General features: G+C 69.6%; 45 protein-coding genes (1 of these 45 running past the window's edge). 39 read left to right on the forward strand and 6 right to left on the reverse strand.

Annotated features, from left to right (window positions below; translation table 11 throughout):
- The first annotated feature begins 349 nt into the window (after positions 1-349).
- The 3 genes from K0817_RS15820 (at position 350) to K0817_RS15830 (ending at position 4,107) form a co-directional block, all read left to right on the forward strand.
- Positions 350-2,023, forward strand: coding sequence for an ABC transporter substrate-binding protein (locus tag K0817_RS15820; protein ID WP_219982605.1), 1,674 nt, complete (start codon positions 350-352; stop codon positions 2,021-2,023).
- Between the two features lie 88 nt (positions 2,024-2,111).
- A complete protein-coding gene (locus K0817_RS15825; protein WP_219982606.1) occupies positions 2,112-3,116 on the forward strand; it encodes an ABC transporter permease in 1,005 nt (334 codons plus the stop codon).
- A gap of 31 nt (positions 3,117-3,147) precedes the next feature.
- Positions 3,148-4,107 carry an ABC transporter permease gene (locus K0817_RS15830; protein ID WP_219982607.1) on the forward strand — a complete coding sequence of 320 codons (960 nt, stop codon included), beginning with the start codon at positions 3,148-3,150 and terminating at the stop codon, positions 4,105-4,107.
- A 61-nt stretch (positions 4,108-4,168) separates the two neighbouring features.
- Here K0817_RS15830 and K0817_RS15835 read toward each other — a convergent pair whose 3' ends face one another.
- Positions 4,169-6,010, reverse strand: coding sequence for an ABC transporter ATP-binding protein (locus K0817_RS15835; protein ID WP_219982608.1), 1,842 nt, complete (start codon positions 6,008-6,010; stop codon positions 4,169-4,171).
- Positions 6,011-6,449: 439 nt separating this feature from the next.
- On the opposite strand from K0817_RS15835, the gene K0817_RS15840 reads away from it, so the two are divergent.
- Positions 6,450-7,205: a 5-oxoprolinase subunit PxpA gene (locus K0817_RS15840; protein WP_219982609.1), complete on the forward strand. Its 756-nt coding sequence runs from the start codon at positions 6,450-6,452 to the stop codon at positions 7,203-7,205.
- A gap of 22 nt (positions 7,206-7,227) precedes the next feature.
- Positions 7,228-8,928 (forward strand): urea amidolyase family protein, encoded by a 1,701-nt coding sequence (locus K0817_RS15845; RefSeq protein ID WP_219982610.1) that lies wholly within the window; start codon positions 7,228-7,230, stop codon positions 8,926-8,928.
- Between the two features lie 31 nt (positions 8,929-8,959).
- On the opposite strand, the gene K0817_RS15850 is transcribed toward K0817_RS15845, so the two are convergent.
- Positions 8,960-11,593: a DUF4062 domain-containing protein gene (locus tag K0817_RS15850; protein ID WP_219982611.1), complete on the reverse strand. Its 2,634-nt coding sequence runs from the start codon at positions 11,591-11,593 to the stop codon at positions 8,960-8,962.
- A gap of 296 nt (positions 11,594-11,889) precedes the next feature.
- On the opposite strand from K0817_RS15850, the gene K0817_RS15855 reads away from it, so the two are divergent.
- Together K0817_RS15855 and rpoC are read left to right on the forward strand one after the other, a co-directional pair.
- Entirely contained in the window at positions 11,890-15,390 is a 3,501-nt protein-coding gene (locus K0817_RS15855; protein ID WP_219982612.1) for a DNA-directed RNA polymerase subunit beta, read from the forward strand.
- 47 nt (positions 15,391-15,437) lie between these two features.
- On the forward strand, positions 15,438-19,310 hold the full coding sequence (rpoC, locus tag K0817_RS15860) for a DNA-directed RNA polymerase subunit beta' (protein WP_219982613.1): 3,873 nt from the start codon (positions 15,438-15,440) through the stop codon (positions 19,308-19,310).
- A gap of 97 nt (positions 19,311-19,407) precedes the next feature.
- Here the strand turns inward: rpoC and K0817_RS15865 are convergent, their stop codons facing one another.
- The 3 genes from K0817_RS15865 to K0817_RS15875 are packed head-to-tail and all read right to left on the reverse strand — an operon-like array spanning position 19,408 to position 21,232.
- Positions 19,408-19,986, reverse strand: coding sequence for a DUF3618 domain-containing protein (locus tag K0817_RS15865; RefSeq protein WP_219982614.1), 579 nt, complete (start codon positions 19,984-19,986; stop codon positions 19,408-19,410).
- Positions 19,983-20,402 carry a phage holin family protein gene (locus tag K0817_RS15870; RefSeq protein WP_219982615.1) on the reverse strand — a complete coding sequence of 140 codons (420 nt, stop codon included), beginning with the start codon at positions 20,400-20,402 and terminating at the stop codon, positions 19,983-19,985. The genes K0817_RS15865 and K0817_RS15870 overlap by 4 nt, the downstream gene beginning before the upstream one ends.
- Complete coding sequence (locus tag K0817_RS15875; RefSeq protein WP_219982616.1) at positions 20,399-21,232, reverse strand: hypothetical protein; 834 nt, start codon at positions 21,230-21,232, stop codon at positions 20,399-20,401. The genes K0817_RS15870 and K0817_RS15875 overlap by 4 nt, the downstream gene beginning before the upstream one ends.
- A gap of 224 nt (positions 21,233-21,456) precedes the next feature.
- Between K0817_RS15875 and K0817_RS15880 the strand changes: the two genes are divergently transcribed.
- Complete coding sequence (locus K0817_RS15880; protein ID WP_219982617.1) at positions 21,457-22,071, forward strand: hypothetical protein; 615 nt, start codon at positions 21,457-21,459, stop codon at positions 22,069-22,071.
- Positions 22,072-22,084: 13 nt separating this feature from the next.
- On the opposite strand, the gene K0817_RS15885 is transcribed toward K0817_RS15880, so the two are convergent.
- The gene (locus tag K0817_RS15885; protein ID WP_219982618.1) at positions 22,085-22,690 is read right to left on the reverse strand and encodes a hypothetical protein; all 606 of its coding nucleotides are present in this window, start codon (positions 22,688-22,690) and stop codon (positions 22,085-22,087) included.
- A gap of 137 nt (positions 22,691-22,827) precedes the next feature.
- On the opposite strand from K0817_RS15885, the gene K0817_RS15890 reads away from it, so the two are divergent.
- From K0817_RS15890 to rplX, 31 genes are all read left to right on the forward strand, one after another.
- Complete coding sequence (locus K0817_RS15890; protein ID WP_219982619.1) at positions 22,828-23,829, forward strand: ABC transporter; 1,002 nt, start codon at positions 22,828-22,830, stop codon at positions 23,827-23,829.
- A complete protein-coding gene (locus K0817_RS15895) occupies positions 23,830-24,450 on the forward strand; it encodes a hypothetical protein (protein WP_219982620.1) in 621 nt (206 codons plus the stop codon).
- Positions 24,451-24,676: 226 nt separating this feature from the next.
- Positions 24,677-25,333, forward strand: coding sequence for a spermidine/putrescine ABC transporter substrate-binding protein (locus K0817_RS15900; RefSeq protein WP_219982621.1), 657 nt, complete (start codon positions 24,677-24,679; stop codon positions 25,331-25,333).
- Between the two features lie 314 nt (positions 25,334-25,647).
- Positions 25,648-26,784 carry a serine/threonine-protein kinase gene (locus tag K0817_RS15905; protein WP_219982622.1) on the forward strand — a complete coding sequence of 379 codons (1,137 nt, stop codon included), beginning with the start codon at positions 25,648-25,650 and terminating at the stop codon, positions 26,782-26,784.
- Entirely contained in the window at positions 26,784-32,762 is a 5,979-nt protein-coding gene (locus tag K0817_RS15910) for an Ig-like domain-containing protein (RefSeq protein WP_219982623.1), read from the forward strand. Before K0817_RS15905 ends, K0817_RS15910 begins: the two co-directional genes overlap by 1 nt.
- Before the next feature lie 68 nt (positions 32,763-32,830).
- Positions 32,831-33,796: a MoxR family ATPase gene (locus K0817_RS15915; protein ID WP_219982624.1), complete on the forward strand. Its 966-nt coding sequence runs from the start codon at positions 32,831-32,833 to the stop codon at positions 33,794-33,796.
- Positions 33,797-33,813: 17 nt separating this feature from the next.
- Positions 33,814-35,184: a DUF58 domain-containing protein gene (locus K0817_RS15920; RefSeq protein ID WP_219982625.1), complete on the forward strand. Its 1,371-nt coding sequence runs from the start codon at positions 33,814-33,816 to the stop codon at positions 35,182-35,184.
- Entirely contained in the window at positions 35,181-37,700 is a 2,520-nt protein-coding gene (locus K0817_RS15925; protein ID WP_219982626.1) for a transglutaminase-like domain-containing protein, read from the forward strand. Before K0817_RS15920 ends, K0817_RS15925 begins: the two co-directional genes overlap by 4 nt.
- A complete protein-coding gene (locus K0817_RS15930) occupies positions 37,697-39,235 on the forward strand; it encodes a DUF5684 domain-containing protein (protein ID WP_219982629.1) in 1,539 nt (512 codons plus the stop codon). Before K0817_RS15925 ends, K0817_RS15930 begins: the two co-directional genes overlap by 4 nt.
- Entirely contained in the window at positions 39,232-40,098 is an 867-nt protein-coding gene (locus K0817_RS15935) for a hypothetical protein (protein WP_219982631.1), read from the forward strand. The genes K0817_RS15930 and K0817_RS15935 overlap by 4 nt, the downstream gene beginning before the upstream one ends.
- A 316-nt stretch (positions 40,099-40,414) precedes the next feature.
- Positions 40,415-40,783 carry a 30S ribosomal protein S12 gene (rpsL, locus tag K0817_RS15940; RefSeq protein ID WP_018171438.1) on the forward strand — a complete coding sequence of 123 codons (369 nt, stop codon included), beginning with the start codon at positions 40,415-40,417 and terminating at the stop codon, positions 40,781-40,783.
- A gap of 5 nt (positions 40,784-40,788) precedes the next feature.
- Complete coding sequence (gene rpsG / locus K0817_RS15945) at positions 40,789-41,259, forward strand: 30S ribosomal protein S7 (protein ID WP_019181739.1); 471 nt, start codon at positions 40,789-40,791, stop codon at positions 41,257-41,259.
- A gap of 78 nt (positions 41,260-41,337) precedes the next feature.
- Entirely contained in the window at positions 41,338-43,452 is a 2,115-nt protein-coding gene (fusA, locus tag K0817_RS15950; RefSeq protein WP_219982633.1) for an elongation factor G, read from the forward strand.
- A gap of 157 nt (positions 43,453-43,609) precedes the next feature.
- Positions 43,610-44,803: an elongation factor Tu gene (tuf, locus tag K0817_RS15955; RefSeq protein ID WP_219982636.1), complete on the forward strand. Its 1,194-nt coding sequence runs from the start codon at positions 43,610-43,612 to the stop codon at positions 44,801-44,803.
- Between the two features lie 469 nt (positions 44,804-45,272).
- Positions 45,273-46,250 (forward strand): hypothetical protein, encoded by a 978-nt coding sequence (locus K0817_RS15960; RefSeq protein WP_219982638.1) that lies wholly within the window; start codon positions 45,273-45,275, stop codon positions 46,248-46,250.
- 331 nt (positions 46,251-46,581) lie between these two features.
- Entirely contained in the window at positions 46,582-46,797 is a 216-nt protein-coding gene (locus K0817_RS15965) for an Rv0909 family putative TA system antitoxin (RefSeq protein WP_168912879.1), read from the forward strand.
- A 323-nt stretch (positions 46,798-47,120) separates the two neighbouring features.
- Complete coding sequence (locus K0817_RS15970; RefSeq protein ID WP_253735443.1) at positions 47,121-48,824, forward strand: collagen binding domain-containing protein; 1,704 nt, start codon at positions 47,121-47,123, stop codon at positions 48,822-48,824.
- A 762-nt stretch (positions 48,825-49,586) separates the two neighbouring features.
- Complete coding sequence (locus K0817_RS15975; protein ID WP_219982642.1) at positions 49,587-51,167, forward strand: hypothetical protein; 1,581 nt, start codon at positions 49,587-49,589, stop codon at positions 51,165-51,167.
- 512 nt (positions 51,168-51,679) lie between these two features.
- Positions 51,680-51,988, forward strand: a complete 309-nt coding sequence (gene rpsJ / locus K0817_RS15980) for a 30S ribosomal protein S10 (RefSeq protein WP_019181729.1) — start codon at positions 51,680-51,682, stop codon at positions 51,986-51,988.
- Between the two features lie 8 nt (positions 51,989-51,996).
- Positions 51,997-52,656: a 50S ribosomal protein L3 gene (gene rplC / locus K0817_RS15985; RefSeq protein ID WP_219982645.1), complete on the forward strand. Its 660-nt coding sequence runs from the start codon at positions 51,997-51,999 to the stop codon at positions 52,654-52,656.
- A gap of 4 nt (positions 52,657-52,660) precedes the next feature.
- Positions 52,661-53,323 carry a 50S ribosomal protein L4 gene (gene rplD, locus K0817_RS15990; protein ID WP_219982646.1) on the forward strand — a complete coding sequence of 221 codons (663 nt, stop codon included), beginning with the start codon at positions 52,661-52,663 and terminating at the stop codon, positions 53,321-53,323.
- Complete coding sequence (rplW, locus tag K0817_RS15995; protein WP_219982647.1) at positions 53,320-53,625, forward strand: 50S ribosomal protein L23; 306 nt, start codon at positions 53,320-53,322, stop codon at positions 53,623-53,625. Before rplD ends, rplW begins: the two co-directional genes overlap by 4 nt.
- 24 nt (positions 53,626-53,649) lie before the next feature.
- Complete coding sequence (gene rplB, locus K0817_RS16000) at positions 53,650-54,489, forward strand: 50S ribosomal protein L2 (RefSeq protein WP_219982649.1); 840 nt, start codon at positions 53,650-53,652, stop codon at positions 54,487-54,489.
- Positions 54,490-54,501: 12 nt separating this feature from the next.
- Positions 54,502-54,783, forward strand: a complete 282-nt coding sequence (gene rpsS / locus K0817_RS16005) for a 30S ribosomal protein S19 (RefSeq protein WP_019181724.1) — start codon at positions 54,502-54,504, stop codon at positions 54,781-54,783.
- 22 nt (positions 54,784-54,805) lie between these two features.
- Positions 54,806-55,204, forward strand: coding sequence for a 50S ribosomal protein L22 (rplV, locus tag K0817_RS16010; protein ID WP_219982652.1), 399 nt, complete (start codon positions 54,806-54,808; stop codon positions 55,202-55,204).
- Positions 55,204-55,962 carry a 30S ribosomal protein S3 gene (gene rpsC, locus K0817_RS16015; protein ID WP_219982656.1) on the forward strand — a complete coding sequence of 253 codons (759 nt, stop codon included), beginning with the start codon at positions 55,204-55,206 and terminating at the stop codon, positions 55,960-55,962. The genes rplV and rpsC overlap by 1 nt, the downstream gene beginning before the upstream one ends.
- Positions 55,962-56,381 carry a 50S ribosomal protein L16 gene (rplP, locus tag K0817_RS16020; protein WP_018171451.1) on the forward strand — a complete coding sequence of 140 codons (420 nt, stop codon included), beginning with the start codon at positions 55,962-55,964 and terminating at the stop codon, positions 56,379-56,381. Before rpsC ends, rplP begins: the two co-directional genes overlap by 1 nt.
- Positions 56,381-56,695 carry a 50S ribosomal protein L29 gene (gene rpmC / locus K0817_RS16025; protein WP_019181721.1) on the forward strand — a complete coding sequence of 105 codons (315 nt, stop codon included), beginning with the start codon at positions 56,381-56,383 and terminating at the stop codon, positions 56,693-56,695. Before rplP ends, rpmC begins: the two co-directional genes overlap by 1 nt.
- Positions 56,695-57,039 (forward strand): 30S ribosomal protein S17, encoded by a 345-nt coding sequence (rpsQ, locus tag K0817_RS18600; RefSeq protein WP_301340042.1) that lies wholly within the window; start codon positions 56,695-56,697, stop codon positions 57,037-57,039. Before rpmC ends, rpsQ begins: the two co-directional genes overlap by 1 nt.
- 3 nt (positions 57,040-57,042) lie before the next feature.
- A complete protein-coding gene (gene rplN / locus K0817_RS16035; protein WP_219982658.1) occupies positions 57,043-57,411 on the forward strand; it encodes a 50S ribosomal protein L14 in 369 nt (122 codons plus the stop codon).
- A 2-nt stretch (positions 57,412-57,413) separates the two neighbouring features.
- On the forward strand, positions 57,414-57,671 hold the 5' portion of the coding sequence (gene rplX, locus K0817_RS16040) for a 50S ribosomal protein L24 (protein ID WP_019181718.1). It continues 102 nt past the right edge of the window; the window shows 258 of its 360 coding nt (coding positions 1-258); its start codon is at positions 57,414-57,416; its stop codon lies off the right edge, out of view.

Here is a 57,671-nt window from a genome sequence, read left to right on the forward strand (position 1 = left end):
CTCCGCCCCGCCCCGACCATGTCCCTTTCCCGCCGAGCATGTGGGTTTTGCGCCGACCATGTGCACATGGTCGCCGAGAGACCGACATGGTCGGTGAGGAACCCACATGCTCGGCGCAGGGGAGAAGGGGAAATTGACGGTTCTGCGCTGGGATGGGCGCGGGGAGGGAGCAGATCGCTCGGGCGACGGCATCCGGTCATGTCGAAACACAATTGAGATACAGGTGTAATCGTGTGCGCGGGCATGGCCGGGTAGCGTCAAGGAATCACACCCCGCTGAGGGCTGCGCGCATCTCCGCTCCACGACGACGTGCAAGCGATGCCCCCACGACATGGAAGGTGCACAGCACATGCTCCACACATCCAGAAGGCGCTGGCTCACCGGCGCCGTGGCCGTCGCTGTCGGGGCGATGGTCCTCACCGCCTGCGCGAGCGAACGCGGTGGCGGCGACGACTCGGGCAACGATGCCGACGTCGACGGCACCTTCGTCTTCGGCGCGTCATCCGACCCCGCGAACCTCGACCCCGCCTTCGCGCAGGACGGCGAGACCTTCCGTGTCTCGCGCCAGATCTTCGAGGGACTCGTCGGCACAGAGCCGGGCACCGCAGACCCCGCCCCGCTGCTCGCAGAGTCGTGGGAGTCATCCGACGACGGCATGTCGCACACGTTCGAGCTGAAGGAGGGCGTCACCTTCCACGACGGCACTCCCTTCGACGCCGAGGCGGTGTGCGCCAACTTCGACCGCTGGTACAACTGGACGGGACTGGCGGCCACCGAAGCCCTGTCGTACTACTACGGCAAGCTGTTCCGCGGCTACGTCGAGACGCCCGAAGGTGCCGTGTACAAGTCGTGCACCCCCGACGGCGAGCACTCGGTCACGATCGAGCTGAACCAGCCCTTCGCCGGATTCATCCCCGCGCTGTCGCTGCCCGCCTTCGCGATGCAGAGCCCGACCGCCCTCGAAGAGTACGGTGCCGACGACATCGGCGGCAGCGAAGAGGCGCCGACCCTCTCGGAGTACGGCCAGGGCCACCCGACGGGCACCGGTCCCTACATGTTCGAGGAGTGGGCTCCGGGCGAGCAGGTGACCCTCACGGCCTACGAGGACTACTGGGGCGACCCCGGTCAGATCGACGAGATCATCTTCCGCGTGATCGATGACCCGACCGCCCGCCGTCAGGCGCTGGAGTCGGGCTCGATCGACGGCTATGACCTCGTCGGACCGGCTGACACGGCGGCCCTCGAGGAGGACGGCTTCACCATGGTGTCGCGTCCGCCGTTCACGATCCTGTACCTCGCGTTCAACCAGGCCGTCCCGGCGCTGCAGGACCCGAGGGTGCGCGAAGCACTCTCGCACGCCATCGACAAGGACGCCCTGATCGAACAGGTGCTGCCCGAGGGGACGGAGAAGGCGACCCAGTTCATCCCGGATGTCGTCAACGGATGGAACCCCGACGTCACGACGTACGAGTACGACCCCGAGACGGCCAGGTCGCTGCTCGCGGAGGCCGGCTACAACGAGGCGAACCCGCTCACGCTCGACTTCAACTACCCGGTCAACGTGTCTCGCCCGTACATGCCAGACCCCGAGCAGATCTTCACGGTGCTGTCGTCGCAGCTCGAGGAAGTCGGCGTCGTCACCAACCCCGTCACCGACGCGTGGAGCCCGGACTACCTCGACAAGATCACGGGCACGCCGGATCACGGCATCCATCTGCTCGGCTGGACCGGTGACTACAACGACACCGACAACTTCGTCGGCGTCTTCTTCGGTGCGCCGTCGTCGGAGTGGGGCTTCGACAACCCGGAGCTGTTCGCAGCGTTGGAGGAGGCGCGCGGCGTTCCGAGCCTGGAGGATCAGACCGCACTGTACGAGGGCATCAACCAGATGGTGGCGGAGTTCATCCCCGGCGTGCCGCTGGCGCACCCCGCTCCCACCCTGGCGTTCTCGCCCCGTGTGGAGAGCTACCCCGCCAGCCCGGTCAACGACGAGGTCTTCACCGACATCGTGCTGACCGAGTAGTCGCTCCGCGCACCGCTCGGGTGCGGTGCGGAGGGTCGTCCGATCCTCCGCACCGCATCACACCGCCTCGAACCCCGGAGACTCCTCAGTGCTGCGCACCATCGGCCATCGGCTCCTGCTGCTCATCCCGACGCTCATCGGATTGAGCATCCTGCTCTTCCTATGGGTACGCGCACTTCCCGGCGGGCCGGCGGTGGCCCTGCTCGGCGAGAGGGCGACGCCCGAAGCCGTCGAGCGCATCAATGAGCTCTACGGATTCAACCGCCCGATCTTCGAGCAGTACTTCGTGTGGCTCGGACGACTCGTCACGGGCGATTTCGGCGCCTCGATCGAGACCGGCCGCGGGGTGCTGGACGAGTTCCTCCGGCGCTTCCCCGCCACGATCGAGCTGTCTGTCGCCGCGCTCATCATCGCCGTCGGCATCGGCATCCCGATGGGATACTGGGCGGCCCGGCACCACGGCCGGTGGAGCGACCACGCCGCCATCGTCGTGAGTCTCGTCGGCATCACGATCCCTGTCTTCTTCCTCGCGTTCCTGCTCAAGTATGTCTTCGCGGTGCAGCTGGGCTGGCTGCCCAGCGACGGGCGGCAGGACCCTCGCATCGATGCGACGCATCCGACCGGCTTCTACGTGCTCGACGGTCTTCTCACGGGCGAGTTCGACGCCGCATGGGATGCCATCCTTCACCTGATCCTCCCCGCGATCGCGCTGGGTACGATCCCTCTCGCGATCATCGTGCGGATCACCCGCGCCTCGGTGCTCGAGGTGCAGAACTCCGACTACGTGCGCACCGGTCGCGCGAAGGGCATCAGCACCGGCACGCTGCGTCAGAAGTTCATCCTGCGCAACGCGATGCTGCCCGTGATCACCACGGTGGGCCTGCAGGTGGGTCTGCTGCTGGCCGGCGCGATTCTGACCGAGACCGTGTTCGCCTTTCCCGGGATCGGCTCGTTCATGGCGAACGCGATCGGGGCGCGGGACTTCCCCGTGCTGCAAGGTTTCATCATCTTCATCGCGATCATCTACGCCTTCATCAACCTGGCGGTAGACATCTCGTACAGCTTCATCGATCCGAGGGTGAGGGTCTCATGACCGTCCGATCGCTGCACCGAGGAGGCCTCGCATGAGCTCGGTCATCCTTCCTCCCGCGCCGAGCGGCGGCCCCGTCGACGACACGTCGGTCGACGACGCGGAGCTGCTCGGAGCCAAGACGCGAGGCGGATTCTGGCACGACGTCTTCCGCCGGCTGCGCCGCAACCCGACGGCCTGGGTCGGCGCCGCTATCGTCCTCGTCTTCGTGGTGGTCGCCATCCTCGCCCCGTGGCTGGCGCCGTATGCCGAGCGCGCGCTGCCCGGTGCCCGCTTCATCACGCCGACCGACATCCCCGGTCCCGGCGAGATGGCCGATTTCCCTCTCGGCCTCGACCGCTTCGGCGGCGACGTGCTCTCCAAGCTCATCTGGGGCGCTCGGGCATCCCTCGTGATCGGCGTGGTGTCCACGGCGTTCGGCCTGGCCGGCGGCATGCTCCTGGGTCTTTTCGCCGGCGCGTTCGGCGGCTGGGTCGACACCGTCATCATGCGATTCGTCGACATCCTGCTGTCGGTGCCGAACCTGCTTCTCGCCGTTTCGATCGCGGCCATCCTGGGCCAGACCCAGCTGTCGATCATGATTGCGATCGGCGTCTCGCAGGTGCCGATCTTCGCGCGCCTGCTGCGTGCGTCGATGCTGCAGCAGCGCAGCGCCGACTACATCCTCTCGGCGCAGACGCTCGGTCTCGGCCGCGGCACCATCACCATGAGCCATGTGCTGCCCAACAGCATCGGGCCCGTCATCGTGCAGGGCACGCTCACCCTCGCGACCGCGGTCATCGACGCGGCGGCGCTGTCGTTCCTCGGCCTTGGCGGGGGACGCCCCGAGACGGCGGAGTGGGGCCGCATGCTCACCTACGCGCAGGCCGAGCTGGCGATCGCACCGTGGCTCGCCTTCCTGCCGGGCCTGTGCATCATGATCACCGCGCTGGGCTTCACGCTCTTCGGCGAGGCCCTGCGCGAGGCCATGGACCCCCGCACGCGCGCCCGCTGAGGCCGGCCCACGGGCCCGCGGGCCGACGGGCCGCCGGTGACGCGCCGGATGGCGCGGGGCGTCAGACGGCGATGTCGAGCTCGTTGCCGGGGATCGAGGCCAGCAGTCGCCGCGTGTAGGGGTCGCGGGGGTTGGTGAAGATCTCTTCGGAGGATGCCGCCTCCACGAGCGCGCCGTCCTTCATGACGCACACGTAGTCGCTGATGAGGCGCACCACCGCGAGGTCGTGCGAGATGAAGAGATAGCTCAGGCCGTACTCGCGTTGCAGGTCGCGCAGCAGCGTCAGCACCTGGTCCTGCACGAGCACATCCAGCGCCGACACGGGCTCGTCGCACACGATGAGGTCGGGCGAGAGCGCCAGGGCGCGGGCGATCGCGACGCGCTGACGCTGGCCGCCCGAGAGCTCCGACGGGTACCGGCGCAGCATCGCCTCGGGCAGCGCCACGTCGTCGAGCAGCTGGCGCACGCGCGCCGCGCGCTCTTTGGGCGACCCGCGCTTGTAGAAGTCCAGCGGCTCGGAGATGATCCGCTCGATCGAGAACATCGGGTTCAGCGAGGAGTACGGGTCTTGGAAGATCGGCTGCACGCGCTGGCGGAACTCGCGCAGCTCGCGTCCCTTGAAGGTCGCCACGTCCTGCCCGTCGAAGCGGATCGCGCCGCTCGTGGGCTCGATGACCTTCAGCATCATGCGGGCGGTGGTCGTCTTTCCCGAGCCCGACTCACCCACGATCGCCACGGTCTCGCCCCGGGGGATCGAGAACGACACGTCCTGGACGGCGGCGAAGTCCTCCTTCTGCCCGCGGATCCGGTAGACCTTCGTGAGTCCCTCCACCTCGACGATGTTGTCGACCGTCCCCGCGGTTCCCGCGGTCCCCGCGGTTCCGGCGGTTCCCGCGGTCCCCGCGGTTCCGGCGGTTCCCGCGGTCCCCGCGGTTCCCGCGGCCCCGCCACCCGCCACCGGCGCGCCGGGTGCTGCGGCTCGGGGCTGCGTAGTCGCGCCGGCCGTGGCATCCGGTGCCGTCTCGGTCGGGGTGATGTCGGGCTGCCGCGCCGGCTTGCGGAACGCCTCGGGACGCAGCCGCACCGCCGCGACCGACGGTGCCGCCTTGACGAGAGCCTGCGTGTAGGGATGCTGCGGATCCTCGAGGATCTGCCGGGCCGGACCCTGCTCGAGGATGCGCCCGCGGTTCATCACGACCACGCGCGACGCGCGCTCGGCAGCGAGCCCCAGGTCGTGGGTGATGAGCATCAGCGCCGTGCCGCGTTCGCTGGTCATGCGCTCGAGCTGGTCGAGGATCGTCTTCTGCACCGTGACGTCGAGGGCGCTGGTGGGCTCGTCGGCGATCAGCAGCTTCGGGTCGCACGCCAGGCCGATCGCGATGAGCGCGCGCTGGCGCATGCCGCCCGAGAACTCGTGCGGATACTGCTTGGCGCGGTCCTCGGCGTCCGGGAGGCCGGCGGCGGCGAGGGTCTCGACGACCTTGCGGTCGACGTCCCTGCGGGTAGCGAGGCCGTGCGCGAGAAGGGTCTCGGCGATCTGCGTGCCGATCTTCGCGACCGGATTGAGGTTCGACATCGGATCCTGCGGCACGAGCCCGATCGAGCCGCCGCGGATGCCGCGCAGGACGCTCTCCGGCGCCCCGACCAGGTTCTCGCCCTCGAACATGATGCTGCCCCGGGTGACCTTGCCGTTGCCCGGCAGCAGCCCGATGACGGCCATCGCGGTCGTGGACTTGCCCGAGCCCGATTCGCCGACGATGGCGAGCGTCTCGCCGGCGGCGAGGTCGAGGTCGATGCCCTCGACGGCGTGCACGGGGCCGTCGATGGTCTGGAACTGGACGGCGACGTCGCGCACCTGGAGCAGCGGCGCTCCGGCCGCGACACGTTCGGAGGTTCGGGCCATGTCGTCCATCCTGCCTGCCGCGGCCCTGCGGCGCACCGCTTCGTGCTCAGCCTTTACGCATCCGTAACGAGTGTCTGCCCCCGCACGTGGATATCTCGCCGAGCTTGTGGGTTTCTCGCCGAGCTTGTGGGTTTGGCATCGAGCATGTGGGTTCCTCGCCGAGCTTGTGGGTTCCTCGCCGAGCATGTGGGTTTGGCATCGAGCATGTGCCTGACATGGTCGGCGCAGAAGGGACATGGTCGGCGCAAGAGGGACATGGTCGGCGCGGAAGGGACATGGTCGGCGCAACACCGACATGGTCGGCGCAAGAGGGACATGGTCGGCGCGGAAGGGATATGGTCGGCGCAACACCCACATGGTCGGCGCGGAAGGGACATGCTCGGCGCGGAAGGGACATGGTCGGGTGGGAGCAGCGCGGGTGCGGGGATACCGTGGAGGGATGGTGGCCATCGACCTCAACGCGGACCTCGGCGAGACGGTCGACGGCGTGCCGACGGCCGACGACGAGGCGATGTTCGCGGTGATCTCGAGCGCGAGCATCGCGTGCGGCGGACACGCGGGGGATGCCGCATCCATGCACGAAGCGGTCGCCCGGGCTGCCCGGTTCGGGGTCGCCGTCGGAGCCCATCCGTCGTACCCTGATCGCGCGAACTTCGGCCGGGTTCCGGTGGCGATCGACCCGCCCGCGCTCGAGGCGGCGATCGCCGGGCAGCTGCGGGCATTGCACCGGGCCGGTGCCGGCCTGCGCTACGTCAAGCCGCACGGCGCGCTCTATCACGCGGTCACCCACGACGCGGATCAGGCGGATGCCGTCGCCCGGGCGATCGCCGAAATCTCCGCCGCCACGGGCCGGCCCCTGCCGGTGCTGGGTCTGGGCGGAGAGATGGCGCGGGCCGTGGCATCCGTCGGTCTTCCCTTCGTGCGCGAGGCGTTCCTGGACCGCGCATATCTGCCCGATGGCGGCCTGGTCCCGCGGAGCGAGCGGGGTGCCCTGCTCGACGATCCCGAGCGGGTCGCGGCGCGCGCCGTGCGGCTGGCGCTCGAGGGCGAGGTCGAGGCCGTCGACGGCACGGTCGTGGCGACGGATGCCGCATCCCTGTGCCTGCACGGAGACTCGCCCGCCGCCGTGGCGATGGCCCGCGCGGTGCGCAAGGAGCTCGAGGCGGCCGGCGTCGAGGTGCGGGCGCCGTGGTGACCGGGATCGAGGGCTGCCTGCCATGGTGACGACCCGCACGCTGCCGATGGGCGAGCGCGCCTTCCTGCTCGAGTTCGCGTCGCTCGATGAGGTGCTGACCGTGCACGCCGCGCTCGCGGCATCACGCCCCGCGGGCGTGGTCGACCTCGTGCCCGCTGCCCGCACGGTGCTGGTATCTGTCGATCCGCATGAGCTCCCTGTGCCGGCGGCGCATGCGTGGGCGACCGCCGCCGCCGCCGGCGCCGAGCGTGCGGCGTCCAGCGACCGCGCGCTGGTCGAGCTCGACATCGTCTACGACGGCGCCGATCTCGCCGAGACGGCAGCGCTTGTGGGTGTGACGGTGGACGAGCTCATCCGACGTCACTCGGCGGCCGAATGGACCGTCGCCTTCACCGGCTTCGCGCCGGGCTTCGGATATCTGGTGAGCCCAGACTGGCCGTTCGAGGTGCCGCGGCTGGACTCGCCGCGCACGCGAGTTCCGGCCGGTGCGGTGGGCCTGGCCGGCGGGTTCACCGGCGCCTACCCGCGCGAGACCCCGGGCGGGTGGCGTCTGATCGGCACGACTCGCACGCGGCTGTTCGACGCGGATGCCGCTGGGCCCACGGGCCTGGCGGGTCCCGCGCTCCTCGCCCCCGGTATGCGGGTCCGGTTCCGGCCGGCCACTGCGCGCCGCACGGCCTCGACGTTGCCGGGAACAGGTGATCCGGCGGACGCGGGACCTTCGGCGGCGGATCGTCCTGCCTACGCCAGAACATGTGATTCGGGCGAGGCCGAGAAGTCGCTGAGGGAGACCGCCGTGAGCGAGCCCGCCAAATGGGGGACGGATGCGGCGGGCCCGCCGCCCGCCGAGAGCCCGGGCATCCGGATCGTCGAACCAGGCCTGCTGGCGACCCTGCAGGATCTGGGGCGGCGGGGCGCGGCCGCCGTCGGTGTGGCGGTGTCGGGAGCGCTCGACCGCGGAGCGCTCCGCACCGCGAACCGGCTGCTGGGCAACCCGGAGGGTGCCGCCGCGATCGAGGTGACGATGGGCGGGTTCCGGGCCGTGGCGACGACGGATCTGTGGCTCGCGGTGACGGGGGCGTGGGGGCCGGTGCTCCTGGACGGACGCGAGATCGACCCGTACCAGGCGCACGAATGGCGCGCCGGCTCGGAGGTGCAGCTGGAGTGGTTCGCGCACGGCGCACGGGCGTACGTCGCAGTGCGCGGCGGCTTCGACGGACGCCGGGCGCTGGGCTCGCGCGCGGCCGACCTGCTCGCCGGCCTGGGCTCGGGCGCCTTGCGGGCCGGCGATGCCCTGAGGGTTCGTCGCGACGCGGCGGCCGCGATCCCGGTCGCCGACCTCGTGCCGTGGAGCGCGCCGCACGACGACGAGCTCGTGATCGAGCTCGCGCCCGGTCCCCGCGCGGACTGGTTCGCCCCCGCCGCGCTCGAGGCCCTGTTCGAGGCGGTGTGGACGGTGTCCAACGACGCCGACCGGGTCGGTGTGCGCCTGGACGGTCCCGAGCTCGCGCGCACGCGCCTCGACGAGCTGCCGAGCGAGGGCATGGTCCCCGGCGCGCTGCAGGTGCCGCCGAGCGGCCGGCCGACGATTCTCCTGGCCGACGGCCCGGTCACGGGCGGGTACCCGGTCATCGCGGTGGTGACGGATGCCGCGCTCGACCTGCTCGCGCAGGCCCGGCCGGGCACCCGCATCCGGTTCCGTCACGTCCGTCCATCCGGCTGACCCCGGCGCTACCGCCCGCACACCCGATCGGTCACCAGGCGCGCAGCGCCTCGGCGACCCCGTCGTGGTCGGACTCGGGAAGCGCCAGGTGAACCGCCTCGGCCAGGGTCAGCTCGGCGCCGGCGGCCTCGCCCGCCGCCACGCTCTGCGGGTCGCGACCCCGGAGGATCTCGAGGTAGGGCGTGTGCACGGTGAACGCCTCGACGTCGAAGATGCCGATGCGCCGGCGAATCTCTCCGGCGGCCACTGCCAGCGCCGCCGCCCGCCACGCCTCACCGTGCGCGGCGGCTACCGCGCAGACGCCCTCCAGCCCGTACGCGACTCCCTCGTCGTAGTGCAGTCGAACCGATACGAGGAGCGTCTGGAGGAACTCCTCCTCTGCGAGATCGATATGCCCGAGCTGGAAGTTGAGCCGCGACCGGAGGTTGCCGGCGACCGAGGTCGTGTGGAGGTCGCCGCCCGCCTCGGCGACGGCCGTCGCGCGATCGAAGTGCGCGAGCGCGTCATCGGTCGCCCCGCGCACCCACGCGAGCCGCCCGAGGGAGACCTCGGTGATCGCCTCCGCCCACCCGTTGCCGAGCTCTCGCAGCCGCACCACCGCGTCGCGCAGCTCGGCCTCCGCCCTGTCGGCGTCGGGGTCCGACAGCTGGACGCGTGCCGTCGCCCGCGCCGCGAGGGCCATTGCGGCGGCATCTTGATCACCGCTCTCGGTGAACAGCCGCACGCACTCGCCGAGCCCAGCGACGACCTGCTCGCTCGGGCGCTGCCACATCTCGCCCCACAGGGCGAAGAACCACGCCACCGCGCGGGTGTGCGGGGTGATGGGCTGCTCGTGCTGCTTCTCGAGCAGCTCGAGCATCCACAGCCGCACCTCGGCGAAGAAGCCCGAGATCCACCAGTAGATGAGCAGGGACCACGCGAAGTCTCCGGCTTCGTCCAGCCGGTCGGTGTAGACGAGGTGCCGCACAGCGGCGCGCAGGTTCGGCAGGTCGAGGCCGAGGCGCACGACCGCGTCGGCCTGACCGGGGCCGCCGAGGTCGGGCGCGATCCGTGCGACCAGCGCGCGGTAGTAGTCGGCGTGGGCGAGCCGCACCCGGTCGGCATCGCCGCGGGCCTTGAGGCGGCCGATCGCGTACTCGCGGACGATCGCCAGCAGAGAGAAGACGCGGCGCCCGCCCATCTCGTGCTGCTTCACGAGCGAGCCGTCCACGAGGGCCGTCAGCGCGTCGATCGCCTGTCCGTCCCATGAGCGCCCGGCGCCCAGCGCCTCGACCGCGTCGAGGGTGAAGCGCGTCGCGAAGACGCCGAGGTCTTCCAGCAGATCGCGCTGATGCTCGGGCAGCAGGCTCACGCTCCAGTCGATGGTCGCCCGCATCGTGCGATGCCGCTCGGGCAGATCGCGCACGGCGGCCGTCAGCAGCGGCAGGCTCTGCTCCAGTCGCTGTGCGATCCCCGCGGCGTCCAGGATGCGCACCTTCGCGGCGGCGAGCTCGATCGCCAGCGGGAGTCCCTCGAGCGCCCGGCAGATGTCGGCCAGGTCGCGGGCGTTGCCGGCGGTGACTGCGAACCCGGGATCGATCGCCTGCGCACGGTCGACGAAGAGGGCCACCGCAGCCGTGCGCGTGTTCGGGTCGAGGCTGGCCGATGCCAGACCGACCGGTGTCGTGAGCGCGGGCACCTCGTACACGCGCTCGCCGCGAATACGCAGCACGATGCGGCTCGTGACGAGGAAGGTCGTCGTGGGCGCGACGTTGTACAGCCGCACGAGCGCGGGCGCGGCGTCGACGATCTGCTCGAAGTTGTCGAGCACCACGAGCGTGCGGCGACCGGCCAGCGCATGAGAGATGCGCTCCTCGAGCGCGGCTTCGCCGTTGTCGCGGATGCCGAGGTGGTACGCGATCGTCGGAAGCAGCAGCCCGGGCTCGAGCACGCCCTCGAGCAGCACGAAGAACACGCCGTCGGGGTAGAGGTCCTCGCACGCGAGCGCCGTTTCGATCGCGAGGCGGCTCTTGCCGATCCCGCCGGGACCGATGAGACTCACGACCCGGTCGGTGCCGCGGGCGAGGAGAGTGCGCACCGCGTCGACGTCCGCGTCGCGCCCGATCGTGGTGGTGTAGGGGACCGGGACTTTTCCGACGAGGGATGCCGAGGCATCCGTCATCGCGGAATCGTCGACCTGGCGCGACTCGTCGAAGCGCTCGGCCAACAGCATCGCGAGATCCCCGGCGACCTGGTCCTCCAGATCGGCCGACGTCTCGAAGGGCAGGTAGGCCGCGGTGTCGTCCGCCTGGATGCGCGCGATGAGCCCGACCAGACGCTCGTCCCGCTGATCGGCGGCTTTGATGTAGATGAGCTTCGGCATGGTCCGGGGCGCGAGGTTGTACTCGTCTTCGAGTCCCGACACCTCCTCGTCGGGCGCGACCCAGCCATAGCTGGATGCGTAGATGCCGACGAAGACGTCGCTCTGCGACAGATACGAGCGATACAGCTCTCGAGGCGGGTGCGGCCGGGCTCCGAGCTCGAACATCACCGGCGCGAGGCGCAGCCGTTCTATCGCGGCCCTGACCGCCTCTCGCTCTTCCGCGAGCTCGCGGAGGGTCGAGCTCACGAACACCCGGATGCGCTGGTCAGGCGTGCGGATCACGGGGTGCCGTACCCCAGTCATGAGCACATCATGGACCTTGTGAGACCGTTGCCGCCATCACCTGGCCGCCAGAGAAGGGGTGGTCGGCGGTCTTATACCGCAGCATCCGAGACTTTTCAAGAATCAGGTGGACACGGCGCGTCATCGGGCGTATAGTGGGTCCTTGCGCTCTTGGATTCCCCCTGCCCTCATATGGTGGTCGGCTGTGCCTGCGCCCCCTTGCTCCCCGCAAGGTGTGCCGCGCGGGTTTCGGGGACCGGAGCACTCCACCTGACGACAAGGAAACGAGCCCCACCGGGCCCACGGAGGTATTCCCCTTGGCTGCTGCGCGCAACGCATCCAACCCCACCACCACCCTCAAGAGCGGACGCGGAGCATCCCGCCTCTCGTTCGCCAAGATCTCCGACACGCTGACGGTCCCCGACCTTCTGGCGCTGCAGACCGAGTCGTTCGACTGGCTGGTCGGCAACGAGGCCTGGAAGGCGCGCGTCGCGGACGCGAAGGCCGCCGGTCGCACCGACGTGCCCGAGGTCAGCGGTCTCGAGGAGATCTTCGAGGAGATCTCTCCGATCGAGGACCTGAGCGAGACGATGCAGCTCTCGTTCACGAACCCGTACCTCGAGCCCGAGAAGTACTCCATCGAGGAGTGCAAGGAGCGCGGCAAGACGTACGCGGCCCCGCTCTACGTCGAGGCCGAGTTCATGAACCACCAGACCGGTGAGATCAAGACCCAGACGGTCTTCATGGGCGACTTCCCGCTCCAGACCGGCAAGGGCACGTTCATCATCAACGGCACCGAGCGTGTCGTGGTGTCGCAGCTCGTCCGTTCGCCCGGCGTCTACTTCGACAAGACGCCCGACAAGACCTCCGACAAGGACATCGTGTCGGCGCGCGTCATTCCCAGCCGCGGCGCCTGGCTCGAGTTCGAGATCGACAAGCGCGACCAGGTCGGCGTGCGCATCGACCGCAAGCGCAAGCAGTCCGTCACCGTGTTCCTCAAGGCACTCGGCCTGACCTCGGAGGAGATCCTCTCCGAGTTCGCCGGCTTCGAGTCGATCGAGGAGACGCTGTCGAAGGACACCATCCTCACCAAGGAAGACGCGCTGCGCGACATCTACCGCAAGCTGCGTCCGGGCGAGCAGGTGGCCGCCGAGGCCGCCCGCGCGCTGCTGGACAACTTCTACTTCAACCCGAAGCGCTACGACCTGGCCAAGGTCGGTCGCTACAAGATCAACCACAAGCTCGGCCTCGACAAGCCGCTGTCGGACTCGGTGCTCACCGTCGACGACATCGTCGCGACGATCAAGTACCTGGTGCGCCTGCACCGCGGCGACGTCACCTTCGACGGCGTGCGCGGCGGCAAGACCGTCGAGATCCGTCTCGACATCGACGACATCGACAACTTCGGCAACCGTCGCATCCGCGCCGTCGGCGAGCTCATCCAGAACCAGGTCCGCACCGGTCTGTCGCGCATGGAGCGCGTCGTCCGCGAGCGCATGACCACGCAGGACATCGAGGCGATCACGCCGCAGACCCTGATCAACGTCCGCCCCGTCGTGGCCGCGATCAAGGAGTTCTTCGGAACCTCGCAGCTCTCGCAGTTCATGGACCAGAACAACCCGCTCGCGGGCCTGACCCACAAGCGCCGCCTGTCGGCTCTGGGCCCCGGCGGTCTGTCGCGTGAGCGCGCGGGCGTCGAGGTCCGTGACGTCCACCCCTCGCACTACGGCCGCATGTGCCCGATCGAGACGCCGGAAGGCCCGAACATCGGCCTCATCGGCTCGCTCGCCTCGTTCGCCCGGATCAACGCGTTCGGCTTCATCGAGACGCCGTACCGTCGCGTCATCAACGGCAAGGTCAGCGATCAGATCGACTATCTGACCGCTTCGGAAGAGAGCGACTACATCGTCGCCCAGGCCGGTGTCGAGCTCAAGGCCGATGGCAGCTTCGCCCAGGACCGCGTCCTGGCTCGTCGCGGCCAGGGTGGCGAGGTCGACCTGTTCCACGCCGAGGAGATCGGCTACATGGACGTCTCACCGCGCCAGATGGTGTCGGTGGCGACCTCGCTCATCCCCTTCCTCGAGCACGACGACGCCAACCGCGCCCTCATGGGCGCGAACATGCAGCGCCAGGCCGTGCCGCTGCTGCGCTCGGAGTCGCCCGTGGTCGGCACCGGCATGGAGGGCTACGCCGCGATCGACGCCGGTGACGTCGTCACCGCCGAGAAGGCCGGTGTCGTCATCGAGGTCTCGGCCGACGTCGTGACCGTGCAGCTGGACGAGGGTGGCACGCAGGAGTACTTCCTGCGCAAGTTCGACCGCTCCAACCAGGGCACGAGCTACAACCAGCGCGTCATCGTCTCGGCGGGCGACCGCATCGAGAAGGGCGAGGTCATCGCCGACGGACCGGCCACGGAGAACGGCGAGCTCGCGCTCGGCAAGAACCTCCTCGTCGCGTTCATGACGTGGGAGGGCCACAACTTCGAGGACGCGATCATCCTCAGCCAGGACCTCGTGAAGGACGACACCCTCTCCTCGATCCACATCGAGGAGTACGAGGTGGATGCCCGTGACACGAAGCTCGGCAAGGAGGAGATCACGCGCGACCTCCCCAACGTGAGCCCCGACCTGCTGAAGGATCTCGACGAGCGCGGCATCATCCGCATCGGCGCCGAGGTGCGTCCCGGCGACATCCTCGTCGGCAAGGTCACGCCCAAGGGCGAGACCGAGCTGTCGGCCGAGGAGCGCCTGCTGCGCGCGATCTTCAACGAGAAGAGCCGCGAGGTCCGTGACACGTCGTTGAAGGTCCCTCACGGTGAGCAGGGCACGATCATCGCGGTCAAGGAGTTCAACGCCGAGGACGGCGACGACGAGCTGGGCTCGGGCGTCAACCGCCGCGTCGTGGTCTACATCGCCCAGAAGCGCAAGATCACCGAGGGCGACAAGCTCGCCGGCCGCCACGGCAACAAGGGCGTCATCGCGAAGATCCTCCCGATCGAGGACATGCCGTTCCTCGCGGACGGCACCCCCGTCGATGTGATCCTCAACCCGCTCGGCATCCCCGGCCGCATGAACTTCGGCCAGGTCCTCGAGACCCACCTCGGGTGGATCGCGAAGCAGGGCTGGAAGGTCGAGGGCACCCCCGAGTGGGCCGCGCGCCTGCCCGAGGAGGCCCGTGAGGCCGCTCCCGGCACCAAGGTCGCCACGCCCGTGTTCGACGGCGCCTTCGAGGAGGAGATCGCGGGTCTGCTCGACTCGACGAACCCCACCCGCGACGGCGACCGGCTCATCGACTCGACGGGCAAGACGCTCCTGTACGACGGTCGCTCCGGCGAGCCGTTCCCGGCTCCGATCTCGGTCGGCTACATGTACATCCTGAAGCTGCACCACCTCGTGGACGACAAGATCCACGCGCGCTCGACGGGCCCGTACTCGATGATCACCCAGCAGCCGCTCGGTGGTAAGGCGCAGTTCGGCGGTCAGCGTTTCGGTGAGATGGAGGTGTGGGCCCTCGAGGCCTACGGCGCCGCGTACGCGCTCCAGGAACTCCTCACGATCAAGTCCGACGACATCCTCGGCCGCGTCAAGGTGTACGAGGCGATCGTCAAGGGCGAGAACATCCAGGAGCCCGGCATCCCCGAGTCCTTCAAGGTGCTCATGAAGGAGATGCAGTCGCTCTGCCTGAACGTCGAGGTCCTCTCGGCCGACGGCACGGAAGTCAACCTCCGCGACACCGACGACGAGGCCTTCCGCGCCGCCGAAGAGCTCGGCATCAACATCTCCAGCCGCTTCGAGTCCTCGTCGATCGACGAGATCTGATCCGGCCAGGCAACGACAGAATTCCGACACAGGAGAACTGAGAACTAGTGCTCGAATCAACAACTTTCGATCAGCTTCGCATCGGCCTGGCTACCGCTGACGACATCCGTCGCTGGTCGTACGGTGAGGTCAAGAAGCCTGAGACCATCAACTACCGCACCCTCAAGCCCGAGAAGGACGGCCTCTTCGGAGAGCAGATCTTCGGGCCCTCCCGCGACTGGGAGTGCGCGTGCGGCAAGTACAAGCGCGTCCGCTTCAAGGGCATCGTGTGCGAGCGCTGCGGCGTGGAGGTCACCAAGTCCTCCGTCCGCCGTGAGCGCATGGGCCACATCGAGCTCGCCGCGCCGGTCACCCACATCTGGTACTTCAAGGGCGTGCCCTCGCGCCTCGGGTACCTGCTCGACATGGCGCCGAAGGACCTCGAGAAGGTCATCTACTTCGCGGCGTACATGGTGATCTCGGTCGACGAGGACGCGCGCCACCGCGACCTCGCGACGCAGGAGAACAACATCCGCCTCGAGCTGAAGACGCTCGCGGACCGCCGCGACGCGCGTGTCGCCGCTCGCCTCCAGAAGCTGGAGGAGGAGCTCGCCGCGCTCGAGGAGGAGGGTGCCAAGGCCGACCAGAAGAAGAAGGTCAAGGACGCCGCCGAGAAGGAGATGGCCCAGATCCGCAAGAACGCGGACGACCAGATCATTCGCCTGGAGAAGGTGTGGGAGGACTTCCGCACGCTCGAGGTCGGTCAGCTCAAGGGTGAAGACGAGATCTTCCACGAGCTGCAGGACCGCTTCGGTCAGTACTTCGAGGCCCACATGGGCGCCGAGTCGATCAAGCGCCGCCTGGAGGCCTTCGACCTGGCCGCCGAGTCGGAGAGCCTGCACCTGCAGATCTCCGAGGGCAAGGGTCAGCGCAAGATCCGTGCGATCAAGCGCCTGAAGGTCGTCAACTCGTTCCTGCAGACCGGCATGAGCCCGGCCTCGATGGTGCTCGACGTCGTCCCGGTGATCCCGCCGGAGCTGCGCCCGATGGTGCAGCTGGACGGTGGCCGCTTCGCGACCTCCGACCTGAACGACCTCTACCGTCGCGTGATCAACCGCAACAACCGCCTCCGTCGCCTGATCGACCTCGGTGCTCCCGAGATCATCGTCAACAACGAGAAGCGGATGCTGCAGGAGGCCGTCGACGCGCTGTTCGACAACGGCCGCCGTGGCCGTCCCGTCACGGGCACCGGCAACCGCGCGCTGAAGTCGCTGAGCGACATGCTCAAGGGCAAGCAGGGCCGGTTCCGCCAGAACCTGCTCGGCAAGCGTGTGGACTACTCGGGCCGTTCGGTCATCATCGTCGGTCCGCAGCTGAAGCTGCACCAGTGCGGTCTGCCCAAGCAGATGGCGCTGGAGCTGTTCAAGCCGTTCGTGATCAAGCGCCTGATCGACCTCGGTCACTCGCAGAACATCAAGGCCGCCAAGCGCGCCGTCGAGCGCACGCGTCCCGAGGTGTGGGACGTGCTCGAGGAGATCATCCGCGAGCGCCCCGTGCTGCTCAACCGTGCGCCCACGCTGCACCGTCTGGGCATCCAGGCGTTCGAGCCGCAGCTCGTGGAGGGCAAGGCCATCCAGCTGCACCCGCTCGTCTGCGCCGCCTTCAACGCGGACTTCGACGGCGACCAGATGGCCGTGCACCTGCCGCTGTCGGTCGAGGCTCAGGCCGAGGCCCGCATCCTGATGCTCGCCTCGAACAACATCCTGAAGCCGTCCGACGGCCGCCCGGTGACCCTGCCCTCGCAGGACATGATCATCGGCCTGCACCACCTGACCACGGTCAAGGCGGGCGCAGCCGGTGAGGGTCGTGTGTTCGGCTCGGTCGGCGAGGCGATCCTGGCCAAGGACGAGGGCACCCTCGACCTGCAGGCCAAGGTCCGCATCCGCGTCCCCGGCCTGACGTTCCTCGAGGGCGAAGCCCCCGATGGCTACGAGCGCCACGGTCTCGTGGACGCCTCGCTCGGCCAGGCGATCTTCAACGACACGCTGCCCAAGGGCTACCCGTTCGTGCGTGAGCAGGCAGACAAGGGCAAGCTGTCGCAGATCGTGAACAAGCTGGCCGAGGAGTACCCGAAGGTGGAGGTCGCGGCGTCGCTGGACCGCATCAAGGACGCCGGCTTCTACTGGGCCACCCGTTCGGGTGTCACGGTGGCGCTGAGCGACATTCTCACGCCCCCCAACAAGGGCGAGATCGTCGCGGGCTACGAGAAGAAGGCCGCGAAGGCGCAGGACCAGTTCGAGAAGGGTCTCACCACCGACGCCGAGCGTCGTCAGGAGCTCATCAAGATCTGGACCGAGGCGACCGACGAGGTCCAGAAGGCCATGCGCGACAACTTCCCGGAAGACAACACCATCAACCGGATGGTGTCGTCGGGTGCTCGTGGTAACTGGCTGCAGATCCGCAACATCGCGGGTATGCGAGGCCTGGTGAACAACCCCAAGGGTGAGATCATCCCGCGTCCGATCATCTCCTCGTACCGCGAGGGACTGTCGGTGGCGGAGTACTTCATCGCGACGCACGGTGCGCGTAAGGGTCTGGCAGACACGGCTCTGCGTACGGCCGACTCGGGCTACCTGACCCGTCGTCTCGTGGACGTCTCGCAGGATGTCATCATCCGCGAGGAGGACTGCGGCACGACCAAGGGCCTGGAGTTCACCATCGCCGCCCCGGGCGCCGACGGTGAGCTCGTGCGCGACGCGAACGTCGAGAACTCGGTGTTCGCCCGCACGCTGGCTGCCGACGTGACGGCGCCGAGCGGCGACGTGCTCGCGGCCGCCGGAGACGACGTGGGCGACGTGCTCATCGACAAGCTCGTCGGCGCGGGTGTCGAGTCGATCAAGGTGCGCTCGGTGCTCACGTGCGAGTCGGCCGTCGGCGTGTGCGCGAAGTGCTACGGCCGTTCGCTGGCCACCGGCAAGATCGTCGACATCGGCGAGGCCGTGGGCATCATCGCGGCGCAGTCGATCGGTGAGCCCGGCACGCAGCTGACGATGCGTACCTTCCACACCGGTGGTTCGGCGTCGGCGGATGACATCACGCAGGGTCTTCCCCGCGTGCAGGAGCTGTTCGAGGCCCGCACCCCCAAGGGTGCCTCGCCGATCGCTGAGGCCGATGGCCGCATCACGATCGACGAGACCGAGAAGAGCAAGAAGGTCATCCTCACGCCCGACAACGGCGACGAGCCGCACGTCTACCCGGTGCTCAAGCGCGCGACGCTGCTGGTCGAGGACGGCCAGCGTGTCACGGTCGGCCAGCCGCTTCAGGTCGGAACGCTCGACCCCAAGGAGGTCATGCGCGTGCAGGGTGCCCGCGAGGTGCAGAAGTACCTCGTGAACGGCGTCCAGGGCGTTTACCGCTCGCAGGGCGTGCCGATCCACGACAAGCACATCGAGGTCATCGTCCGTCAGATGCTGCGCAAGGTCACCGTGGTCGACCATGGCGAGACCACGCTGCTGCCGGGTGAGCTGGTGGACTTCAAGCGCTACCAGAACATGAACCGCGCGGCCGTGGCCGAGGGCAAGCGCCCCGCGTCGGGTCGTCCGGAGCTGATGGGTATCACGAAGGCGTCGCTCGCGACGGAGTCGTGGCTGTCGGCCGCGTCGTTCCAGGAGACGACGCGCGTCCTCACCCAGGCGGCGATGGAGGGCAAGAGCGACCCGCTCGTCGGCCTGAAGGAGAACGTCATCATCGGAAAGCTCATCCCCGCCGGAACCGGACTTGCGAAGTACCGCAACGTCACGGTCGAGGCGACGGAGGAGGCAAAGAGCGAGCGGTACCCCAACCGCATCTTCGCCTCGGACGGCGCCTACTCGGACGCCGACCTGAGCTACGTCGACTTCGACAGCTTCTCCACCGACGGTTTCACAACCGACTACAACTGAGTCGCGAGCGCTGCGAGCGTAGCGAGATCTCAGGTTAAAGCGAACGGCCCCGGCATCACGCCGGGGCCGTTCGTCGTTGCCGGATGAGGCCGAGTCGTCAGGGCCGGTCGTCGGCCGAACCGGACGAGCCGCCCCCGACGTTCTCTTTCACGTGGCCGGCGGCGGCCTGCGCCTCTTCTTTCACCTCGGTCGCGGCGTCCTCGGCGCTCGCCTTCACCTGCTCCACGGCATCCCGTGCGGGCTGCTCGAGCTGGGACGCCAGTTCCTTGGCGCCTTCGGCGGCGCTGTCGACCAGCGGCTGTGCGGCATCGCGCAGCGATCGGGCGATGCGCCGCTCGGCATCGGTGGGCGGGGCCATCGAGGCGGCGAGCCAGCCGAGGCCGAGCGCGACCAGGCCGACGGCCAACGGCGCTCCCTGCACCTTTCGGGCCGCTGTCTGGGGAAGCTCGCCGATGCCGTGCGCCGCCGAGTCCGTGGCCGACGTCACCGAATCGCCGACATCCTCGGCCATTCCCATGACGCGCGTCTTGACGCCGTCGATCGCTCGCCGCAGGCGGGTCTTCTGCCGCTCCATCACCTTGCCGGGCGTGACCTTGTCGGCCAGCGCGTCGACGTCGCGGCCGAGCTCGTCGCGCGTCACCTCGATCTCGGCGCGGAGTTGTTCGGTGTTGCTCATGATCGGTTCTCCTCGTTCCTCTTCAGTGCTTCTGGGATCTCTTTGACGGTCTCGACGGTGCGGGGTGCCCCTCGCACGGCCTTCAGGCGGCTCATGCCGACGCTGTAGAGGACGCCCGCGACGACTCCCCACACCAGCGCGACGATGATCCCCGACCCCCCGCCGCCGACCAGCGTCGCCAAGGCCCACCACAGCGCGATCGACAGGAAGAGCAGCGTCATGGATGCCGCATAGCCCGCGCCGCCGAGCAGGCCCGCGCCCGCGCCCGCCTTCTTCGCGGAATCCTCCAGCTCGGCCTTCGCGAGCTCCAGCTCCTTGCGCATCAGCTCCGACAGGTCGCGCGATACCTCGCCGACGAGCTCGCCGACGGACGTGGTCGCCGCCTTCTGCTGCGACGGTGTCGGCATATCGCTCATCGCTGTGCTCCGTCTCTCGGCGCCCACTCGTCCTGGGCGCTCGCGTCGGCCGGAAGCACGTCCGGACGGCTCATCCCACGCCGCAGCGTCCCAGCGTCGTTGGCCTCGCCTTCGGGGGAGGCGCCGCCCAGTGCGCCCTCGCCGCGCTGCCCGCCGATGCCCGCGCCGGCCGCGCCGGTCCCGCCGGACGCGCTGACTCCGCCGGACGCGCCGGTCCCGCCGGACGCGCCGACTCCGCCGACCGCCCCGGCTCCGCCGGCGGTCACGGGTGTGGCGCGAGGTTCTCTCGATGCGCCGCTCTGCCCACCCGCGCTCGAGTCGGCCGCGCCGCCGGAACCGTCACCGTTCGAGACCAGGGCGCGCGTCAGCCGTCCCGCGACCAGCCCGACGCCCAGAGCCGCTACGAGGAACACACCCGTGTGGCGTCGCGCGAATCCGCGCACCTCTCGCACCAGATCGCCCGGTTCGCGCTGCTCCAGCCAGGACGCGGCCCGCTTCGTGTGGTCGCCGAGTCCGCGCACCACGCCGGTCGCCATGCCGCTCGCGCCAGACGACTGCGCCATCTCGGAGAACTCATCGCCCGTCGCACGCAACGCTTCCGCCGCCCGCTGCTGCTGGCTCGAGGCCTGCTCCGACAGCTGCGTGCGCGTCTCCTCGAAGAACCCGCGGGCGGCGTCCTTGGCATCCCGCGCGACCTTCCCCGCTTCATCTCCCGCGACATCCGCGACATGCATCGCGGCGGCATCCGCCTCGGCGACCGCCTCGACCGTGCGCTCGCGGGCGCCGCCCTGCTCGCCTGCGGGGCCGGATCCCATCTCATGAGTCGTCATCTCACACTCCTTCTGCTCGGGACGACGCCGGGGCCGATCACGGGGTGCCTGATCGAGTGCGTCGTCCCGATACCGTCGCCGCTGCCCCCTCCCTGACCGAGGGGCTTCACTCCCGCGACCCGGGGGAGTAATATCCGCGTCCCCTGCCGACACCGGGCTCTCACTGCGCGCCGTGCCGGGCCATCCGTCGTCGCGCCTTACCGTTTAACCGGAGGTGGGAGCCCATGGCACGCATCGGCGGGCGCAACTCGTGGATCGCCGTGCCCGCGGGCGTGATCTGCGCGGTGGTCGTCGGCGCACTGGTGTGGCTGTCGCTGCCCATGGTGCCCGTGACGATGGCGTGGATCGGCGAGACGCTGCGGCGAGCCACGACGCCCGAGCCCGCGCCGACAGGGGAGCCGTCGCCCGCGATGCAGGCGGCCGAGGGCGGCCCGATCGACTGCCGCACGCTGTACCCCGACGACCTGTGGAACGAGCTGACGTGGCAGGGCGGCTCGCTGCTCGGTCAGACCGCGGCGCCGCCGGCGACCCAGGCGGCATCGCTCGTGGAGGCGGTGGCACCGGAGGTGCTGGTCACGTGCGATTGGAGCTTCGCGTCGGGCGGCGTGGTCACGACGCTGTCGCGCGTGCCGGCGGATGCGCGGCCGATCGCCGAGGCGGCGTTCGCCGGTCAGGGGTTCTCGTGCACGACCTCCGATGCCGCCCTGGTGTGCGTGCGGACCAGCGGCGGGGTGCTCGAAGAGCACACGCTGCGCGATGACCTGTGGCTGGCGAGCATCGAGTCGCCGTGGCATCCCGAGGAGTACGGCGCCCGCCTGGAGCGCCACGTCTTCGGCTGAACCGCGAAGCCCGCTACTCGAACAGGCTCGTCACGATGGATGCGGTGTATCCGCTCGGCGCGAGGTTCGAGAAGCTCGTGTCGATGAGAATGTCGTCGCGCCAGAACAGCGTGCGCCCGTCGGTGACCGGATACGTCTCGTTCTGCCACGTCTTCTCGCACCGCGTGCCGCCGTCGGGCGTGTAGCACGTGAACCCCTCGTCGTCGGCGAGCTGGTTGAGCAGGTCCAGTGCCGGCCCGCGCGAGAGGTACGTGATGGTCGTGATGAGGCCGGTGGTGTCGGTGGCGGGATCGCGCCAGACGCACACCAGGCTGCCGTCGGGCTGCGGACCCGTCGGCGCGAACGCCGGGTCGTTCAGCGGGGTGCCTTCCAGCTGGGCCAGCACGTCGTCGTCGACGAGCGCGAGGCAGTCCTCAGGGATGTCGGCCGATGCCGTGGCTGAAGGGGTCGGCGTCCCCCGGGGCGAGGATGTGGACGACGACGAGGAGGAGGGCGATGTGCTCGGCCGACCGGCGCCGCCGGACCCGCTGCCGCCCGCCTCGGGGGCGCACGCCGAGAGCAGAGCGGCGACGAAGACGGATGCCGCCGCCGCTGCGAGCCGTGATGCTCGGTGTGCCATGGCGCCAGCGTAGAGGCATCCCGTCGGCCCACCTCGTGCACCGCGCCGCAATCTCACGGCACGCCTGCGCCGTGAGCGGGGAAGCGGGGACTACTCTCGCACTGCGGGAAGCGTCCCCGCGGTGAGGAGTGCCTGCGATGAGTGACCCCAAGTCGTCCTACGGCGAGCCCGTCGAGGAGCCCGGCAACGTCGATGATGTCGTCGGTCGCGCCAACGAGGGCCTGGCCGAGGCAGAAGCCGCCCGTCGTGACGCGGCCGCGCGCGCCGCCGCATCCGAGGAGGCGGACGCTCCAGAGTCCGCCGATGCCACTGCCGCGCGGGCCGACGCCGCGGACACGTCCGAGGACGCGGGGCCGAGCGCCGCCGCATCCGCCCCCGCCGCTCCCGCTGAGGCCGAGCCCGACCCGTGGGAATCGGAGGAGGCGGCAGCCCTGGACTACCGCAGCACGCCGTCCGACACCGCGGTGTACTCGTCGGCCGACGACGATGCGCCGACCGTGGTCCACGCTCCGGTGGTGACTCCCAGCGAGCCGGTCGCCGAGACCGCCGTCGCGGGTCCCGCATACGCTCCGCAGCCCATCTTCGTCCAGGCGCCCGAGGCGCCGCGCCCCCGCGGCAACCGCGGCGCTGCCGGCGCGATCGGACTGCTCGCCGCGCTGGCCTTCGCCGTCCTCTACTTCGCCGCGTGGATGGGTTTCGGTGCCCTCGCGGGCGACGTCACCGGCGACAACGTCGGCACGACGGCCCTCGAGGCGCTCGGCACGTGGTCGCTGTGGGTTCCGGTGATCGTGTTCTTCCTCGCCTTCTGGCTGCTGGGCGCCATCATCAACCGCGGCCGCTGGGGCGCGTGGGTGGTGCTCGGGCTGCTGGTCGGCATCGCCGCGTACGGCGGCCACATCCTCGGTGCGCTGTTCCAGGCCCCGTTCTGGATGCTCACGGCCAGCGAGGGCGCGCAGCTGGTCGGGGCCGAACTGCTGGCCCCGCTGGCGATCGCGGCGTTCGTGATCGGGCGCGAGCTCACGATCTGGTTCGGTGCGTGGGTCGCCGCCCGCGGCAAGCGTGTCACCGAGCTCAACCTCGAGGCGCAGCGCGAGTACGAGCGCACGCTCGAGGCGGGCCCGCAGCTCGTTCGGCAGTAGATGTCCGAGGCGCCGCAGGCGGAGGGCGGTCCGGTCCGCCCGCTGACGGCGCTCGCCTTCGCCACGATCGGCTTCGTGGCGCTCGCGATCTTCGGCCTGGGCATGACGAGCCTCGCGACCGGCGAGGCCGTCATCGATACGCCGGGCCTCGGGCAGATCCCGGGTGCGACCGGATTCGTGCTGGCGACCCTCGCCTTCGCCGGTGGCCTCTGGGCCGCGATCGGACGGGCAGGACCGACGGATGCCACGGCCCCGCCCGGCGCGGCCCCGCGCCGGGCGGCACCGCCCCGCGCGGCACCGCCCGGCGCGGCACCGCCCGGGCCCACGGGCCCGGGCCGGTCCGGCCCTGACGGTGCACGGGGCGCCGTGCCGGGGCATCCGTCGTTCTGGGGCGCGGTGTGGACGGCGGCGGCGTGCTTCGTCGCGTACGTCGGGGGCGTGTGGATCGCCGCACTCGCGACCGGCACGGATCTCGCGGTGGCCACTGCCGTCTCGGGCCGCCTCGCGACGTCGTGGTTCGGCCTCGCCGTCGCGGCCGCGGCCTTCGTCTGTGCGTGGTCGGGCATCGCGCTCGTGCGCACCCGTGCCCGTCGCCCCCGCTGGCCCTGGGAAGACGCCTGACCCCGCCCCTCTGTCCCCGCCCCCTGTCCCCGCCCCCGCCCCGCCCCGCCCCGCCCGCCGAGCATGTGGGTTCTGCGCCGAGCATGTGGGTTCTGCGCCGAGCATGTGGGCATGCTCGGCGAGAAACCGACATGCTCGGTGAGAAACCGACATGCTCGGCGGAAGAGGAGCGAGGGAGGGAGGAGGGAGGGGAGAGGGGAGAGGGGAGGGGGAGTACCGTGGAGCCGTGGAGCGGTCGCTCGAGACACAAGTCAGCCAGGCGGTGGACGCCTGGCTCGCATGGCTGCCCCGCTGGGAGCCGGCGACGCACCGCGGGCGCGTGGCTCCGTGCCGCCGCTGCTTCGGGTCGCCCGTGCTGTCGGCGGCCGGCCTCGGCGCCGACGTGCCGCACGGTGTGCAGCACGGCCTGTCGACCCGTGTCAAGACGATCGTCGACCGCGCGGTGGCCGAATACACGGCACTGAACCTGCCGATGCTGCAGGCCGAGCTCGACCAGCAGGCGGCGCGCAATCGCGCCCGCAGCTACCGGCCGGCCGAGGGCCTGGACCCCGAGTTCGAGGGCTTGCCGCTGGACCCTGATCCGCTGCCCGGTGCGCCGTTCCTGTTCACGATCGCAGGGATGGCGGAAGAAGCGGCTGTCGGCATCCCTGACCTTCCGCCGCTGACCGAAGAGGCCAAAGCCGCGCTGCGTCAGGAGGTGGGCCTGGCCGACGACTACGCCAACATGGTCGGGCGCGAAGTGTGCACGATCCTGCTGCACCACCGGCTGCGCATCCAGGCTGCCGTCACCGAGTTCGTCGAACCGCAGATCGAGGCGATGCTCGCCGAGCTCACGCGGTCGCTCGACGCGCCGTTCGACCCGAACGATCCGCACCAGCCCTGAGCCGCGGCATCCGTCGCCCTTCGTTGTCTTCCCGCCGGCGAGTTCACCGCGGTCGGCTGCTCAGCTCCTGCCACCGTGCGAAAACACCGGCGGGTGACGACGACACGCCGGTGACGGATGCCAGAGCCAGGCGTGTCGAGTGACGGACTGGTGTTTTCGCATCAGGAGCGGAGGGGCAGGATACTCCACAGACCGGGGTGCGCGGGGCGCTCTCGCAGGTGGCTTTGTTAGCATTGCCGGGTTTGCTGCCGCTTCTCGGCAGGAGTCGTCCTTGGCATAGGCCCACGGGCCCATCGTCGGCAGCTGGAGGTGAGGTGGCCACACGGCTTCCTTCGGCGCCTCCGATCCTGCCCGGACTCGCCTACATCCGCCCGCTGGGGTCAGGCGGCTTCGCCGATGTCTTCTTGTACGAGCAGGACATGCCGCGTCGCAACGTCGCGGTCAAGGTCATGCCCAGCGATGTGCGCGACCCTGAGCTGCGGCGCATGTTCAACGCCGAGGCCGACGTCCTCGCGCACCTGTCGGCGCATCCCTCGATCGTGACGGTCTACCAGGCGAGCATCTCGGCGGACGGCCGCCCGTACATCGTGATGGAGTACTGCCCCGGTTCGCTCGCGCAGCGCTATCGCGTCGAGCGCATCCCGGTCCACGAGGTGCTCGCGATCGGCGTCCGCATGGCGAGTGCGCTGGAGTCCGCGCACCGCGCCGGCCTTGTGCATCGCGACGTCAAGCCGAGCAACATCCTCATCACCACCTTCGGCACGCCCGTGCTCGCCGACTTCGGCATCTCTTCTTCGCTGCTGCGCCGCACCGCGGACGAGGTGCTGGCGATGTCGATCCCGTGGAGCGCGCCCGAGGTCGTCGCCGAGCAGACGGCGGGCACCGTGAGCAGCGAGGTGTGGAGCCTCGGGGCAACCGTGTACTCGCTCCTGGCCGGGCACAGTCCCTTCGAGCGGCGCGAGCGCGGCCAGAACACCAAGGAGCTGCTGCGGCGGCGCATCGCGCGCGCGGGCTACGTCGAGATTCCCCGAGCCGATGTGCCGGCGTCGCTGCAGCGGGTGCTGGCCACGGCCATGAGCCGCGATGGGGCGAACCGGCAGCCGTCCGCCCGTGCCTTCGGTGAGGCGCTGCGCGAGGTGCAGGCCGAGCTCGGCCAGCACCCGACGCCGCTCGAGGTTCCCGATGCGGACTGGTCCGCGGCATCCGCCCCCGTCGATTTCGGGGACTCGGCCCTGCGCGGACCGGCGCGCTCGCGTGTGGAGCGCGACACCACCCGCAAGACACGTTCGGGCACCGGCGTCGCGGCCCTGGCCCGTGATGAGGACACCGACATCTCGGCTCCCGCGCCGCGACGCCACAGTGCGCTGCCCTGGGTCGCGGGCATCGGCGCGGGCCTCGTGCTCGGCGCCGTCGCCGTGGTGGCGACGCTGTACGCCGTGGGCGTGCTGTGATGCGGCGCCGGAGCGTCGCGGGGCTGGTCGCGGCGGGCGCTGCCGCCGCCGTCGTGATCGGGGCGAGCGTGGTGTGGCCCGGGCTCGACGCGCAAGAGACGCCTGAGGTCGACACGTCGGTGTGGGCGCTGCAGACCGGAGAGGGGCGCCGCTATGCGCGCGTGAACACCTCGATCGGCGAGCTCGACACCGTGCGCAGCATCAGCAATCCCGACCAGGTGGTGCAGACGGGCGAGGCGGCGTACCTGTTCAGCGACAGCTACAGCAAGGTGACGCGCATCGACGAGGCGCAGCCGACCGACCTCGACGAAGAGGCGCTGCAGGCCTCGACCTCGACTCCGGCCGGCACCACCGACGTGGTCACGGCGGGGGACTACGTCGCGTATCTGACCGACTCGGGTGCCGTCTTCGCCGGGCTCCTCTCGGCGGGCGCGACGGCCCAGCTCGACCCCTTCCCGTCCGACGACGAAGACGCGCCCCAGTACGCCGCCGACGCCGTCGCGGTCGATGAACGGGGCGTGCTGTTCAGCTATTCACGCGCCGACGGCTCGGTGCTGCGCTGGGACATCGCCGAGTCGACCGTGCGCGGCCGCGATCCGCTGGATGCCGACGGGATCACCGAGCCCGCGATCACCGCCGCCGGTGACACGTGGGCGGTCGTCGACACCGAGGACGGCGACGTCTGGCTGCGCGGGACGGATGCCGCAGCCTCCGCTCCGACCACCGGCACGGTCGTCGTCGGGGCACCGGACGCGACCGGGTCGGACATGTACCTCGCGGACGAGACCTCGCTCGTGCGCGTGCCCGCCGACGGCTCGGACATGGATGTCGAGGTGGGCACCGGCACCGGGGCCGTGCTCGGCACGCCGGCCCAGCCGATGCCTCACGACGGCGAGGTCTACGCCGCCTGGCTGCCGCAGGGCGAGACGGGCGGGACGCTGTGGCGCACCGGCGGCGAGACGATCGCGCTCGACTACGGGGCGGAGTCGATGCCCGACGAACGGCGGCCGATCTTCGTCGCCACCGGCTCGGCGATGATCCTCAACGAGACGCGCTCGGGGTGGGCGTGGTCGGTGCCGGGCGGCGAGCTCATCGCGTCGAGCCAGGACTGGTCGCTCGATGACCGCACCGACCCTGCCGCCGTTCCCAGCCAGGAGCAGCTGCAGGTCGTGCTCGACCCCAAGCCTCCGATCGCCGAGCCCGACGCGTTCGGCGTGCGGGCGGGAAGCCTGGCATCGCTGCCGGTGCTGATGAACGACCACGATCCCAACGAGGACGTCCTCGCGATCGACCCGCGCTCGGTCACGGGGCTGGATCCCGGATTCGGCACCGTGACGGTCACCGATGACGGTCAGCGGTTCGCGGTGCGCGTGCAGCCCGGGGCCACCGGGTCGGCGACGTTCTCGTATGCGGTCACCGACGGCACGACCCAGGACGGGCTGACCTCCGAGCCCGCCACCGTGACGCTCTCGGTCGCGGCTTCTTCGGTCGACAGTGCGCCGGAGTGGTGCGGCGTCGACCGGTGCCTCGTGGAATGGCCCGAGCCCGAGGTGGCGCGCGGCGGCACTGTCACCGTTCCGGTCCTGCCGGGATGGGTCGACCCCGAGGGTGATCCGCTGCTGCTGTTGGGCGTGCAGAACGTGACCGGCGTGGGCAGCGTCGCGGGCACTCCGGGCGGCGACGTCGTCTATCAGCACAGTGACGCCGGGGACGGCGGCGAGCAGCAGATCGAGCTGGCCGTCACGGTCGCCGACACGCACGGCCAGACCGCGGTGAAGTCGCTCGTCGTGCGGGTGTCGCCGCAGCCGCAGCTGGTGGCGCAGTCGTTCGCGGTGCTCGACACGGTGGCCTCGAGCATGACCGTCGACGTGGCCGACCATGTGACCGGCACGGCCGGCACGCTGTCACTGGAGTCGGTGCGCGTGCTCGACGACGCCGCGGCGACGGCGACGGTGGTGGGCGGGTCGACCTCGTTCGATTTCACCGCGCAGGATGCCGGCACCTTCCGCGTCGACTTCACCGTGACGGATGGCGTGAGCAGCGCCACCGGCACCGCGCGCATCACGCTCCTGCCCGCCGACGCTCCGGCCCAGCTGGCGACCTCGCCCGTGGTGGCTTTCGTGCATCCCCAGCAGGATGCGACCCTCGACGTGTTCGAGGCGGTGTCGAACCCCACTCGTCGCGTGCTGCTGCTCAGCGACGTGGTGGCCACGGCCGCGGACGGCGCCACCCTGTCGGTCGACGCCGTCGGTCAGAATCACCTCCGCGTGTCGGGGACGACGCCCGACGGCGGCCCGGGACGTCTCGGCACGGTCTCGTACACCGTGAGCGATGGCACCGCCGACGAGGGCGCCCAGGTGCAGGGCGAGGCCACGGTGTATCTGCTGCCGCCCGCGCCGGAGCTGGCGCCCATCGCCGTCGACGACAGCGTCGTGGTGCGCGCCGGCGCCCAGATCGACATCCCCGTGCTCGACAACGACATCTCGCCCGCCGGTGGCCGGCCGACCCTCAATGCGGCGTCGGTGGTGTCGTCGACGGATGCCGCGCTCGCGTTCGCCGCCGGGGATGTGCTGCGCTACCTCGCCCCCAGTGAGCCGGGCGAGTACGGCATCGACTACTCGGTGTTCACGACGGGTGCGCCGACGCTCGCCGACACCGCGACGGTGCGCGTGCGCGTCATCGACGACGACGCGAACCGCGCCCCCACGGCCGATACCCTCCAGGGCCGCGCGCTGAGCGGGCAGTCTGCGCTGATCGATTTCGACGGCTTCGGGATGGATCCCGACGGTGACGTCGTGACGCTCGATCGCATCGTGCAGCAGCCCGAGCGCGGCGCCGCGACGATCTCGGCGGACGGCGCGTCGATCCTCTATTCGAGTGTGCCGGGCGACAAGGGCCAGGTCGCTTTCCGTTACCGCGTCGTGGACGCCTTCGGCGAGACGGCCGAGGGCACCGTCCGGGTGGGGGTGCTGGACGGCGAGGCCAACCCGAGCCCCGTCACCTTCACGGACTATGTGCAGGTGCAGGCCGGCGAGGGCAACTCGATCCGCGTCAGTCCGCTGTCGAACGATCTCGATCCGACACTGGGCGCACTGCAGGTGACCGACATCCGCCCCGACGTGCCGACGAACCTCGTCGACGGCAGCGAGAACCCCGAGTACGCGCGCCTGGACGAGCACATCCGCACGATCGACGACGCGACCGTCGTCATCGAGGCCGGCGCCGAGCCGGCGACGATGTCGTTCCTGTACGACGTCGAGTCCACCTCGGGCAACACCGGCCGCGGCCTCATCGTGGTGGAGGTGGTGCGCGAGAACGTGCCCGACTACCCCGTCGTGGCCGACACGATCCTGACGGTCGAGTCGCGTGACGAGTTCCCGCGCGGCGTCGATGTGCTCGATGACAAGGTCATGTGGTCCGGCGGCGAGGTCGCCGACCTCGAGGTGTCGCTGTGGGGCGAGCCGGAGGGGGTCTCGGTCGACGGCACCCGGCTGCGCGGCGAGCTTCCGGCCAAGACGCGCCTCATCCCGTTCGCGGTGACGGGCGAGACCGCGCAGGCCGGCGACGAGACGGAGACGGTGACCACGTACGGGTTCCTCAAGGTGCCCGGCGACGAGGACCTCGCATTGAGCCTTCGCGCCGGTGCGGCGCCGCCCGAGGTGGAGGAGACCGAGTCCACGACGTTCGACATGACCGATCTCGTCGCGCGGCCGCGCGGGAGCCGCATCGAGGTCGGGGCCGACGTGCGCGCGTCGGGCGCGCGCGCCGAGGCGGTGTGCGCGGTCGAGTCCGGAACGGTCGTGCGCTACGACGCCGGCGCCGGTGCGCCGTGGGTGGATGCCTGCCAGGTGCCGGTGCGCATCGCCGGCAAGGAGGACTGGACGCTGCTGTCGGTGCCGGTCACGGTGGAGCCCCGCGATCCGCAGCCCGAGCTGCGCCCGGGATCGATCACCGTCGGGCCCGGCGAGACGGCCACCTTCGATCTGCGCAACATGACGACGTGGCAGCTGCGCGAGGACTGGGAGGGCATCCGCTACGCCGTCGAACACGGCGGCGGATCGTTCGAGGTCACCCAGGAAGGCTCCGTCCTCACCGTCACCGGCGCCGATCGTGCCCTGCCCGGCTCGGAGGAGGCGGCACTCATCTCGGTCACGAGTCACCCGGCCGTCGCCCCGGCGCGCCTCATCCTGCGGGTGGGGGCCGCGCCGTCGACCCTCCCGCAGGGCGGCTCGGTCGTGAAGCAGTGCTCCCAGGCATCCGGCTCGTCGTGCAGCGTCTCGGTGATCGGCGCCGGCGGAGAGGTCAATCCGCTCCCGCGCACGCCGCTCGAAGTCGTCGACGTCCGCACGACCGGCGCGTGCGTCGGCGTCAGCTTCGCCGTCACGTCCGCCACGAACGTGACGGCATCGTGGACGGCGGATGCCCCGGGTGCGACCTGCACCGCGGCGTTCTCGGTGCGCGACGCGCAGGGCCGCATCACCAACTCCGAGCGCGACGGACGCGTACTGCTGGATCTGCAGGGCTTCCCGAAGGCGCCCTCGAGCCTCGCGCAGACCGGATACGCGGACGGCACCGTCTCGCTGCGGGTCGATCCCGGCGAGGCGCGCCTGGCGTATCCCGGTCTGAGCGGGTTCGTCGTCCGCACCGGCGGCCAGGAGGTCGCGCGCTGCTCGGCCGACGGCGTGTGCCCGGCCATCCCGGCGCCCAACGGCGAGCAGCGCGCGTACGAGGCGTGGGCGGTCAACGGCGTCGGCGAGTCGCGGGGCAGCGTGCGCACCGTCGCGTGGGCGTACGACACCCCGGGCACCCCGTCGCGCGTGGCGTGGTCGCCCGTCGTGACCGACGGCGACGGCGGGATCATCTCGCTCGCCATCGAGGGCGTCGACGCGTCCGAGACCGGCACGCTCGAGATCTCGAGCCCCGCGGGCGAGACGGTGCGCGTCTCGGTGGGGCGCAACGACGACAGCGTCGAGGTGCCACGCTTCCGCGTGGGATCGAACTCGAGAACGCCCGTGACGATCACGCCCTACTCGCGCTACTCCCTGCCGCCCGGACTCGGCGGGCGGCCATCGGGCGAGGCCGTCACCGTGGACGCCCACGGCGTGGGTGCGCCGCAGAACGTGACGCTGTCGCTGAGCTCGCAGTCCACCGGCGACGGGCTGGCGACGGTGAGCGCTGTGGCCACTGCGCAGCCCAACGGCACGGACTCGGAGCTGCGCTACCACATCGTCCGTCATGAAGACCGGCACCGCTGCGATCCTGTGAGCGGCGGGGCGACCGCGTCCTTTCCGGGGCTCGAGGACGGCGAGGAGTACGACTTCTTCGTGTGCGTCGAGTCCTGGTACGGCGATGACGTGTTCGGCGATGCCAGCGCCGAGGCGAGCGTCCGGGCGACACAGAGCGACGCGGCTCCCCGTGGCTACACCTTCGTCGTCGACCGCAGGCCCGTCATCGAGGGCCAGCAGGCGCGGTGGCGCATCGTCGCCGACCCAGCCTCGGACGAAGACCCGCCGCGCAGCAACGAGGTGCACTTCGAGGGCTGGAACCAGGGCACCAGCGTCTACGACCAGGATCCCGGCATCGACGTGTTCTACCGGCACCGGCTCTGGGGCAACGAGTCAGCCCGTGCGCGCGTGGTTCCCGCGGCCGGAAGTGCCCCGTACCAGGTGCAGGCGAGCTGGTCGATCCAGTCCTGCACGGCCGGCACGACGCTGCAGCGGGGCGAGGACTCGAGCAACGGCGACGGGATCTTCACGTGGTCGGACGCCGGCATCGTCTTCCGCGACGAGGGCGGCGCGGCGCTGACCTACACCGCCGGCTCGTGGCAGGTGCCGGCGAACGCGGTGAGCGTCGAAGGCGTCACCGTCAGCGTCGGCTGGAACGCCGCGTGGAACCTCGACGCCGCCTCGCAGACCCTGCGGACGGTGGAGTGCAACCCCGGCACCCCGCCCGACGAGGGCACCCCGCCCGGCCCCTGACCTTCGGTCGGCACCGCCGCACCGCATCCGACTGCCCCGCCCGCCAGAACAGCAAGGACGATCACGACATGACCATCACCCAGGATCAGGCCGACTGGTTCGCGCAGACGTTCGGGCAGATCGCTGACAACGTCGAGCGCGCCGTGCTGGGCAAGCGCCACGTCGTCGAGCTGGTCCTCACCGCGATGCTCAGCGACGGCCACGTCCTGCTCGAGGATGTGCCCGGCACCGGCAAGACCTCGCTCGCGCGGGCCATGGGGCAGTCCGTGCAGGGCTCGAACACCCGCATCCAGTTCACTCCCGACCTGCTCCCCAGCGACATCACCGGTCTGAGCGTGTACGACCAGAAGGAGGGCGTCTTCGAGTTCCACGCGGGCCCCATCTTCGCCAACATCGTGCTGGCCGACGAGATCAACCGCGCGAGCCCGAAGACCCAGTCGGCGTTGCTCGAGGTCATGGAGGAGGGACGCGTCACGATCGACGGCGTCTCGCGCCAGGTCGGCGTTCCCTTCCTCGTGCTGGCGACGCAGAACCCCGTGGAGCAGGCGGGCACGTACCGCCTTCCCGAGGCGCAGCTCGACCGCTTCATGATGCGCGCATCGCTCGGCTACCCCGACCACGCCGCGACCGTCCGCATCCTGGACGGCGCGGCGGTCGCGACGGCCGACCTCTCACCCATCATCACGCCGCAGGCGCTCGTGGGAATGGCCGACCTCGCCAGTCAGGTCTACGTCGACGCGCTGGTGCTGGACTACATCGCCCGGCTCGTGGACGCCACCCGCTCGGCCGACGAGGTGCGGCTGGGCGTCAGCATCCGCGGCGCCCTCGCACTGGCTCGAGCGACCCGCACCCGTGCGGCGGCGCAGGGTCGCACCTACGCGACTCCCGACGACGTCAAGGCCCTGACCGTGCCGGTGCTGTCGCACCGGCTGATCCTGCACCCCGAGGCGGAGTTCGACGGCGTCACGCAAGAGACCGTCGTCGGCCAGGTGCTGCTCGACGTCGCACCGCCCGCCCGCCGAGAAGCCGTCTGAACCGAAGCCGTCGCCGCATGAGCCTCACCGAGTCGCGCCTGACCCGCACGGTCCAGTCCAGTGGGACGACCGGGCGCACGCACGCGACCGCGACGAGCGTGGCCTCGCCGCGCGCACGCGCCCTGGTGCGTGCTGCGGTGTGGTGGACGAGCGCGTGGCGGGCGACCGGTGCGGCGATCGCGGCCGCCGCGACCTGGGCCTCGCGCACGGTGCGCCCGGCGGGCACGCTCGTCGTGGTCGCGGCCACGGCGGGCCTCGTGCTGGGCCTCGTCTTCGGCTGGGTGGAGTGGATGGTCGCGGGCGCGGCATCCGTCATCCTCCTGGTCACCGCGGTGCCGTTCCTGTTCGGCGCGCGCGCATACGACGTCGATCTCACGCTCACGCACCAGCGGGTCGTGGCCGGCGACGGCGTGACCGGAGAGATCGTCGTCCGCAACGACGGCCACCGGATCGCACTGCCCGGCCGGATCGACATCCCGGTCGGTGCGGGGCTGGTCGAGTTCGGCGTTCCGCTGCTGAGGCCGGGGCACACCGTCGCGCAGCCGCTCGAGATTCCGGGCCTGCGGCGCGGCATCGTGCCGGTCGGCCCGGCGACGACCGTCCGCAGCGACCCGATCGGGCTGCTGCGGCGCGAGCACGCGTTCGAGGACGTGCACGAGGTCTATGTGCATCCCCGCACGACGATGCTCCCCTCGACCAGCGCAGGTCTGATCCGCGACCTGGAGGGAAGCCCGACGAAGCGCCTGGTCGACGCCGACATGTCTTTCCACGCGATCCGCGAGTACGCACCGGGTGACTCGCGGCGGCAGATCCACTGGCGGTCGACGGCCAAGACCGGCAAGCTCATGGTGCGTCAGTACGAGGAGTCGCGCCGCTCACACATGGCGGTCGTGCTCGCCGCCGCCGAGGCCGAGTACTCCGACGCGGACGAGTTCGAGCTCGCGGTGTCGTGCGCCGCGTCGCTCGGCCTGCGCGCCGTGCACGACGCCCGCGACGTGACGATCGTGACCGGATCCGAGATCCCCCGCGTCGTGCGCGGACGGCTGCGCGCGATCCGCCGGGTGCCCGCCGTGGCGCCACGGCCGATGCTCGACGGCTTCAGCTCGGTCGAGCTGCTCGAGAACACCATGCCCGTGGGCGAGGTGTGCCGGCTCACCACCGAGTCGGGCGAGCGGCTGTCGATCGCCTTCGTCGTGGTGGGGTCGCGTGTCACCCTCACACGCCTCCAGCAGGCGGCGCTGGCCTTTCCCGCCGACACCGCCGTGGTCGGCGTGATCTGCGACGAGAGCGCGCACCCCCGCATGCAGCCGCTGTCGGGTCTGACCGTGCTGACGGTGGGCACGCTGGACGACCTGGCCGGACTGCTGCTGAGGGGAGCGACGTCATGAATGCCAGACCGGATGCCGCGGCCCGGCGTCCGCGATCGCTCCGGTTCGTGCCGCGCATCGCGGCGGGCGCCGTGTTCGCCGCGGTCATCGTGGCGGTGGCCGCTGTCGCCGCGTGGCCGATCTACCGCTCCGCGAGCCTGCTCCTGCTCGTCGCCGTCGGCACCGGCGTCGGTGTGCTGATCGCCTCGGCGGCGTGGCGGTGGCGATGGAACGGCTGGATCGTGGCCGGCGCGCTCGCCGTCGCGGTGCTGCTGCTGGGGGTCCCTCTCGCGGTGCCCTCGCGGCTGGGCGCGCCCGACGCGCTGCTGCGGGGCCTCGGCGAGCTCGCGAGCGGTCTTGTGCTGGGCTGGAAGGACCTCGTGACGGTCGAGCTGCCGGTCGGCTCGTACCGCAACCTGCTCGTCCCGGCGCTGGTGGTGTTCCTGGTCGGCACGTGCGCCGTGTTGCTCCTCGCGTGGCGCGAGGACCGTGCCGCGTACGCCGCTGTGCCGGTGGCGCTGGGAATGGTGTCGTTCGGGCTCTTCTTCGGGCGCACCACGGTGAGCGCGCCGCTCCGGCTCGGACCCGTCGCGCTGTACGCCCCGGTCGAGACCGCGATCGGGGTGGCGGCTCTGCTGGCGTGCCTGCTGTGGCTGGCTTGGCGCACGCATGACCAGCGGGTGCGCGCCCTGCAGCGGGCTGCGGCATCCAGCGGAGTGCGCGTCTCGCGCCGCACGTCGCCGGCCGATCGTCGCCGCACCCTTCTCGGGGCAGGACTGACGGCGGCGGCGCTGGCGATCGCCGTCGTGGTCGTGCCCTTCGCGGCGCGCGGGGCGGAGCGCGACGTGCTGCGCTCGGCGGTCGGGCCCGACATCGACCTGTCGGCCGAAGTGAGTCCGCTCGCGCAGTACCGCGCGCTGTTCGCCGACGAGCGCGTCGGCGAGGTGCTGTTCCGCGTCGACCCGGTCGAAGGGGCGACCCTTCCTGACCGCGTGCGCGTCGCCACGCTCGACGCCTACGACGGCGAGGTGTACCGCAGCGGCGGTGGTGACGGCACGGCGGATGCCGGCCGGTTCGTGCGGGTCCCGTCCGCGCTGGACGCCGGCGAGGGCGAGCCGGTCGCCGCCGAGATCTCGATCGAGGCGTGGGACGGCATCTGGATGCCGACGGCCGGGCGGCTGCGGTCCGTCGAGTTCGCGGGCGCCCGCGCCGCGACCCTGTCCGACCGGTTCTACTACAACGCCGCCGCCGCTGCCGGCGTGCAGACCGCCGGCGGTGGGCTGCGGGCCGGCGATCGCTTCGTCCTCAGCGGCGTGGAGCCGGCCGCTGCCGACCTGTCGCAGCTCGAAGCGCCCGGCGGCTCGCCCGACGGTGCGTCCGCGCCCGAGAGCCTGCGCACGTGGATGGACCGGCACGGTACCGGCTCAGGCGGTGCGAGGCTCGACGGCCTGGTCTCGCTCCTGCGCGAGCGCGGCTATCTCAGCCACGGCCTGTCGACGGGCGAAGAACCTCCGGCGTGGGCGACCCAGCTGTCGGACTACGCCTTCCAGCCGAGCGCGTCGGGGCATTCGCTGGCACGCGTCGAGACGATGTTCTCGCGGCTGCTCGAGCGCGAGTCCGATCCGCGCGCCGAGGCATCCGGCAACTTCGTCGCGGCAGTCGGCGACGACGAGCAGTTCGCCGTCGCGACGGCGCTCATGGCCCGCGAGCTCGGCTTCCCCGCGCGCGTCGTGCTCGGGGCACGGCTGGACGCCGCCGAACCACAGCTCGCCACGTGCGACGAGGGCGCGTGCCAGGCCGGCGACCTCGCCGCCTGGACCGAGGTGCAGTCGGCCGACGGGCAGTGGGTCGCCATCGACGTGACGCCCCAGCATGTGCAATCGCCCAGCCTCGAGGTCACCGAGCAGCGCGACCCCGAGAACGTGACCGAGGTGCGCCCCGACACCGTCGAGGAGGTCGTCCCGCCCGATCCCACGCAGGAGGATTCCGCGTCGGACCGCGCAGCCGACGAAGAGTCCGGCCTCGATCTCGCGTGGCTCTGGCCGGTGCTGCGCGTCGTGGGCATCGTCGCGCTGGTGCTGGCGCTGGCGTTGGGGCCGTTCCTCATCGTGATGGGCGCCAAGGCGTCCAGGCGCCGGTCCCGGCGGCGCGCCGCGGTTCCGGCATCCCGCATCGCCGGAGGCTGGGACGAGTACGTCGACGCCGCCGTCGACGCGGGGCGCGACGCCCCCCGCGCGCTCACGCGCAGCGAGCTCGCCGAGAGCTTCGCGTCGCCGTCGGGGGCCTCGCTCGCCTCGGAGGCAGACCGCGCGGTCTTCTCGTCCGCGACGCTGGACGCCGCCGACGCCGAGGTGTACTGGCGCACCGTCGATGCCGAGCGCCGCGCGCTGCGCCGTGAGCGCGGCTTCTGGCGCGGAGCGCTCGCGACCGTATCGTTGAGATCGTTGCTCCGTCCGCTGGCATCCGAATCCGGTGCCGGTCTGCGAATCGCCGAGAGGGGGAGACGACGGGCAGAGCCCGCGCGTCCCATGCCATGAACGCCACCGATGCCTCTGGAGTCATCTTCGGGACGCTCCTCAGCCTCCTGCTGGTCGCCGCCCTCTACGTGTGGGTCGCTCTCGCGCTCTCCGCCGTCTTCCGCAAGTCCGGGGTCGAGTCGTGGAAGGCGTGGGTGCCGATCCTCAACACCGTCGTGCTGCTGCAGCTCGCGGGACTGTCGCCCTGGCTGGTCGTGCTCGCGTTCGTGCCTGTCATCCAGATCGCGTTCATCGTCGTGTTCGCGATGGCGATCTATCGCCTCAGCATCGCGTTCGGCTTCGCCATCGGGATGACGGTGCTCGGCGTGCTGCTGCTCCCCGTGTGGGCGACGATCATCGGCTTCGGCAGTGCGCGCTGGGTGGGCAGGGAGCCGGATGCCTCGGCCGCCCACGCCGCCCGTGGGGGGTCGGGCCCGCGCCGCTCGGGCGACACGCCGCCCGCTCTTCCGCCCCTGCCCTCGTTCGCCCCTTCCGCGAGCATCGCGCCGCCGACGGCGCCGGGCACCACCGGTTTCCCGCCCGCGTCGCCTGTGAGCTTCTCTCCTGCCCCGTCGGCGTTCTCGCCGGCGCCGGCCCACTCCGCGGCGACTCCGGATCCTGCACCGGGCGCGACTCCGGCTCCGACCGGCGAATTCACCCCGCCGGCAGGCGGCTGGGCGCCGCCCCCGCTCCCGAGCGCCGGACGCACTCCCGACGAGGGCGCGGACGAGGACCCGGAAGCTCCCGCGACCCGCCGCTCCGGTGCCTCCGACGCGGGCTGGCAGGGGTTCGCCGCGGACTCCACCGACCTCAGCAGCGAGGTCACGGGGGCCGTGCCCGGCGCGCCCGCTCCGGTCTCGGCGGTGCCGGCGGTGCCGCCGGTGCCGCCCATCCCCGCGATGCTGGCGTCGGACGAAGTGGGATCGTCGGCGCAGCCGGCATCGACGACCGGCGACCCCGTGGAGGGCCTGACGCGCCCGCCCGTCGTGCGCGTGCCGCGAGGCGGCGCAACGGGTGACGAACGCGAGCCATGGGCTCCGACGCGATCGCCCACGAGCGATCCCGGGGGGTTCGCCGAGACCTCGGGACCCGTCTCGGCCGTGGCGGGGGCTCCCGATGCGGGAGGACCGCGCTCGGCGCGCACGTCGGTGTCGGCGCAGCATGTCCGCCCCGAGATCCCCGACGACGACGACGTGATGGACGAGACCATCATCGCGCGCCGGCGCCGCACCCACTGGTCGCTCGTGCCGCCGACGGGAGACCCCGTCGAGATCGGCTCGGAGGTCGTCATCCTCGGCCGCCGTCCGGCCGCCGATCCGGCTCACCCCGGTGCGCAGCTCATCGCCATCCAGGACGGCACCGTCTCGAAGACCCACGCGCGCCTGCAGCTGCGCGACGACCGCTGGTACGTGACCGACCTCGGCTCCACCAACGGCGTGCTCTTCGCGACGCTCATGGGGACCGAGATCGAAGCACCGTCCGGCGTCGAGGTCGAGGCGGGCGACCGGTTCCTGCTGGGCGACGCCGAGGTGCGCCTCGTGCGGAGCGACGCGTGACGGACGCACCCGACGAGCGCACCCAGCCCGCGCGGCGGGCGCGCCGGGAGCAGTCGATCGACGACGAGACGCGCCTCGCGACGCGTCGCCGGCCCGATCCCGTCGATGAGGCGACGCTGCTGTCGGACCGGCGGCTCGCGCTCTCCGACATGGAGCCGGTGGATGATGCGACCGTGTTGTCGCCGCGTCGTGTGGTCGAGTCGGAGCCGGTGGATGGTGCGACCGTGTTGTCGCCGCGTCGTGTGGTCGAGTCGGAGCCGGTGGATGGTGCGACCGTGTTGTCGCCGCGTCGTGCGGTCGAGTCGGAGCCGGTGGATGATGCGACCGTGTTGTCGCCGCGTCGTGCGGTCGAGTCCGACCCGGTCGACGACGCCACCGTGCTCACCGCGAAGCGGCTCGGAGAGCCGGCGCATGCCCCGGCGCGGTCGTCCGACCACGGATCGGGCCCCGGTCCCCGGCGGTCCGGCGAGGCGCCGGCCGCCGTCGATCCTGACGACGGCTCGACGATCGTGGTGCGCCGCGAGTCGCGCCGTCGCGCCGCCCAGCAGTCGGACGAAGCCGCCGCCGCATCGGCCGTCCCCGAGGCCACCGCCCGCGCCGTCATCGCGCCGGCGGCCGGCCCCCGTGTCGCCAAGGCGCCCGTTCCGACCGACGCGGTGTACACGCCGCGCGCGGTGCCGCCCACGCACACCCAGCGCGCCGCGACGCCGCCGCGCACCCCGAGCGCGGCGATCGGCGGCCTCGGCGATCCCGCGGCCGCGCGCCGCCGCGACCGACGACTCGCGGTGATGGTGGTGGCCGCGGCATCCGTCGTCGCCCTCGTGGCGGTGGTCTCGCTCGTCGCCGTCCTCGTCTTCGGCTGAGTGTCGCCCGGGGATCTCGCCGCTCGTTTGCCCGGCCCGCCAATCGCACGTATCATGGATCGGGTGTGCGCTCACGCGCTCCGTCCGCCGTGCCTGGGCGCTAGCCCAGGAAAGCGGGCGGGTCGCCGCTCGCTCACATCTCAGGGACCGGTCTGCGAACAGGCCACCCCCACGGCATATCCACCCACGTAACGCTCGGCACCATCCTGCCGCGCCGGTGGATGAATGTGAGCCCGCCGCGTCATGAATCGAAAGATCCGGATGCTGCGGGGGAGACACGAACGCTGTCACCGTGCAGCACAACATAGGAGAGAACGTGCCAACCATTCAGCAGTTGGTTCGCAAGGGTCGCTCGCCCAAGGTCTCGAAGACCAAGGCGCCGGCGCTCAAGGCGAACCCGCAGCAGGCGGGTGTCTGCACCCGTGTGTACACGACCACGCCCAAGAAGCCGAACTCCGCGATGCGCAAGGTCGCCCGTGTCAAGCTCCGCAACGGCACCGAGGTCACCGCGTACATCCCCGGCGAGGGCCACAACCTGCAGGAGCACTCGCTGGTGCTCGTGCGTGGCGGTCGTGTGAAGGACCTCCCGGGTGTCCGCTACAAGATCGTTCGCGGCGCCCTGGACACCCAGGCCGTCAAGAACCGCAAGCAGGCCCGTAGCCGCTACGGCGCGAAGAAGGGTTGAGTTAGATGCCTCGTAAGGGACCGGCCCCCAAGCGCCCCGTCGTCAACGATCCGGTGTACGGCGCCCCCGTCGTCACCCAGCTCGTCAACAAGATCCTCGTCGACGGCAAGAAGTCCATCGCCGAGTCGATCGTCTACACGGCCCTGCGCGGTGTCGAGGCGAAGAACGGCCAGGACGCCGTCGCCACGCTCAAGAAGGCGCTCGACAACGTGCGCCCGACGCTCGAGGTCAAGAGCCGCCGTGTCGGTGGCTCGACCTACCAGGTGCCGGTCGAGGTCAAGCCTCACCGCGCCAACACGCTCGCCCTGCGCTGGCTCGTCAGCTACGCCAAGGGCCGTCGTGAGAAGACGATGACCGAGCGCCTCCAGAACGAGATCCTGGATGCCTCGAACGGCCTGGGTGCCGCGGTCAAGCGCCGCGAAGACACCCACAAGATGGCCGAGTCGAACCGCGCCTTCGCTCACTACCGCTGGTAAACAGCATCCCGCCGCTCCCCTGTCATGCACGGGAGCGGCGGGACCGCGACATCCGTCACCACACGTAAGGAAAAACCCGTGGCACAAGACGTGCTCACCGACCTCACCAAGGTCCGCAACATCGGCATCATGGCTCACATCGATGCCGGCAAGACGACGACGACCGAGCGCATCCTGTACTACACGGGAACCAACCACAAGATCGGCGAAACGCACGACGGTGCATCGACGACCGACTGGATGGAGCAGGAGCAGGAGCGTGGCATCACGATCACCTCTGCTGCTGTGACGTGCTTCTGGGACAAGAACCAGATCAACATCATCGACACCCCCGGCCACGTCGACTTCACGGTCGAGGTCGAGCGTTCGCTGCGCGTGCTCGACGGCGCCGTTGCGGTCTTCGACGGCAAGGAGGGCGTCGAGCCCCAGTCCGAGACCGTGTGGCGCCAGGCCGACAAGTACGACGTCCCCCGCATCTGCTTCGTCAACAAGATGGACAAGCTGGGCGCCGACTTCTACTTCACGGTCGACACGATCGTCAACAAGCTCAAGGCGAAGCCCCTGGTCATCCAGCTGCCCATCGGCGTCGAGAACGACTTCATCGGCGTCGTCGACCTCGTCGAGATGCGCGCACTGGTCTGGGCGGGCGACGCCAAGGGTGATGTCACCATGGGCGCCAAATACGACATCCAGGAGATCCCGGCCGACATGGCCGAGATCGTCGAGAAGTACCGCGAGATCCTCCTCGAGACGGTCGCCGAGTCCGACGAGGAGCTCCTCGAGAAGCACTTCAGCGGTGAGCCGCTCACGGTCGCCGAGATCAAGGGCGCCATCCGCAAGCTGACCGTCAACTCGGAGCTCTACCCCGTGCTCTGCGGATCCGCGTTCAAGAACCGCGGCGTGCAGCCGATGCTCGACGCGGTCGTGGACTACCTCCCGTCGCCGCTGGACGTGCCCGCCATCGAGGCCCACGACCCGAAGAACGAAGAGAACATCATCGAGCGTCACGCCGACCGCGATGAGCCCTTCACGGCGCTCGCGTTCAAGATCGTGACCCACCCGTTCTTCGGCCGCCTCACCTACATCCGCGTGTACTCCGGTCACCTGGACTCGGGCGCGCAGATCGTCAACTCGACGAAGTCCAAGAAGGAGCGCATCGGGAAGATCTTCCAGATGTACGCCAACAAGGAGAACCCGGTTCCCTCGGTCACGGCGGGTCACATCTACGCGGTCATCGGCCTCAAGGACACGACCACGGGCGACACGCTGTGCGACAGCGCCAACCAGGTCGTCCTCGAGTCGATGACGTTCCCCGAGCCGGTCATCGAGGTGGCGATCGAGCCCAAGACCAAGGCCGACCAGGAGAAGCTGGGTCTGGCGATCCAGAAGCTCGCGGAGGAAGACCCGACGTTCCGCGTCGAGCAGAACTCCGACACCGGTCAGACCGTCATCAAGGGCATGGGCGAGCTGCACCTCGACATCCTCGTGGACCGCATGAAGCGCGAGTTCAAGGTCGAGGCGAACGTCGGCAAGCCGCAGGTCGCGTACCGCGAGACGATCAAGAAGTCGGTCGAGAAGCACGACTACACCCACAAGAAGCAGACGGGTGGATCGGGTCAGTTCGCGAAGATCCAGTTCACGATCGAGCCTCTCGAGGTCACGGCCGACAAGACGTACGAGTTCGAGAACAAGGTCACCGGTGGCCGCATCCCGCGCGAGTACATCAGCCCGACCGACCAGGGCTTCCAGGACGCCATGAACGTCGGCGTGCTCGCCGGCTATCCCATGGTGGGCGTCAAGGCGATCCTGCTCGACGGCGCGTCGCACGACGTCGACTCGTCCGAGATGGCGTTCAAGATCGCCGGCTCGATGGGCTTCAAGGAGGCCGTCCGCCGCGCGAACCCGGTCATCCTCGAGCCGCTCATGTCCGTCGAGGTGCGTACGCCCGAGGAGTACATGGGCGACGTCATCGGCGACCTGAACTCGCGTCGTGGGCAGATCCAGTCCATGGAGGATGCTCAGGGCGTCAAGGTCGTGCGCGCGCTGGTTCCGCTGTCCGAGATGTTCGGCTACATCGGCGACCTGCGTTCGAAGACCTCGGGCCGTGCCGTCTACTCCATGGAGTTCGACAGCTACGCCGAGGTTCCGCGCAACGTCATGGACGAGATCGTCCAGAAGACCAAGGGCGAGTAGCCCTGAACTCCGGGATGCCTCCGCGACGAGGCATCCCGGAGCACAACTTCACACAGATCCAACAGAAACCTCTCTACTAAGCTAGAGAAATCCCCGTAGAGAACCGGCGCACACCAGCGTCCGGAAATCTCTACACGAACGTCCTGAGGAGGACCCAGTGGCTAAGGCCAAGTTCGAGCGCACCAAGCCGCACGTGAACATCGGAACGATCGGTCACGTCGACCACGGCAAGACCACGCTCACCGCCGCGATCTCGAAGGTGCTCGCCGACAAGTATCCGTCGGCCACCAACGTGCAGCGCGACTTCGCGTCGATCGACTCCGCTCCCGAGGAGCGCCAGCGCGGTATCACGATCAACATCTCGCACGTCGAGTACGAGACCCCGAAGCGTCACTACGCCCACGTCGACGCCCCGGGCCACGCCGACTACATCAAGAACATGATCACCGGTGCCGCCCAGATGGACGGCGCGATCCTCGTGGTCGCCGCGACCGACGGCCCGATGGCGCAGACGCGTGAGCACGTTCTGCTCGCCAAGCAGGTCGGCGTGCCGTACCTGCTCGTCGCGCTGAACAAGTCGGACATGGTCGACGACGAAGAGATCCTGGAGCTCGTCGAGCTCGAGGTCCGCGAGCTGCTGTCCAGCCAGGACTTCGACGGCGACAACGCTCCCGTCATCCAGGTCTCGGGCCTCAAGGCGCTCGAGGGCGACGAGAAGTGGGTCGAGAAGATCGTCGAGCTCATGGACGCCGTCGACGAGTCGATCCCCGACCCGGTGCGTGACAAGGACAAGCCCTTCCTCATGCCCATCGAGGACGTCTTCACGATCACCGGTCGTGGCACGGTCGTCACCGGCCGCGCCGAGCGTGGCACGCTGGCCATCAACTCCGAGGTCGAGATCGTGGGTCTGCGCCCGACGCAGAAGACGATCGTCACCGGTATCGAGATGTTCCACAAGCAGCTCGACGAGGCCTGGGCCGGCGAGAACTGTGGTCTGCTCCTGCGCGGCACCAAGCGTGACGACGTCGAGCGCGGCCAGGTCGTCGTGAAGCCCGGTTCGGTCACCCCGCACACCAACTTCGAGGGCACGGCGTACATCCTGTCCAAGGAGGAGGGCGGCCGTCACAACCCGTTCTTCACGAACTACCGCCCGCAGTTCTACTTCCGCACCACCGACGTCACCGGCGTCATCACGCTGCCCGAGGGCACCGAGATGGTCATGCCCGGCGACACCACCGACATGACGGTCGAGCTGATCCAGCCCATCGCCATGGAAGAGGGCCTCGGCTACGCGATCCGTGAGGGTGGCCGCACCGTCGGCGCCGGCACGGTCACGAAGATCCTGAAGTAACTTCGGATTCACCGTCGACGGATGCCGCGGCATCCGTCACCGACAGGGGTCGGGCCTTCGGGTCCGGCCCCTTCGTCGTCCCCTCGCCCCCTCGTTCCCCCTCATTCCCCTCGCTCTCCCTCGCTCTCCCTCGCTCTCCCTCGCTCTCCCTCGCTCTCGCGACCATGTCCCTTTCCTCGCGACCATGTCGGTTTCTCACCGACCATGTCCCTTTCCTCGCGACCATGTCGGTTTCTCACCGACCATGTCCCTTTCCTCGCGACCATGTCGGTTTCTCACCGACCATGTCCCACATGCTCGGTGAGAAACCCACATGCTCGGTGCGGAAGGGACATGGTCGGCGGGGAGGAGGGAGGAGGAAGGAGGGAGGGGAGGATGCGGCTCCTCCACAGGGGCCCCGGTGCGACGGTTCTCCACAGAACGCCGCCGCTTCCAGGAACGGAGTACCGAGTCCCGGCACAGTGACGTGATGACCAATCGCTCTCGTCGCGCCCGGATCGTTCGCCGCGAGCCCATGCGGCCGGATGGATCGGCGATCGGCGGGGCCGTGCCGTTCGGCGGTCTTCCCGCCGGCCACCACACCCGGCTGCGGGCGGGAGCCTACGTCCTCACCTCGGAGTGGGAGCATCTGTTCAGTGAGGGCAAGCTCCGCACCCGTGCGGTTGCGGTCGCCGAGCGGTGCGGGTTCGAGCATGCCGCGTTCTGCCGGACCGCCGCTGCGGCGTGCCACGGTCTTCCGGTGTACCGCATGCGCAGCGACCGCGTCGACATGATCGTGGCCTCGAGGACCACCCGTCACGACGGCAGCGACGTCGTTCGGCACCAGGAGCCCCTTCCCGCGCAGGATGTCGTGGTCATCGACGGCCTGCGGGTGACGTCGCTGGACCGCACCGTCTACGACGTGATCCGCACCGCGACGCCGGAAGCGGCCATCGCGGTTTACGACGCGGCCCTGCGTGCCGTCGCGTGGGACGACGACACGCGCACATACGACGTCGCCAAGGCCGAAGCGTTCCGTGACCTCGTGGATGCCCGGATCTCACGCGGCGCCGGTGCTCGCGGCATCCGTCAAGCCCGCTTCATCTCCGAGATCGCGGACGGTCGCGCGCAACTGCCGGGCGAGAGCGTCACCCGACTCTGGATGCTGCAGCTCGGGGTGCCCGCGCCCGAACTGCAGTACCGCATCGACTTCTCCGACGGCGGCTTCGTGCTCCTCGACTTCGCGTGGCCGAAGCTCGGCCGTTGGATGGAGTTCGATGGAGAGGCGAAGCTCACCGAGCCGGAGTTCATGGGTGGCCGTACCGTGGCTGAGGTGCTCGCCGACCAGGCCTTGCGCGAAGAGCGGGTGCGGCAGGTCACTGGCTGGCGTTGCGATCGCCATGGGTTCGAGCGGATGCCGTCATTCGAAGAGTTCGCGGTCTACCTCCGTACGATCCGCCTGCGCTGAGTCGTCCCGGCCCTGCTCGGCGCGTCCCCGCTGCGCCCCGCGCGGCGCGGCTCGGTCCTGCGCCGATGCCGACCATGCTGGTTTGCCGCCGAGCATGTCGGTTTCGCACCCACTATGTCAGCATGCTCGGTGCAGGACCGGCATGGTCGGTGCAGGACCGGCATGGTCGGTGCAGAACCAGCATGCTCGGCGCAGAACCCACATGGTCGGCGCAGAACCGGCATGGTCGGTGCAGAACCAGCATGGTCGGTGCAGCGGAGGGGTGGTGCGGAAGGAGAGCGAGACGTCAGAATGACGGGGGATGCCCCGCCGGGGCCGAGAAGGAGCAGACATGGGTATCGACGACCTCGTGAACCAGGGCAAGGACTTCCTCGAGCAGAACAAGGACAAGATCGACGACGTCATCAAGTCCGAGCAGGCCGAGGGCGTGAGCGACAACGTCCTCGACGCAGCTGCCGACTTCGTCAAGAAGGTCGCCCCGGACAGCATCGACCAGCACGTCGACGGCGTGCGCGACAACATCGACAAGGCCGTCGGCAACGAGTAGACGCGGCACCGTCGGGAAGCGGCTCGGGAAGACCCGGGCCGCTTCTGCGTGCACGGCGCGGCATCCGTTCCTCCTGCGCGGAGGAGGGCCTTGACGCAACCGGACACTCGGCCTACCTTTAGCCCTGGGAACACGTTTCGGTTCGTGTTGGGGAAATAGCCGGGCTTCGGAGGATGTGGGATCCACCCGAGTTCTGTGGATACATCTATTCGCGAGTCGGAGCGTGCTGGGAGGGGCTCCAACTGGGGCACCCTGCGTCGTTTCGACCAAGGGTGAATAAGATGTTCAGTCGCATTTTCGTGCGCGCCTCTAATACTGGGGACATGCGCCGCCGCCTGCGCGGATCGCGGGCAACCGAGCGGAGGATCGCTCTCCGCAAGCGCTGGGGAGTCGGGGGTTTCGCGACGTTGCTCGCGGGCGCGCTGGTCTTCTCGGGCGTCTCGCCGGCGATGGCTGACGAGGGGAGTCCGCCCGATGGCACCGCCACCGCGGCGACGTCGCTCGTACAGGACAACCCAGCACCGGATGCCGCGGCCGATGCGGCCGGGACGACACCGGTCGACACGCCCGTGGATGCACCGGCGGTAGTCGCGCCGGTGCAACCACCGGTGATCGAGGCTCCGGTCGTGGATATGCCCGTCGGGGAAGCTCCCGTCGAGGCGCCTGTCGTCCAGGGACCCGGCACCGAAGGACCGCCGGCTGACGTGCCGGTGACACCTGAGACTCCCGCGGCCGACGAGGCGGGGCCGCCCGAGGACACGCCGGCCGAACCGGACACGGCCGTTGCGGTGCAGGCTCTCGAGGTGCAGGCCGAGACGACGGCCGAGGCCGAGGTGACGGCCGAGGCCGAGGTGATGGCCGCCCAAGCGGCGCTGGTCGGCGTCGTCGGGGTGCTCGAGCCTGCGACGAACGTGGAGAACAACGTGACGTACTGGGAGGACCGGTACAGCGAATACGGTGCGGTGTGCTTCAAGTACGCGGGGAACAGCATCTACGGCAGTGTGACCGATGGCGGCCTCACCGTGACGCTCAACCCGTTCGATGAGATGTGGGAGGGTGACGGCTTCGTCGCCCTGATCGTCAAGGGGAGCACCCTCAACAACGTCATCGTGAACCCGGAGTCGGGTGTCGCCTATGCGTCGCCGCCCACTCCGAGCGGCAACCAGTCGACGGTTTCGCACTGGATCGTGTGCATCGGCGAGGTTCCGGATGAGCCCGGCTCGCTGACCATCGTGAAGGAGTCGCCGGAGGGAGCCGGCCTCGCGGGGGCGATCTTCACTGTCACGCCGAACCCGGCCACGGGCGACGGAAGCGTCGAGGTCGTGACCGGTCCCGACGGGACCTTTGCCTTCGCCGGCACCGTCCTGCACGGGATCTACACCGTGACCGAGACAGAAGCGCCGCCCGGCTACCTGCTGCCGGCGTTCGCCTCGCAGCAGGTGGCGGTCGGGTCCGGGCAGAGCGTCAGCGTGACCTTCGTCGATCCGCTGGGCAGTGTGACATGGCTCAAGCACGATGATGAGGGAGCGCTGCTCGGTGGTGCGACGTTCCAGGTCACCGCGACCGGCGGCGACGCCGTCGCGGCGCCGTGGGATCTCGACGCCAACCCGATCGCGGTGCTCGACAACACCGGACAGCTCGGCTACACCGGCCGTGACACGGATGCCGATGCCGGCGAGTTCCATGTGGCAGGGCTGCCGACCGGCACGTACTCGGTCGTCGAGACCGTCGCCCCCGCGGGCTACGAACTCGACGCTGACGCGCAGGGATTCACCATCTCTGACGCGACGCCGAATCCGTCGCTGGGGATGCCGTTCGTGAACGTCAAGAAGTCGCCGCCGCCGCCGCCCGCACCGCCCGCACCGCCTGCGCCGCCGGCACCACCGGCGCCGCCCGCACTCGCTGTGACGGGTGGCAGTGAGCCGGCTCCGTGGGTGCTGCTCCTGGGCATCATGGCGACGCTGACCGGGGCGCTGACGCTCCTCGTGGTGCGGCGCCGTGGCGGAGAAGGGGCACCCTCCGAGTGACGGCGGGAGGGGGCGGAGCCGCCAAGCTCTGTCCCCTCTTTGTCGGCCGCGGGAGAGGGCGGGAGGCCCCCCGAGGTCCGCCCTCTCCCGTTCCCGGGTTCTCCCGGGCGCACGTGCCCCTCGCCCCCGACGGCGAGGGGCACGGGTGTGTTCGGCGATCGTGCGCGATGACGGATGCCGCGGCTCGAGGATCCGTCACGATTCGGCGATTTGGCGGATCGGGGTAGCGCTGCGCGCGCGCCAACCGATAGTGTGCACAAGCGACGGTTCGCCGTCGTCCGTGTGCTCACCCGAAGGGCGCTCGGGCTGGCCGTGTGTCACCCGCACATCAAGACGGCCGGAACTGCCCCCTGGGGCAAGGGACGACGCGCCCCCGCGCGTCGGTATGGGAAATACGGTGCGCCCCCGCGCACTGCTGGGAAGAACGGCGTGCTCTGCACGTCTCTGGGAAGAACGGCGTGCTCTGCACGTCTCTGGGAAGAACAGTGCGCCCCCGCGCACTGCTGGGAATACAGTGCGCCCCCGCGCACTGCTGGGAGAACGGTGCGCCTCGGCGCGCCGCTGGGAGTACGGCGCGCCTCGGCGCGCCGCTGGGATGACGGCACACCCCGTGTGCCGCTGGGAAGACGGCACCTCGTGTGCCGCTGGGATGACGACGCGCTTGGCGCGTCGGTGAGAGACGGCGTGCTGATGCGCGCCGACTGGGGAAGGAACGCTGTGCCTTACGTGCGCAAAAGAAAACCGTTCAATGTTCTGGCTGGTGTGGCTCTGGCCGCATCGCTGATCGTGGCTCCGCTGGTGGCCACGAGCGCATCTGCCACCGAAGACGCCGATCTGGTGGGCGTCGTCGGTGAGTGGGAGAACTCGACCAGCGAGACCAACAAGGAGTCGTACTGGGAAGAGCGGTACAAAGAGTTCAACGCCGTCTGCTACAGCCACGCGAGTGATGGCGGTGCCCACGGTGGACTTTCCGACGGCAAGAAGACGGTGACTCTCAAGCCGTTCCAGCAGGGCTGGCCCGGTGACGAGTGGGTGGTGCTCGTCGTCAAGGGCGGCAACGAGAAGATCAACGTCATCGAGCGCCCGACCGCCGGCGTCGCGTACGCGTCGCCGCTGAACGGTGGAGGCCAGCAGGCGGATGTCTCGCACTGGATCGTCTGCAAGGGCGATGCGCCCGAGGAGGATCCGACCGAGCCCACGATCGTGACGCCGACTCTGGAGTTCACCGAGCCGAGCTGCGATGCGGCCGGAGAGATCACCAAGAGCGACAACGTCCTGTGGACCTCGGCGCCCGGTGCCGACGGCTCCACCGTCTGGACCGCCACGCCGAAGGACGGCACCAAGTTCGCCCCGAATGCGAAGACGGAGTGGACGGTGCCCGCCCTCGACCAGCTCCCGGCCAGCCACGAGGATTGTCGTCCCGACCAGCCGCCGGCTGTGGTGACCACGAGCCACGCCACGGACTTCGACTGCGAGAGCGTCACGGCCACCGTCACGACGACGACCACCACCACGCCGTATGTGTGGAACGGTGAGGCGTGGGTGCCCGGCACGGCGACCGAAGAGGTCACCACCGCCGAGCGCGAGATGACGGCGGACGAGAAGATGGACTGCCCGCTGCCCGACACGAAGGTGGAGTACACCGCGTGGGAGGACGGCGAGTGGGAGTGCGGCGACACCCAGGTGACGCAGACACGCGAGGTCACGACCACCGTCTACGAGTACGACCAGCAGGGCAACCCCACGCCGTCATCGTCGACCGTCGTCGAGACGCAGGACCGCGACCTGACGCAGGAAGAGATCGCGGAGTGCCCGCTGCTGCCCGGTGAGATCGGGTCGGTCTGCATCGGCGACGTGCCGTACCTCGGCTACGAGGTGCTGCTGCCGGAGGGCTACGAGGTCGACAGCGAGACGCCCGTCCGCATCACCTTCGTGAACCCGGACGGCGAGGACTACGTCGTCGAGAACCAGCCGCTCGCCGGCACCCTCCTGTGGCCGGGCGCCTCGGCGACCGCGCCGAAGATGTGGCCGGGCTGGGCACTCGTGGACGGCGAATACGTCCAGACCGAGGGCAACTACGCGTGGACGCGCGAAGGCGTCGCGGTCGAGTTCCACGTGAACCCGGACTACGAGACCGCGATCACCTACCCCGAGGCGACGGCGCTGTGCGCCAACCCGCCGATCGGGGGAGGGGACCCCACTCCGACGCCGTCCGCGCCTCCCGCGCTCGCCGTCACCGGCGCCGACGTGAGCCCGGTCGTTCCGATCGCCGGCGGCGCTGCGCTGCTGCTGGGCCTCGCGGCTCTGGCGATCGCGGCGTACCGTCGCAAGGTCACCTCTTAATGGGGCACACCTCTTAATAGAGGAACGCAATTCAAGAGGGAACGCAATCACACGAAGAGGCGGTCGCGCGCAGGCGCGGCCGCCTCTGGCGTTTCACCCCGCGGGTCCAGGCTGGGAAGCCGCCGAGCATACTCGCCGCACGACACGCCCGAGTTTGCGACACGCCCGGGGTGCACGTAGACTAATGAGGTTCCACATTCCGGCGCCCCTTTTGGCGTGCGCAGGATCACTGCCAGGGCAGTGCATAGGCGGCGAGCTCCTCGAGTTCGCAGGGTCCTAGGCCGCGGGCAGCAGAACCACCACATCTCGAATCCTTCCCCAGCGCAGAACCCTGTTCCGCGTGCGGTTGGAGAACGGATGCCGGGAGCGGCGCTTCGGCGCGGCATCCGGATTGACAGCAGAACAGCGGTGCAGCATTCCTCGCACACCTGTGAGGAGAAAGTGCCCGGCGCGCAAGCGCCCCGTGCGTCCAATGCCCGAGAGGTATGACGCGGAAAGAGAGTGAGCAGACAATGGCGGGACAGAAGATCCGCATTCGCCTGAAGTCGTACGATCACGAGATCATCGACTCGTCGGCGCGCAAGATCGTCGACACAGTGACCCGTGCCGGTGCGACGGTCGTGGGCCCCGTGCCCCTCCCGACGGAGAAGAACGTGATCCCCGTGATCCGTTCCCCCCACAAGTACAAGGACAGCCGCGAGCACTTCGAGATGCGCACCCACAAGCGTCTGATCGACATCGTCGACCCGACGCCCAAGGCGGTCGACTCGCTCATGCGCCTCGACCTCCCGGCCGATGTGAACATCGAGATCAAGCTCTGAGGTTCGACATGGCTGACATCAATTCCAAGGTTTCCAAGGGCCTGCTCGGCACCAAGCTCGGCATGACCCAGGTCTGGGACGAGAACGGCAAGCTCGTTCCCGTCACCGTCATCGAGATCGCCCCGAACGTGGTCACCCAGGTTCGCACGCCCGAGAAGGACGGCTACAAGGCCGTGCAGATCGCGTACGGCCAGATCGACCCCCGCAAGGTGAACAAGCCCGCGACCGCCCACTTCGAGGCAGCCGGCGTCACCCCCCGCCGTCACCTCACCGAGATCCGCACCGCGGACGCCACTGACTACTCACTCGGTCAGGAGCTCACGGTGGACGGCACGTTCGAGGCCGGCCAGCTGGTCGACGTCGTCGGCACCAGCAAGGGCAAGGGCACCGCCGGTGTCATGAAGCGCCACAACTTCAAGGGCGTCTCGGCTTCGCACGGTGCGCACCGCAACCACCGCAAGCCCGGCTCGATCGGCGCGTCGTCGACCCCGAGCCGCGTCTTCAAGGGCATGCGCATGGCCGGCCGTATGGGCGGCGAGCGCGTGACCGTTCTCAACCTCACGGTGCACGCCGTCGACGCCGAGAAGGGTCTGCTGCTCGTCAAGGGCGCCGTTCCCGGTGCTCGTGGCCGCATCGTCTACGTCCGCAACGCAGTGAAGGGTGCCTGAACTCATGGCTGACTCGACTCTCGCGCTCGACGTCGTGAAGGCAGACGGCAAGAAGGCCGGCTCCGTGGAGCTGCCCGCCGCCCTGTTCGACGTCAAGACGAACATCCCGCTCATCCACCAGGTCGTCGTCGCGCAGCTCGCGGCGGCTCGCCAGGGAACTCACTCGACCAAGCGTCGCGGTGAGGTCTCGGGCGCCGGCCGCAAGCCCTTCAAGCAGAAGGGCACCGGTAACGCCCGTCAGGGCTCGATCCGCGCGCCGCACATGACCGGCGGTGGCATCGTGCACGGCCCGAAGCCGCGCGACTACTCGCAGCGCACGCCCAAGAAGATGATCGCTGCCGCCCTGCTGGGCGCGCTCAGCGACCGTGCTCGTGGCGAGCGTCTGCACGTCGTGGAGTCCTTCGGCATCGAGGGTGCTCCCTCGACCAAGGCTGCGACGACCGTGCTGACCGCGCTCGGCGCGACCAAGAACGTCCTGGTTGTCATCGACCGCGACGACGAGCTCACCACGCTGAGCGTGCGCAACCTCGCGTACGTGCACGTGCTGTACTCCGACCAGCTGAACGCCTACGACGTGATCGTCTCGGACGACATCGTCTTCACCAAGGCCGCCTACGACGCGTTCGTCGCGTCGAAGTCCGGCGCCACCGAGGAGGTCTCGGCATGAGCAGCATCGCCGCCAACAAGGACCCGCGCGAGATCATCCTGAAGCCGGTCGTCTCGGAGAAGAGCTACGGGCTCATCGACGAGGGCAAGTACACGTTCCTCGTGGACCCCCGCGCCACGAAGACCGAGATCAAGCTCGCGATCGAGAAGATCTTCGGCGTCAAGGTCGCCGCGGTCAACACGATCAACCGCGTCGGCAAGGCCCGCCGCACCCGCTTCGGCACCGGCAAGCGCAAGGACACCAAGCGCGCCATCGTGACCCTGAAGTCGGGCACCATCGACATCTTCACGGCAGTCGGCTGACGGTCGGGATAGAGGACTAGAGATATGGCTATTCGCAAGTACAAGCCCACGACCCCGGGTCGCCGCGGCTCGTCGGTGGCCGACTTCGCCGAGATCACCCGATCGACGCCCGAGAAGTCGCTCCTCCGCCCGCTGAGCAAGACCGGTGGCCGCAACAACCAGGGCCGCATCACCACGCGTCACATCGGTGGTGGCCACAAGCGCCAGTACCGCGTGATCGACTTCCGTCGCAACGACAAGGACGGCGTCAACGCGAAGGTCGCTCACATCGAGTACGACCCCAACCGCACCGCGCGCATCGCGCTGCTGCACTACTTCGACGGCGAGAAGCGTTACATCCTCGCGCCGAACAAGCTGGCGCAGGGCGACATCGTCGAGTCGGGTGCCTCGGCCGACATCAAGCCGGGCAACAACCTGCCGCTGAAGAACATCCCCACCGGTACTGTGATCCACGCGATCGAGCTCCGCCCCGGCGGCGGTGCCAAGCTGGCGCGTTCGGCCGGCGTCTCGGTGCGTCTCGTCGCCAAGGACGGTCCCTACGCCCAGCTGCGTCTGCCCTCGGGCGAGATCCGCAACGTCGACGCGCGCTGCCGCGCGACCGTCGGCGAGGTCGGCAACGCCGAGCAGTCGAACATCAACTGGGGCAAGGCCGGCCGCAACCGCTGGAAGGGCATCCGCCCGACCGTTCGCGGTGTCGCGATGAACCCCGTCGACCACCCCCACGGTGGTGGCGAGGGCAAGACCTCCGGTGGTCGTCACCCTGTTTCGCCGTGGGGCCAGGCCGAAGGCCGCACCCGTCACGCGAACAAGGAAAGTGACAAGTACATCGTCCGTCGTCGCAACGCCGGCAAGAAGCGCAAGTAGGAGTAGAGGAAGATGCCTCGTAGCCTTAAGAAGGGCCCCTTCGTCGACGAGCACCTGCTTCGCAAGGTCGTCGTCCAGAACGAAGCCGGTTCCAAGAACGTCATCAAGACCTGGTCGCGTCGCTCGATGATCGTGCCGGCCATGCTCGGCCACACGATCGCCGTGCACGACGGTCGCAAGCACATCCCTGTGTTCGTGACCGAGACCATGGTCGGCCACAAGCTGGGCGAATTCGCGCCCACCCGCACCTTCCGCGGCCACGTGAAGGACGACAAGAAGGGCCGTCGCCGCTAAGGCGACGCAAGAGGAGAGAGAAATGGTGGAGTCCATCGCACGCGTGCGACACATCCGCGTGACCCCTCAGAAGGCTCGTCGTGTCGTCGCGCTCATCAAGGGCAAGCAGGCCGAGGAGGCCCTGGCCATCCTCAAGTTCGCACCGCAGGGTGCGAGCGAGCCGATCTACAAGCTCGTCGCCTCGGCGATCGCGAACGCTCGCGTGAAGGCCGACAAGGACAGCGAGTTCCTGGACGAGCAGGACCTGTACGTGCAGAACGCGTACGTGGACGAGGGCACGACGCTCAAGCGTTTCCGCCCCCGTGCCCAGGGTCGCGCGTTCCAGATCAAGAAGCGCACGAGCCACATCACGGTCGTGCTCTCGACGCCGGCGACCGCTGATTCGGCCCCGGCTGCCAAGACCAAGAAGGCGAGCAAGTAATGGGACAGAAGGTAAACCCGTACGGCTTCCGCCTCGGCATCACCACGGACCACGTGTCGCGGTGGTTCTCGGACTCGACGAAGCCGGGCCAGCGCTACGCCGACTACGTGGCCGAGGACATCAAGATCCGTCGCCTGCTGACGACGTCGCTCGACCGAGCCGGCGTCAGCAACATCGAGATCGAGCGCACGCGTGACCGCGTCCGCGTCGACATCCACACCGCCCGCCCGGGCATCGTGATCGGTCGCCGCGGCGCCGAGGCCGAGCGCATCCGCTCCGACCTCGAGAAGCTCACCGGCAAGCAGATCCAGCTGAACATCCTCGAGGTCAAGAACCCCGAGGCCGACGCTCAGCTCGTCGCGCAGGGCATCGCCGAGCAGCTCACCGCACGCGTGGCTTTCCGCCGCGCGATGCGCAAGGGTCTGCAGGGCGCCCAGCGTGCCGGCGCCAAGGGCGTCCGCATCCAGGTCTCCGGCCGCCTCGGCGGCGCCGAGATGAGCCGCTCGGAGTTCTACCGCGAGGGTCGTGTGCCGCTGCACACACTCCGCGCGAACATCGACTACGGCTTCTACGAGGCCAAGACCACCTTCGGCCGCATCGGCGTGAAGGTCTGGATCTACAAGGGCGACCTCACCAACAAGGAACTCGCGCGCGAGCAGGCCAACGCCCCGAAGTCCCGCGGTCGCGACGACCGTGGTGGCGACCGTCGTCGTGGCCCCCGCAACGAGGCCCCCGTCGCAGAAGGAGCGTCTGCCTGATGCTTATTCCCCGTAAGGTCAAGTACCGCAAGCAGCACCACCCGGGTCGCTCGGGCCAGGCCACCGGCGGCACCAAGGTGTCGTTCGGCGAGTTCGGCATCCAGGCGCTCACGCCGGCGTACGTGACGAACCGTCAGATCGAGTCCGCTCGTATCGCGATGACCCGTCACATCAAGCGTGGCGGCAAGGTGTGGATCAACATCTACCCCGACCGTCCGCTCACCAAGAAGCCGGCCGAGACCCGCATGGGTTCCGGTAAGGGTTCGCCGGAGTGGTGGGTCGCCAACGTCAAGCCGGGTCGCGTCCTCTTCGAGGTCGCGGGCGTCAACGAGGAACTCGCTCGTGAGGCCCTGACCCGTGCCATCCACAAGCTGCCTCTCAAGGCACGCATCATCAAGCGCGAGGAGGGCGACGCGTAATGGCGATCGGCACCAAGACGCTCGCCCCGAGCGAGCTCGATACGTTCGAAGACCAGCGCCTGGTCGAGGAGCTGCGCAAGGCCAAGGAAGAGCTGTTCAACCTGCGCTTCCAGTCGGCCACCGGCCAGCTCGAGAGCCACGGCCGCATCCGTGCGGTCAAGCGCGACATCGCGCGGCTCTACACCGTCATCCGTGAGCGCGAGCTCGGCATCCGTGCCACTCCCGCCCCCGTAGAGACGGCGACCAAGGCGAAGAAGACGAAGGCCAAGAAAGCGGATGCCGCTGACGAGGCCACGAAGGAAGAGGCCGAGTGATGGCTGAGACCAAGAAGAAGGCTGCCGAGCCGGCAGTCGTCGAGCAGACGGCCGGCCACGAGTCGTCCGCGCACGACGTGCGCGACGCCGACGCTCGCGGGTACCGCAAGGCCCGCCGCGGCTACGTCGTCAGCGACAAGATGGACAAGACGATCGTCGTCGAGGTCGAGGACCGCGTGAAGCACCCGCTTTACGGCAAGGTCATCCGCCGCACCTCGAAGGTCAAGGCGCACGATGAGGGCAACACTGCCGGCATCGGCGACCTCGTCGTCATCAACGAGACCCGCCCGCTGAGCGCCACCAAGCGCTGGCGTCTGGTGGAGATCCTCGAGAAGGCGAAGTAAGCCATGCTTCAGAACGAATCCCGTCTCAAGGTCGCCGACAACACCGGCGCCAAGGAGCTGCTGACCATCCGTGTGCTCGGTGGGTCGAACCGGCGCTACGCCGGCATCGGCGACATCATCGTCGCCACGGTCAAGGACGCGATCCCCGGCGGCAACGTGAAGAAGGGCGATGTGGTCAAGGCCGTCATCGTCCGTACCGTCAAGTCCACCCGTCGTCCCGACGGGTCCTACATCAAGTTCGACGAGAACGCCGCCGTGATCCTGAAGAACGACGGGGAGCCCCGCGGCACCCGCATCTTCGGGCCGGTCGGTCGTGAGCTTCGCGACAAGAAGTTCATGAAGATCGTCTCGCTCGCCCCGGAGGTCATTTGATCATGGCGAAGATCAAGAAGGGCGACCTGGTTCAGGTCATCTCGGGCGCCAAGCCCGAGCGCGGCGGAGACCGCGGTAAGCAGGGCAAGGTCCTCGAGGTCCTGGCCGAGCAGAACCGCGTCATCGTCGAGGGCGTGAACTTCGTCACCAAGCACAACCGCGTGGGCCAGTCCCAGCGCGGCACCAAGACGGGCGGCATCGAGACGATGGAAGCCCCGATCCACATCTCCAACGTCGCCGTCGTCGACCCCTCGACCAAG

The sequence above is a fragment of the Microbacterium sp. HD4P20 genome (assembly GCF_019449275.2).
Taxonomy (GTDB): domain Bacteria; phylum Actinomycetota; class Actinomycetes; order Actinomycetales; family Microbacteriaceae; genus Microbacterium.

Excerpts from the sequence above, each read along its gene's own strand:
- K0817_RS15830 (WP_219982607.1), top strand. The coding sequence starts at position 3,148 with ATGAGCTCGGTCATCCTTCCTCCCGCGCCGAGCGGCGGCCCCGTCGAC.
- rplV (WP_219982652.1), top strand. The coding sequence starts at position 54,806 with ATGGTGGAGTCCATCGCACGCGTGCGACACATCCGCGTGACCCCTCAG.
- K0817_RS15915 (WP_219982624.1), top strand. The coding sequence starts at position 32,831 with ATGACCATCACCCAGGATCAGGCCGACTGGTTCGCGCAGACGTTCGGG.
- rpsS (WP_019181724.1), top strand. The coding sequence starts at position 54,502 with ATGCCTCGTAGCCTTAAGAAGGGCCCCTTCGTCGACGAGCACCTGCTT.
- K0817_RS15920 (WP_219982625.1), top strand. The coding sequence starts at position 33,814 with ATGAGCCTCACCGAGTCGCGCCTGACCCGCACGGTCCAGTCCAGTGGG.
- rplW (WP_219982647.1), top strand. The coding sequence starts at position 53,320 with ATGAGCAGCATCGCCGCCAACAAGGACCCGCGCGAGATCATCCTGAAG.
- rplC (WP_219982645.1), top strand. The coding sequence starts at position 51,997 with ATGGCTGACATCAATTCCAAGGTTTCCAAGGGCCTGCTCGGCACCAAG.
- rplB (WP_219982649.1), top strand. The coding sequence starts at position 53,650 with ATGGCTATTCGCAAGTACAAGCCCACGACCCCGGGTCGCCGCGGCTCG.
- K0817_RS15895 (WP_219982620.1), top strand. The coding sequence starts at position 23,830 with ATGTCCGAGGCGCCGCAGGCGGAGGGCGGTCCGGTCCGCCCGCTGACG.
- K0817_RS15820 (WP_219982605.1), top strand. The coding sequence starts at position 350 with ATGCTCCACACATCCAGAAGGCGCTGGCTCACCGGCGCCGTGGCCGTC.
- K0817_RS15840 (WP_219982609.1), top strand. The coding sequence starts at position 6,450 with ATGGTGGCCATCGACCTCAACGCGGACCTCGGCGAGACGGTCGACGGC.
- K0817_RS15885 (WP_219982618.1), bottom strand. The coding sequence starts at position 22,690 with ATGGCACACCGAGCATCACGGCTCGCAGCGGCGGCGGCATCCGTCTTC.
- K0817_RS15835 (WP_219982608.1), bottom strand. The coding sequence starts at position 6,010 with ATGGCCCGAACCTCCGAACGTGTCGCGGCCGGAGCGCCGCTGCTCCAG.
- K0817_RS15925 (WP_219982626.1), top strand. The coding sequence starts at position 35,181 with ATGAATGCCAGACCGGATGCCGCGGCCCGGCGTCCGCGATCGCTCCGG.
- K0817_RS15850 (WP_219982611.1), bottom strand. The coding sequence starts at position 11,593 with ATGACTGGGGTACGGCACCCCGTGATCCGCACGCCTGACCAGCGCATC.
- K0817_RS15880 (WP_219982617.1), top strand. The coding sequence starts at position 21,457 with ATGGCACGCATCGGCGGGCGCAACTCGTGGATCGCCGTGCCCGCGGGC.
- K0817_RS15870 (WP_219982615.1), bottom strand. The coding sequence starts at position 20,402 with ATGAGCGATATGCCGACACCGTCGCAGCAGAAGGCGGCGACCACGTCC.
- rplD (WP_219982646.1), top strand. The coding sequence starts at position 52,661 with ATGGCTGACTCGACTCTCGCGCTCGACGTCGTGAAGGCAGACGGCAAG.
- rpmC (WP_019181721.1), top strand. The coding sequence starts at position 56,381 with ATGGCGATCGGCACCAAGACGCTCGCCCCGAGCGAGCTCGATACGTTC.
- rplN (WP_219982658.1), top strand. The coding sequence starts at position 57,043 with ATGCTTCAGAACGAATCCCGTCTCAAGGTCGCCGACAACACCGGCGCC.
- K0817_RS15970 (WP_253735443.1), top strand. The coding sequence starts at position 47,121 with ATGCGCCGCCGCCTGCGCGGATCGCGGGCAACCGAGCGGAGGATCGCT.
- K0817_RS15965 (WP_168912879.1), top strand. The coding sequence starts at position 46,582 with ATGGGTATCGACGACCTCGTGAACCAGGGCAAGGACTTCCTCGAGCAG.
- K0817_RS15910 (WP_219982623.1), top strand. The coding sequence starts at position 26,784 with ATGCGGCGCCGGAGCGTCGCGGGGCTGGTCGCGGCGGGCGCTGCCGCC.
- rpsC (WP_219982656.1), top strand. The coding sequence starts at position 55,204 with ATGGGACAGAAGGTAAACCCGTACGGCTTCCGCCTCGGCATCACCACG.
- K0817_RS15865 (WP_219982614.1), bottom strand. The coding sequence starts at position 19,986 with ATGAGCAACACCGAACAACTCCGCGCCGAGATCGAGGTGACGCGCGAC.
- rplP (WP_018171451.1), top strand. The coding sequence starts at position 55,962 with ATGCTTATTCCCCGTAAGGTCAAGTACCGCAAGCAGCACCACCCGGGT.
- K0817_RS15875 (WP_219982616.1), bottom strand. The coding sequence starts at position 21,232 with ATGACGACTCATGAGATGGGATCCGGCCCCGCAGGCGAGCAGGGCGGC.
- rpsG (WP_019181739.1), top strand. The coding sequence starts at position 40,789 with ATGCCTCGTAAGGGACCGGCCCCCAAGCGCCCCGTCGTCAACGATCCG.
- K0817_RS15845 (WP_219982610.1), top strand. The coding sequence starts at position 7,228 with ATGGTGACGACCCGCACGCTGCCGATGGGCGAGCGCGCCTTCCTGCTC.
- rpsQ (WP_301340042.1), top strand. The coding sequence starts at position 56,695 with ATGGCTGAGACCAAGAAGAAGGCTGCCGAGCCGGCAGTCGTCGAGCAG.
- K0817_RS15930 (WP_219982629.1), top strand. The coding sequence starts at position 37,697 with ATGAACGCCACCGATGCCTCTGGAGTCATCTTCGGGACGCTCCTCAGC.
- K0817_RS15960 (WP_219982638.1), top strand. The coding sequence starts at position 45,273 with ATGACCAATCGCTCTCGTCGCGCCCGGATCGTTCGCCGCGAGCCCATG.
- K0817_RS15890 (WP_219982619.1), top strand. The coding sequence starts at position 22,828 with ATGAGTGACCCCAAGTCGTCCTACGGCGAGCCCGTCGAGGAGCCCGGC.
- rpsJ (WP_019181729.1), top strand. The coding sequence starts at position 51,680 with ATGGCGGGACAGAAGATCCGCATTCGCCTGAAGTCGTACGATCACGAG.